51 protein-coding genes and 1 tRNA gene (2 of these 52 only partly in view) are annotated in these 57,487 nt (G+C 61.7%); 21 read left to right on the forward strand and 31 right to left on the reverse strand.

The genetic code is table 11. The annotated features are described in order from the left end of the window. The 5 genes in view from topA to ABRA89_RS08260 are tightly spaced (at most 26 nt apart) and all read left to right on the forward strand, a layout consistent with a single transcriptional unit that may run on beyond the window. Positions 1-2,190 carry the 3' portion of a type I DNA topoisomerase gene (gene topA, locus ABRA89_RS08240; RefSeq protein WP_349940982.1) on the forward strand. It extends 555 nt beyond the left edge of the window, so only the last 2,190 of its 2,745 coding nucleotides appear in the window; the start codon falls outside the window, past its left edge; the stop codon is at positions 2,188-2,190. Between the two features lie 5 nt (positions 2,191-2,195). Continuing rightward, on the forward strand, positions 2,196-4,460 hold the full coding sequence (gene rnr, locus ABRA89_RS08245; RefSeq protein WP_349940983.1) for a ribonuclease R: 2,265 nt from the start codon (positions 2,196-2,198) through the stop codon (positions 4,458-4,460). Then, positions 4,457-4,897: a DUF983 domain-containing protein gene (locus ABRA89_RS08250; protein ID WP_349940984.1), complete on the forward strand. Its 441-nt coding sequence runs from the start codon at positions 4,457-4,459 to the stop codon at positions 4,895-4,897. The genes rnr and ABRA89_RS08250 overlap by 4 nt, the downstream gene beginning before the upstream one ends. Continuing rightward, positions 4,894-5,625: an NUDIX hydrolase gene (locus ABRA89_RS08255; protein WP_349940985.1), complete on the forward strand. Its 732-nt coding sequence runs from the start codon at positions 4,894-4,896 to the stop codon at positions 5,623-5,625. The genes ABRA89_RS08250 and ABRA89_RS08255 overlap by 4 nt, the downstream gene beginning before the upstream one ends. Positions 5,626-5,651: 26 nt before the next feature. Then, a complete protein-coding gene (locus tag ABRA89_RS08260) occupies positions 5,652-6,845 on the forward strand; it encodes an MFS transporter (RefSeq protein WP_349940986.1) in 1,194 nt (397 codons plus the stop codon). A 26-nt stretch (positions 6,846-6,871) separates the two neighbouring features. On the opposite strand, the gene ABRA89_RS08265 is transcribed toward ABRA89_RS08260, so the two are convergent. After that, complete coding sequence (locus ABRA89_RS08265; protein ID WP_349940987.1) at positions 6,872-7,360, reverse strand: cupin domain-containing protein; 489 nt, start codon at positions 7,358-7,360, stop codon at positions 6,872-6,874. Positions 7,361-7,466: 106 nt separating this feature from the next. Further along, complete coding sequence (locus ABRA89_RS08270; protein ID WP_349940988.1) at positions 7,467-7,895, reverse strand: Ros/MucR family transcriptional regulator; 429 nt, start codon at positions 7,893-7,895, stop codon at positions 7,467-7,469. A gap of 812 nt (positions 7,896-8,707) precedes the next feature. On the opposite strand from ABRA89_RS08270, the gene ABRA89_RS08275 reads away from it, so the two are divergent. Both ABRA89_RS08275 and ABRA89_RS08280 read left to right on the forward strand, forming a co-directional pair. Continuing rightward, positions 8,708-9,286 carry a HupE/UreJ family protein gene (locus ABRA89_RS08275; RefSeq protein ID WP_349940989.1) on the forward strand — a complete coding sequence of 193 codons (579 nt, stop codon included), beginning with the start codon at positions 8,708-8,710 and terminating at the stop codon, positions 9,284-9,286. A gap of 35 nt (positions 9,287-9,321) precedes the next feature. Next, complete coding sequence (locus ABRA89_RS08280; RefSeq protein WP_349940990.1) at positions 9,322-9,627, forward strand: urease subunit beta; 306 nt, start codon at positions 9,322-9,324, stop codon at positions 9,625-9,627. A gap of 9 nt (positions 9,628-9,636) precedes the next feature. Here the strand turns inward: ABRA89_RS08280 and ABRA89_RS08285 are convergent, their stop codons facing one another. Next, the gene (locus tag ABRA89_RS08285; protein WP_349940991.1) at positions 9,637-10,002 is read right to left on the reverse strand and encodes a flagellar export protein FliJ; all 366 of its coding nucleotides are present in this window, start codon (positions 10,000-10,002) and stop codon (positions 9,637-9,639) included. Positions 10,003-10,355: 353 nt separating this feature from the next. Between ABRA89_RS08285 and ctrA the strand changes: the two genes are divergently transcribed. From ctrA to ABRA89_RS08300, 3 genes are all read left to right on the forward strand, one after another. Then, positions 10,356-11,048, forward strand: a complete 693-nt coding sequence (gene ctrA, locus ABRA89_RS08290) for a response regulator transcription factor CtrA (protein WP_349940992.1) — start codon at positions 10,356-10,358, stop codon at positions 11,046-11,048. Between the two features lie 185 nt (positions 11,049-11,233). Next, positions 11,234-11,683, forward strand: a complete 450-nt coding sequence (locus ABRA89_RS08295; protein WP_349940993.1) for a MaoC family dehydratase — start codon at positions 11,234-11,236, stop codon at positions 11,681-11,683. Positions 11,684-11,695: 12 nt separating this feature from the next. Continuing rightward, entirely contained in the window at positions 11,696-12,952 is a 1,257-nt protein-coding gene (locus ABRA89_RS08300; protein WP_349940994.1) for an MFS transporter, read from the forward strand. A 3-nt stretch (positions 12,953-12,955) separates the two neighbouring features. On the opposite strand, the gene ABRA89_RS08305 is transcribed toward ABRA89_RS08300, so the two are convergent. The 6 genes from ABRA89_RS08305 to ABRA89_RS08330 all read right to left on the reverse strand — a co-directional run bounded on the left by ABRA89_RS08305 (position 12,956) and on the right by ABRA89_RS08330 (position 20,427). After that, the gene (locus tag ABRA89_RS08305; protein WP_349940995.1) at positions 12,956-13,897 is read right to left on the reverse strand and encodes a prephenate/arogenate dehydrogenase family protein; all 942 of its coding nucleotides are present in this window, start codon (positions 13,895-13,897) and stop codon (positions 12,956-12,958) included. Continuing rightward, positions 13,897-14,988, reverse strand: a complete 1,092-nt coding sequence (hisC, locus tag ABRA89_RS08310; RefSeq protein WP_349940996.1) for a histidinol-phosphate transaminase — start codon at positions 14,986-14,988, stop codon at positions 13,897-13,899. The genes ABRA89_RS08305 and hisC overlap by 1 nt, the downstream gene beginning before the upstream one ends. Positions 14,989-15,034: 46 nt before the next feature. After that, positions 15,035-15,856: a chorismate mutase gene (locus ABRA89_RS08315; RefSeq protein WP_349940997.1), complete on the reverse strand. Its 822-nt coding sequence runs from the start codon at positions 15,854-15,856 to the stop codon at positions 15,035-15,037. A gap of 516 nt (positions 15,857-16,372) precedes the next feature. Further along, positions 16,373-17,716: a dicarboxylate/amino acid:cation symporter gene (locus ABRA89_RS08320; RefSeq protein ID WP_349940998.1), complete on the reverse strand. Its 1,344-nt coding sequence runs from the start codon at positions 17,714-17,716 to the stop codon at positions 16,373-16,375. 272 nt (positions 17,717-17,988) lie between these two features. Continuing rightward, positions 17,989-19,713 (reverse strand): flotillin family protein, encoded by a 1,725-nt coding sequence (locus ABRA89_RS08325; RefSeq protein ID WP_349940999.1) that lies wholly within the window; start codon positions 19,711-19,713, stop codon positions 17,989-17,991. Between the two features lie 48 nt (positions 19,714-19,761). Beyond that, positions 19,762-20,427 carry an OB-fold-containig protein gene (locus ABRA89_RS08330; RefSeq protein ID WP_349941000.1) on the reverse strand — a complete coding sequence of 222 codons (666 nt, stop codon included), beginning with the start codon at positions 20,425-20,427 and terminating at the stop codon, positions 19,762-19,764. Between the two features lie 222 nt (positions 20,428-20,649). Here ABRA89_RS08330 and ABRA89_RS08335 point away from each other — a divergent pair, with 222 nt between their 5' ends. Then, positions 20,650-23,196, forward strand: coding sequence for an ATP-dependent helicase (locus ABRA89_RS08335; RefSeq protein ID WP_349941001.1), 2,547 nt, complete (start codon positions 20,650-20,652; stop codon positions 23,194-23,196). A gap of 546 nt (positions 23,197-23,742) precedes the next feature. Continuing rightward, entirely contained in the window at positions 23,743-24,345 is a 603-nt protein-coding gene (locus ABRA89_RS08340; RefSeq protein WP_349941002.1) for a transglutaminase-like cysteine peptidase, read from the forward strand. Between the two features lie 93 nt (positions 24,346-24,438). On the opposite strand, the gene ABRA89_RS08345 is transcribed toward ABRA89_RS08340, so the two are convergent. Then, on the reverse strand, positions 24,439-24,648 hold the full coding sequence (locus ABRA89_RS08345) for a DUF3126 family protein (RefSeq protein ID WP_349941003.1): 210 nt from the start codon (positions 24,646-24,648) through the stop codon (positions 24,439-24,441). A 308-nt stretch (positions 24,649-24,956) separates the two neighbouring features. On the opposite strand from ABRA89_RS08345, the gene putA reads away from it, so the two are divergent. Then, positions 24,957-28,346 (forward strand): bifunctional proline dehydrogenase/L-glutamate gamma-semialdehyde dehydrogenase PutA, encoded by a 3,390-nt coding sequence (putA, locus tag ABRA89_RS08350; RefSeq protein WP_463671268.1) that lies wholly within the window; start codon positions 24,957-24,959, stop codon positions 28,344-28,346. An 18-nt stretch (positions 28,347-28,364) separates the two neighbouring features. Here putA and ABRA89_RS08355 read toward each other — a convergent pair whose 3' ends face one another. Beyond that, positions 28,365-29,432, reverse strand: a complete 1,068-nt coding sequence (locus ABRA89_RS08355; RefSeq protein ID WP_349941005.1) for an aldose epimerase family protein — start codon at positions 29,430-29,432, stop codon at positions 28,365-28,367. Between the two features lie 127 nt (positions 29,433-29,559). Between ABRA89_RS08355 and ABRA89_RS08360 the strand changes: the two genes are divergently transcribed. From ABRA89_RS08360 to ABRA89_RS08375, 4 genes are all read left to right on the forward strand, one after another. Beyond that, entirely contained in the window at positions 29,560-30,456 is an 897-nt protein-coding gene (locus ABRA89_RS08360; protein ID WP_349941209.1) for a DMT family transporter, read from the forward strand. A 106-nt stretch (positions 30,457-30,562) separates the two neighbouring features. Further along, the gene (locus ABRA89_RS08365; protein ID WP_349941006.1) at positions 30,563-31,804 is read left to right on the forward strand and encodes a metallophosphoesterase family protein; all 1,242 of its coding nucleotides are present in this window, start codon (positions 30,563-30,565) and stop codon (positions 31,802-31,804) included. An 8-nt stretch (positions 31,805-31,812) separates the two neighbouring features. Then, a complete protein-coding gene (locus ABRA89_RS08370; protein ID WP_349941007.1) occupies positions 31,813-35,286 on the forward strand; it encodes an AAA family ATPase in 3,474 nt (1,157 codons plus the stop codon). Positions 35,287-35,592: 306 nt separating this feature from the next. After that, positions 35,593-35,940, forward strand: coding sequence for a hypothetical protein (locus tag ABRA89_RS08375; protein WP_349941008.1), 348 nt, complete (start codon positions 35,593-35,595; stop codon positions 35,938-35,940). A 247-nt stretch (positions 35,941-36,187) separates the two neighbouring features. Here the strand turns inward: ABRA89_RS08375 and ABRA89_RS08380 are convergent, their stop codons facing one another. Both ABRA89_RS08380 and ABRA89_RS08385 read right to left on the reverse strand, forming a co-directional pair. Continuing rightward, a complete protein-coding gene (locus ABRA89_RS08380) occupies positions 36,188-36,601 on the reverse strand; it encodes a gamma-glutamylcyclotransferase family protein (protein WP_349941009.1) in 414 nt (137 codons plus the stop codon). A gap of 140 nt (positions 36,602-36,741) precedes the next feature. Then, positions 36,742-39,405, reverse strand: a complete 2,664-nt coding sequence (locus tag ABRA89_RS08385) for an ICP22 family protein (protein ID WP_349941010.1) — start codon at positions 39,403-39,405, stop codon at positions 36,742-36,744. Positions 39,406-39,541: 136 nt separating this feature from the next. Between ABRA89_RS08385 and ABRA89_RS08390 the strand changes: the two genes are divergently transcribed. Next, positions 39,542-40,294: a pyridoxine 5'-phosphate synthase gene (locus tag ABRA89_RS08390; RefSeq protein WP_349941011.1), complete on the forward strand. Its 753-nt coding sequence runs from the start codon at positions 39,542-39,544 to the stop codon at positions 40,292-40,294. A 30-nt stretch (positions 40,295-40,324) separates the two neighbouring features. On the opposite strand, the gene ABRA89_RS08395 is transcribed toward ABRA89_RS08390, so the two are convergent. The 7 genes from ABRA89_RS08395 to ABRA89_RS08425 all read right to left on the reverse strand — a co-directional run bounded on the left by ABRA89_RS08395 (position 40,325) and on the right by ABRA89_RS08425 (position 44,840). Continuing rightward, positions 40,325-40,408: transfer RNA gene (locus ABRA89_RS08395), tRNA-Leu, on the reverse strand. A gap of 105 nt (positions 40,409-40,513) precedes the next feature. Next, a complete protein-coding gene (locus tag ABRA89_RS08400; protein ID WP_349941012.1) occupies positions 40,514-41,107 on the reverse strand; it encodes a MerR family transcriptional regulator in 594 nt (197 codons plus the stop codon). A 24-nt stretch (positions 41,108-41,131) separates the two neighbouring features. After that, positions 41,132-41,491 carry an integration host factor subunit alpha gene (locus ABRA89_RS08405; RefSeq protein WP_349941013.1) on the reverse strand — a complete coding sequence of 120 codons (360 nt, stop codon included), beginning with the start codon at positions 41,489-41,491 and terminating at the stop codon, positions 41,132-41,134. A 108-nt stretch (positions 41,492-41,599) separates the two neighbouring features. After that, the gene (locus tag ABRA89_RS08410; protein WP_349941014.1) at positions 41,600-42,574 is read right to left on the reverse strand and encodes a beta-ketoacyl-ACP synthase III; all 975 of its coding nucleotides are present in this window, start codon (positions 42,572-42,574) and stop codon (positions 41,600-41,602) included. Next, a complete protein-coding gene (gene plsX, locus ABRA89_RS08415) occupies positions 42,571-43,611 on the reverse strand; it encodes a phosphate acyltransferase PlsX (protein ID WP_463671269.1) in 1,041 nt (346 codons plus the stop codon). The genes ABRA89_RS08410 and plsX overlap by 4 nt, the downstream gene beginning before the upstream one ends. 132 nt (positions 43,612-43,743) lie before the next feature. Beyond that, positions 43,744-44,310, reverse strand: a complete 567-nt coding sequence (locus ABRA89_RS08420) for a YceD family protein (RefSeq protein ID WP_349941016.1) — start codon at positions 44,308-44,310, stop codon at positions 43,744-43,746. Then, on the reverse strand, positions 44,307-44,840 hold the full coding sequence (locus ABRA89_RS08425; protein ID WP_349941017.1) for a ubiquinol-cytochrome C chaperone family protein: 534 nt from the start codon (positions 44,838-44,840) through the stop codon (positions 44,307-44,309). The genes ABRA89_RS08420 and ABRA89_RS08425 overlap by 4 nt, the downstream gene beginning before the upstream one ends. A 228-nt stretch (positions 44,841-45,068) precedes the next feature. On the opposite strand from ABRA89_RS08425, the gene ABRA89_RS08430 reads away from it, so the two are divergent. Beyond that, the gene (locus tag ABRA89_RS08430; RefSeq protein ID WP_349941210.1) at positions 45,069-45,485 is read left to right on the forward strand and encodes an outer membrane protein assembly factor BamE; all 417 of its coding nucleotides are present in this window, start codon (positions 45,069-45,071) and stop codon (positions 45,483-45,485) included. A gap of 51 nt (positions 45,486-45,536) precedes the next feature. Here ABRA89_RS08430 and ABRA89_RS08435 read toward each other — a convergent pair whose 3' ends face one another. The 10 genes from ABRA89_RS08435 to ABRA89_RS08480 form a co-directional block, all read right to left on the reverse strand. Further along, positions 45,537-46,772, reverse strand: a complete 1,236-nt coding sequence (locus ABRA89_RS08435) for an MFS transporter (RefSeq protein ID WP_349941018.1) — start codon at positions 46,770-46,772, stop codon at positions 45,537-45,539. Continuing rightward, positions 46,769-47,263: a transcription antitermination factor NusB gene (gene nusB, locus ABRA89_RS08440; RefSeq protein ID WP_349941019.1), complete on the reverse strand. Its 495-nt coding sequence runs from the start codon at positions 47,261-47,263 to the stop codon at positions 46,769-46,771. Before nusB ends, ABRA89_RS08435 begins: the two co-directional genes overlap by 4 nt. 4 nt (positions 47,264-47,267) lie before the next feature. Continuing rightward, positions 47,268-47,717, reverse strand: coding sequence for a 6,7-dimethyl-8-ribityllumazine synthase (locus ABRA89_RS08445; protein WP_349941020.1), 450 nt, complete (start codon positions 47,715-47,717; stop codon positions 47,268-47,270). 99 nt (positions 47,718-47,816) lie between these two features. After that, positions 47,817-48,425: a riboflavin synthase gene (locus tag ABRA89_RS08450; RefSeq protein ID WP_349941021.1), complete on the reverse strand. Its 609-nt coding sequence runs from the start codon at positions 48,423-48,425 to the stop codon at positions 47,817-47,819. Position 48,426: 1 nt separating this feature from the next. Beyond that, the gene (gene ribD, locus ABRA89_RS08455; protein ID WP_349941022.1) at positions 48,427-49,584 is read right to left on the reverse strand and encodes a bifunctional diaminohydroxyphosphoribosylaminopyrimidine deaminase/5-amino-6-(5-phosphoribosylamino)uracil reductase RibD; all 1,158 of its coding nucleotides are present in this window, start codon (positions 49,582-49,584) and stop codon (positions 48,427-48,429) included. After that, positions 49,565-50,038, reverse strand: a complete 474-nt coding sequence (nrdR, locus tag ABRA89_RS08460) for a transcriptional regulator NrdR (protein WP_349941023.1) — start codon at positions 50,036-50,038, stop codon at positions 49,565-49,567. Before nrdR ends, ribD begins: the two co-directional genes overlap by 20 nt. 120 nt (positions 50,039-50,158) lie before the next feature. Then, the gene (gene glyA, locus ABRA89_RS08465) at positions 50,159-51,469 is read right to left on the reverse strand and encodes a serine hydroxymethyltransferase (RefSeq protein WP_349941024.1); all 1,311 of its coding nucleotides are present in this window, start codon (positions 51,467-51,469) and stop codon (positions 50,159-50,161) included. Between the two features lie 359 nt (positions 51,470-51,828). Further along, positions 51,829-53,163: a L,D-transpeptidase family protein gene (locus ABRA89_RS08470; protein ID WP_349941025.1), complete on the reverse strand. Its 1,335-nt coding sequence runs from the start codon at positions 53,161-53,163 to the stop codon at positions 51,829-51,831. Between the two features lie 305 nt (positions 53,164-53,468). After that, entirely contained in the window at positions 53,469-53,984 is a 516-nt protein-coding gene (gene ldtR, locus ABRA89_RS08475; RefSeq protein ID WP_349941026.1) for a transcriptional regulator LdtR, read from the reverse strand. A gap of 240 nt (positions 53,985-54,224) precedes the next feature. Next, complete coding sequence (locus ABRA89_RS08480) at positions 54,225-54,680, reverse strand: DUF6163 family protein (protein ID WP_349941027.1); 456 nt, start codon at positions 54,678-54,680, stop codon at positions 54,225-54,227. Between the two features lie 221 nt (positions 54,681-54,901). Between ABRA89_RS08480 and hemB the strand changes: the two genes are divergently transcribed. After that, entirely contained in the window at positions 54,902-55,927 is a 1,026-nt protein-coding gene (gene hemB, locus ABRA89_RS08485) for a porphobilinogen synthase (protein ID WP_349941211.1), read from the forward strand. A gap of 17 nt (positions 55,928-55,944) precedes the next feature. Here the strand turns inward: hemB and ABRA89_RS08490 are convergent, their stop codons facing one another. Further along, positions 55,945-57,015, reverse strand: coding sequence for an MBL fold metallo-hydrolase (locus tag ABRA89_RS08490; protein ID WP_349941028.1), 1,071 nt, complete (start codon positions 57,013-57,015; stop codon positions 55,945-55,947). A 239-nt stretch (positions 57,016-57,254) separates the two neighbouring features. Between ABRA89_RS08490 and ABRA89_RS08495 the strand changes: the two genes are divergently transcribed. After that, positions 57,255-57,487, forward strand: partial view of an RDD family protein gene (locus ABRA89_RS08495; RefSeq protein WP_349941029.1) — the beginning only. The gene runs 241 nt beyond the window's last position; 233 of the gene's 474 nt are visible here — the first part of the coding sequence; its start codon is at positions 57,255-57,257; its stop codon lies beyond the right edge, outside the window.

Genomic DNA, 57,487 nt, shown 5'->3' on the forward strand with positions numbered 1-57,487 from the left:
CGGTTCAAGCCGCAGGAATATTGGCAGGTTCTCGCCCATCTCGCGACCGAGCGGGGCGAGGCCTTCGACGCCCGCCTGACCGCCTTCGAGGGCGACCGCATCCAGCGTCTGTCGATCGGCGATGGCACCCGCGCCAACGACATCAAGGCGATGCTCGAATCGGCGTCGTTCACCGTCGAAAGCGTCGAGGCGAAGCCGACACGCCGCAATCCGGGACCGCCTTTCACGACGTCGAGCCTTCAGCAGGCAGCATCCGCCAAGCTCGGCTTCTCGGCCTCGCGCACCATGCAGGTTGCTCAGAGGCTCTACGAAGGCATCGATATCGGCGGCGAAACGGCCGGCCTTATTACTTACATGCGTACGGACGGCGTTCAGATGGCGCCGGAGGCCATATCGAACGCCCGCGAGGCGATCGGAAGCGATTTCGGCAAGCGCTATCTGCCGGAAAAGCCCCGGTACTACGCCACCAAGGCAAAGAACGCGCAGGAAGCGCACGAAGCGATCCGACCGACGAGCTTCTCGCGCTCGCCCAAGGACGTGGAGCGCTATCTCGACAAGGATCAGCTGCGCCTCTACGAGCTGATCTGGAAGCGCGGCATTGCAAGCCAGATGGCGTCCGCCGAGATCGAGCGCACCACGGTCGATATCGACGCATCCGCCAACGGCCGGACGGCAAAACTCCGCGCCAGCGGTCAGGTGATCAAGTTCGACGGCTTTCTCGCCGCTTACATCGACCACCGCGACGATTCCAAGAATGCGTCAGACAGCGAGGAAGACTCCGACGACGATTCGAACCGTCTGCCGGAGATCAATGCAAAGGAACGCGCCGAGCGCCGCTCGATCGACGCGACCCAGCATTTCACCGAGCCGCCGCCTCGCTATTCGGAAGCCTCGCTCATCAAGAAGATGGAAGAGCTCGGCATCGGCCGGCCTTCGACCTATGCCGCGACGCTGCAGACCTTGCAGGACCGTGACTATATCGTCGTCGAGAAGCGCAAGCTCCTGCCGGATGCGAAGGGACGGCTCGTGACGGCCTTCCTGCAGAACTTCTTCGATCGCTATGTCGAATATGATTTCACCGCCGATCTCGAAGAGAAGCTCGACAAGATTTCGGCAGGCGAACTCGACTGGAAGGACGTGCTGCGCGAATTCTGGCGCGACTTCTCGGCCCATGTCGACGAGACGAAGGAACTGCGTGTCTCCGACGTTCTAGACGCGCTGAATGAGGATCTCGCACCGCTCGTCTTCCCCGAGCGCGAGGACGGCACCGAGCCCCGCGCCTGTCCGCGCTGCAGCGATGGCAAGCTTTCCCTCAAACTCGGAAAATACGGCGCATTCGTCGGCTGCTCGAACTATCCGGAATGCAACTTTACCCGCCAGCTCGGCACGAGCCTTGCCGTCGACAGTTCCGAAGCCGGCGCCGACGATGGTCCGCGCGAACTTGGCAACGATCCACAGACCGGTGATCCCATAACCCTGAGGACCGGACGCTTCGGCCCATACGTCCAGCGCGGCGAAGGCAAGGAGGCCTCGCGGACTTCGGTGCCCAAGGGCTGGGAGGTCGGTTCGATCGATCTCGAAAAGGCGTTGAAGCTGCTGACCCTGCCGCGTGAGGTCGGCAAGCATCCCGAGGACGGCGAACCGATGATCGTCAATCTCGGTCGCTACGGGCCTTATGTTCAGCATCTGAAGACTTATGCAAACGTCGAGAGCGTGGAAGACCTCTTCGAGATGGGGCCGAACCGCGCCGTCTCGCTGATCGCCGAAAAGCGCGAGAAAGGCGGTCGCGGACGTGGCGCGCCGGCCTCGCTGAAGACGCTCGGCGAACACCCGCAATTCGGCGGCGAGATCGAGGTCAAGGACGGGCGCTTCGGGCCTTATGTGACCGTCGCGAAGATCAACGCGACCCTGCCGAAGGGCACCGATCCGCAATCGGTGACGCTCGAGCAGGCGATCGAACTGATCAACGCCCGCGCCGAAAAGACAGGCAAGAAGCCCGGCGCGAAGAAAGCAGCACCGAAGAAATCGGCTGCGAAGAAGACCGCGGACGCCTCCGGCGAGAAGAAGACGGCGACCAAATCGACGGCCAAAAAGAAGGCGCCTGCGAAGAAAGCGGAAACTTCAACGCGCTCGAAGGCGAAGGCCAAGGTCGACACCAGCGAAGACAGCGTGCCCTGGGACGCCGACTGAGCGACATGGCGAAAAAGCGATCCCGCTCCGAAGCTCCGGAACTCAGCCGCGACGCCATTCTCCGCTTTATCGCGGACAATCCGGGTCGGTCGAGCAAGCGCGACATCGCCAAAGCCTTTGATATCAAGGGCGATCAGCGAATCGCGTTGAAGGATCTGCTCGCCGATCTTCAGGCGGAGGGTGTGCTTTCGGGTTCGCGTAAGAGCTTCAAGCAGCCAGGGCAGCTTCCGCCGGTCACGGTTCTCGAAATCCGGTCCCGCGATACCGACGGTGGGCTTCTCGCCGAACCCGCCGACTGGAACGAAGGCGAGGACGGCGAGCGCCCTCGCCTTTTGGTGCGCCAGAATCCGAAAACACAGACGGCCGGCCTCGGCGAACGCATACTCGCCAAGATCGAGGATGCGGAGGACGGGACGAAGACCGCCTCCGTCATCCGCGTCCTCCAGAAATCGCGTTCGTTGATGCTCGGCGTTTTCCGGGCCGAAAAACACGGCGGTGGCCGTGTCGAGCCGGTCGAACGCAAGCAGAGCGAGATTCTGATCCGCCCGGGCGATGAGAACGGCGCCAGGGACGGCGACCTTGTCGAGGCCGATACGCCCAAGCAGCGCCGCATGGGACTGCCGGTCGGCAAGGTGATCGAGGTGGTCGGTTCGGCGCAGTCGGAACGGGCGATCTCAGCAATCGCGCTTCACGCCCACGGCATTCCGCATATCTTTCCCGACGGCGTGCTGAAGGAGGCGGAAGCTGCCCAGCCGGCGACGATGGCGAACCGAGAAGACTGGCGTTCCGTTCCGCTCGTCACCATTGATCCGCCGGACGCGAAAGATCACGACGACGCAGTTCACGCCAAAGCGGACAACGACCCGAAGAACCCGGGCGGAATGGTTGTCACCGTCGCGATCGCGGATGTCGCGGCCTATGTGCGCGCCGGCTCGAAACTCGACGACGAAGCCAAGCTGCGCGGCAATTCGGTCTATTTCCCGGACCGGGTCGTGCCGATGCTGCCCGAGCGTATTTCCAACGACCTCTGCTCCCTAAAGGAAGGCGTCGACCGGCCGGCCATGGCCGTTCGCATGGTGATCGGCGGCGACGGCAAGAAGCGCTCCCACACGTTCCACCGTATTATGATGAACAGCCACGCCAAGCTGGCCTACGAGGAGGCACAGGCTGCTATCGACGGCACGCCGAACGAGGTGCCGGACGACGTTACCGAGACCATGCTGCGCCCGCTTTGGGAAGCTTACCGCCTCGTGTCACAGGCGCGCGACGAACGCGCGCCGCTTGCCTTAGATCTGCCCGAACGCAAGCTGAAGCTCGACGAGGCCGGGCGCGTCTCCAAGGTCGTCGTTCCCGAGCGCCTCGACGCCCATCGGCTGATCGAGGAATTCATGATCCTCGCCAATGTCGCGGCGGCTGAAACGCTGGAGAACAAGCGTCAGGCGCTGATCTACCGGATTCATGACGCACCTTCGCTCGCCAAGCTGGAATCGCTTCGCGAGTTCCTGAAGACACTGGAAATATCGCTAGCCAAGAGCGGGTCGCTTCGCCCGTCGCATTTCAACGGCATCCTCGCCCAGGTGAAGGGCACCGAGAACGAGAGCCTTGTGAACGAGGTGGTTCTGCGGTCCCAGTCCCAGGCCGTCTACGAGCCGGACAATATCGGCCACTTTGGCCTCAACCTCGCGCGCTATGCGCATTTCACCTCACCCATCCGCCGCTATGCCGATCTCATCGTCCATCGCGCGCTCATCGCGGCGCTTGGCCTCGGCGAGGATGGGCTGACGAAGGAAGCAGAAGCCGATCTCGTCGCGACCGCCGAAGCGATCAGCCAGGCCGAGCGCCGCGCCATGGCGGCCGAGCGAGACACGGTGGACCGCCTCATCGCCCATTTCCTTGCCGATCAGGTCGGCGAGGATTTTTCGGGCCGGATCGCAGGCGTTACCAAAGCAGGCCTCTTCGTCGCCCTGCCGACCTATGGCGCCGACGGCTTCGTCCCTATATCGACGCTCGGCAATGAATTCTTCCGCTTCGACGAGGCGGCCCGCACGGTCGTCGGCGAGCGCAGCGGCAAGGGTTACCGGCTTGGTGATACGGTCGAAGTCAGGATCGTCGACGTTGCGCCGCTAACCGGCTCCATGCAATTCGAGATGCTGACAGAGCCGCGCAAGCTCCCGCGTGGAACGCAATCGTTCCATAAGAGCCAGAAAAGCACACGCAACCATCGGCGGTCACCGAAGAACACCGCCGCGAAGGTGAGAAAACGCAGATGAGCCAGGCAACTCATTTCTCGGCGCCGTCCAGTGCGATCGCTACCGCCAACGACACGGCGAGCGAGCGAAATCTCGGTGAGGCACTTCTGCGCGGCTTCAAGTGTCGGTGCCCGAACTGCGGCGAAGGCAAGCTGTTCAGCGGTTTCGTCAAGAGTGTCGAAGCCTGCGAAGCCTGCGGGCAGGAAATCCACCATCACCGCGCCGACGATCTGCCACCCTATCTCACTATCTTCATCGTCGGGCATCTGGTCGTTGCGCTTTTCATGGCCGTCGAGCAGATCTCCGATCTTTCGATGTGGGCCCATCTGGCGATTTGGGTGCCGATCACGATCGTCTTATCCCTCCTTCTCATGCAGCCGCTCAAGGGCGCGACCATCGCCCTTCAATGGGCGCTTCGCCTCGGCGGATTCGGCGGGGAGACTGAGGAGATCGGGTGAGAAGCGCTCCCGAAAGGGCTAACGATCGCGCGGGTGGACATGGCGAGATCGGAATTGCGGAGCCACGCCATGCGGCAAGCCTGATCCTCGTCGACGGACGCGCCGGCACACCACGCTTTCTGATGGGCAGGCGCAGCAAGGGGCACGGCTTCATGCCGGGCGTCTATGTTTTTCCCGGCGGAGGAGTCGAAGCCGGCGATCTTGAAATCGCCCATCGATTCGCCCTCACCCCGGATGCCCGTGCCCGCCTCCAACCACGCTCCGGCCTCGAAACTTCGGTGCTGGCAGCCTTGCCGCTCGCTGCGATACGAGAGACCTTTGAGGAGACCGGACTGTTATTTGGGTCCTCTTCCCCGTTCGAGGATCCACCGCAGAACTGGTTCAGCTATGCGGCCGCCGGCGCTTACCCTCTTTGCGAAGCGCTCGTTCCGGTCGGCCGGGCGATCACGCCGCCGCACTATCCCAGGCGCTACGATGCCCGTTTCTTCGCTGCGGATGCGACCCTGCTCGCCAAGCAGTCTGACAAACTCGGCGGCAATTCCGACGAACTGGAAGATCTGGGCTGGTATGACGCTCGTGAACTCGAGGGCTTGGAGCTTGCCCAGATCACGCGACGTATCCTAAGGGACGTGGAGAGCCGCCTTCTGGCGGCGACGCTTTTCGATGCGCGGCAGAAAATGCCATTCTACCATGTCGAAAACGGCATCTCACAGCGCGATCTTCTATGACGCGTCCGGACCGGGAGGCCGGCTCCATGGCAAAGCGGAAATCGGAAGACATCATCGGCGAGGCGGAAGCCCGTCTCGAGAAGATCGACTGGTTGTCCGCCTGTGCCGCCATCGCTTCCATCAGCGCCGTCGGCATCGCGCTGGGCCTCGGTCTGCCGCTTTTGAGCGTCATTCTGGAACGGCGCGGCATCTCGGCGAGCCTCATCGGTGCAAACACGGCTGTCGCCGGACTCGCTTCGCTGATCGCTGCCCCGCTCATCACGCCGATCGCCCGACGGCTCAGCGTACGGCTGACCATGCTGATTGCGATCCTCGCCAGCGCATTGTCGGCGGTCGGCTTTTATGTCTTCGAAGCCTTCTGGACATGGTTTCCGTTGCGCCTCGTCTTCCACTTTTCGATCACAGCGCTCTTCATCCTGTCGGAGTTCTGGATCAACGCCGCCGCGCCGCCTCGCTCGCGCGGCTTCGTTCTCGGCATCTATGCGACGGTTCTTTCGCTGGGCTTCGCACTGGGGCCTTACATCTTCTCTGTGGTAGGATCGGTCGGCTTCATGCCCTTCGGCATCGGGGCGGGCGTAATCCTCTTCGCCGCTTTCCCGCTGCTTCTTGCCTGGAACCGCCAGCCGCCGCTCGAACGGCGCGGCAATGATCGCTCGTTCTGGCGCTATATCTGGGTCATCCCAACAGCCACGGGCGCCGTGCTCGTCTTCGGCGCTGTGGAAGCCGGCGGTTTCGCGCTCTTCCCGGTCTTTGGCAACCGCATCGGCTTTACCGAATCGGCCGCCGCCCAGCTGCTGACCGCGATCGGCCTCGGCAATGTCGTGATGCAGATTCCGATCGGCCTCCTGTCCGACCGGGTGAAGGACCGCCGCACGCTTCTTGCGATCTTCGCGACGGTCGGCCTGATCGGAACACTCTTCCTGCCAGCGCTTTCGACGAGCTGGACGCTCATGGCGGGCGTTCTCTTCCTCTGGGGTGGGGTCGTCGCCGGTCTATACACGGTGGGGCTCGCCCATCTCGGATCGAAGCTATCGGGCTCCGATCTTGCAGCGGCGAACGCCGCCTTCATCTTCTGCTATTCGGCCGGCATGCTGGTCGGCCCGCAGGTGATCGGCTCAGGGATGGATATCTTCGGCCCGAACGGATTTGCCTGGTCCCTCGCCATCTTCTTCGGGGCCTATATGATCCTCGTCGCGAGCCGGCGCTTCTTCGTGCGGTAGAGTCATAGAGCCCACGCGAACCGGTTTCAGCTCTCACCGGGGTGTTTGTGGATCGGATCGACCCAGTAGACTTCTTCCGGTTTTTCCACTGGCTCGATACCATCGATATTCACGACAACAGCCTCGTTGTCCGATCGCATCAGAACGCATTCGAGCGTCTGGTCGGGGGCAGCGTTGATCTCTTGGTGGGGCACGAAAGGCGGCACGAAAATGAAATCGCCCGGTCCCGCCTCGGCGACATATTCGAGCTTCTCGCCCCAACGCATGCGCGCCTTCCCGCTGACAACGTAGATGACGCTTTCGAGTTCGCCATGGTGGTGGACGCCGGTCTTCGCATCCGGCTGGATACTCACCGTTCCCGCCCAGATCTTCTGCGCGCCGACCCGCGCCTGGCTAATCGCGGCCTGCCGATACATGCCCGGTGTCTGGGGCGTATTGTCGTCGAGCTGGTCGCCCTTGATGACGCGGACACCGTCGTGTTTCCAGTCACGATCCTCGTGCTGATGGTCCGCCATGGCGTCCTCCTCGCCGAATGCGTTTCCGCAAAAGAAAAAGCGCGACCAAACGGCCGCGCCTCATCATAATCCAAAGACTGGTTCTCGCCAGTCCGCAGTTCGAGACTTACCGGCCGCGACGACGCTTGTGGCCGAGGCCCATCTGCTTGGCGAGACGCGAGCGGGCGGCCGCATAGTTCGGCGCAACCATCGGGTAGTCGGCCGGCAGGTCCCACTTGTCGCGATATTCTTCCGGCGACAGGTTGTAATGGGTCATGAGGTGACGCTTCAGCGACTTGAACTTCTTACCGTCTTCGAGGCAGATGATGTAGTCGTCGGTCACAGACTTCTTGATCGGCACCGCCGGCTTGGGCTTTTCAGCCTGCGGCTCCTGAGCGGGCGCCGTCGTGCGACCGAGCGCACCGTAAACATCGGAGATCAGAGCTGGCAGTTCCGAAACCGGTAGCGAGTTGTTGCTGACATAGGCGGCGACGACTTCAGCCGTCAGCTCCATGAGCATTTCATTATTGTCGACCAAAGGTTCGATCTGGTCCATCTTGGACGTCCTTCATCTTCGTAAGTTCGTTGGTTGCCGGGGCTTTTGCTACCGTCCCATGCATCGTGACATGCCGACTCGTTGATGCAGCGCCTATTACCCGACACAATCGGCCAGTAGTCCCTGTATTGTTATTGGATTACTTCGTGTCAACCCCGATCACGGTCATCCCATAGTTTTATTCGCATCAACGCAAGGAAACAGCTCCAGGATACAGACATTCTAAAAAGCACGCAGTACGTTGAGTCGCGGCGGAAAAAAGACGAAGGCGCCCGAATACAAACGACTGTTTGCCTGCAAGTCATCGTATTTTCTTGTTTGAGTCCCGGCAAAACGCTCTTTCTGGCAGCGCGCTAGCACCGATCGGGAAGAAATCCTGTATAGCGAGCATCTTTTCCGGCATCGATTTCGCTTGTTTAAATATGATGCAATTTTAGTAATGATCACGTCTGAATATTTAGATCGAACACTCAGTTACCCCACATAATTCGCCGCTTCGCTTAAGGGCGAAACACAACGAAGCGTAGCATATCGGGCGCGCGCTTGGTCTTTCGCGCTGATTTTATTGAGGATCGACGACTCATCACAGGCAACCACTTCCCGCCGGCGCCATCGGCCGACCAAAACGCCGGCAATATCGATTTGATGTCCTCGGCGAACTCCGATGAGAAAGTCGTTCTGGCGACTTTCACCTTCGGCACGACTATGGCAGGTTATTGTGCAGCGCGAACCCGGCGAACGGGAGCGCCTTAGACATCAATCGCGGGATCCATACCGGACCGCCTGTCGACCACACGAATGGGACATCATTCATGAAGAAAGCCATCATCCCGGCCGCAGCAACCCTTGTCGCATCGACCGCTACGGCAATGGCACATACGGGGACGCTCGAAGCACACGGATCGTTCTTCGCCGGTTTCATGCATCCGCTCACAGGGCTCGATCACCTCCTGGCGATCGCGCTGGCCGGCGTCTGGGCTGCCTCGCTTGGGGGGAAATACCGAGTCGCGCTTCCCCTTGTGTTTCTCGCTGCCATGGGAATGGGTTTTGCGATCGCGCTCCAGACTGGCACGATCCCCTTCGTCGAAGGCGCCATTCTGCTCTCACTGGCAACGATCGGGCTGGTGGTTTCCGGCATGATCCGGCCTGGTGCGGCCCTGTCGCTCACGATGGTCGGCGGCTTTGCATTCGCCCATGGAGCCGCTCACGGCGCCGAAATCGGCGGAGCATCGGCCTTCACCTTTGGAGCCGGCTTCCTTGCGGCAACGGCGGCGATCCTCGCGCTTGGATGCATCGCGGGCGAGCGTATTCAGTCGGGTGCAATCCCGTTTGCGTCGAAGATCGCAGGTTTTGCGGCGATCGGCGCGAGCATGGTCCTTGCGCTGAACTGACGCTTCGCACTTTCTGAAACTGGGCGGATGAAACGATGATCCCTGGCGAAATCATCACCAAAGATGGTGACATCGTTCTGAACGCAGCTGAAGGCAGCGTTCGGATGGAGGTTTCCAATGCTGGGGACCGCCCAATTCAGGTGGGCAGCCACTATCATTTCGCAGAAACCAATCCCGCGCTGCAATTCGACAGGATTGCAGCGCGCGGCATGCGGCTCGACATTGCGGCCGGTACCGCCGTTCGTTTCGAACCGGGCCAGACACGCGAAGTGCGGCTGGTTCCGGTTCGTGGTAGCCGCAAGATCTACGGCTTCAACGGCGCAGTCATGGGCGCCCTTTAGACAGCTGCCTCAGCCGGCAGCTTTCTGAAGTTCGCCTTCTTCGCGCATCAGATCACGCTGCTGAAGCTTTTCGGCGTGTTCGAACTCGGCCTCCGCCTCTTCGAGCGCGATCTTTGCCGCATTGATCTGAACTCTCAAGTCGTTCACCGAATTGCCGAGGTTCTCCCGCCGCGTCCGCGCTGCCTTGGCGAACATCGGATAGGCGAAGTGAGTCTGGTCGGTGATACCGCTCTTTTTTTCCTCCGAGGTGATCTGAGCATCGAGATCGCTGCACATGCGGTCGAACTCGGCCATCATAAGCTCGAGCTGCTCCACCTGACGTCGCTTCTCGTTCAGTTTGAATCGCGCGAGCCGCGTCAAATTATCTTTCTTCATGCCTCGTTCCCCTTGAGCGTCCGACATTGAATCGGACCAGTGCGCCAATGCTTCAGACAAGGCTCGGTTGGTAGCCCTTAACCGTCTGTTTACGCGCAGGGTTAATCATAGGGACGAGGTTTTAAGGCCGAGTAAATCGGGATCGACTTGAAAAGTCTCGAAAAGACAAACGTCGCCTCGCGGCGCAAGCGGTGCCACTCGATCTTACCGTCCGCAGATGCCTGCGGCCTGGTCCATGACGGGCCGATAGCATTTGTTAACCATCTCGTGCCACCATCATGGCCGAACTAAGACAGAACAGAGCTTTGCCGAATCGATCGAGATTTGGCGCGGCCGGCTGAGAGGAACTTCTTATGCGCGTTCTTTTGATTGAAGACGACAGTGCGGTAGCGCAGAGCATCGAACTGATGTTGAAATCGGAAAGCTTCAACGTCTACACGACGGATCTAGGTGAAGAAGGCGTCGATCTCGGAAAGCTCTACGATTACGATCTCATTCTCCTTGATCTCAATCTTCCGGACATGTCGGGTTACGAGGTGCTTCGCACGCTCCGACTTTCCAAAGTGAAAACACCGATCCTGATCCTTTCCGGCATGGCCGGTATCGAGGACAAGGTTCGCGGTCTCGGCTTCGGCGCCGACGACTATATGACCAAACCGTTCCACAAAGATGAACTGGTCGCCCGGATCCACGCCATCGTGCGCCGCTCCAAGGGCCACGCCCAGTCGGTCATCAACACTGGCGATCTGACGGTCAATCTCGACGCCAAGACCGTCGAAGTCGGCGGCCAGCGCGTTCACCTCACCGGCAAGGAATACGCCATGCTGGAGCTGCTCTCGCTCCGCAAGGGCACCACGCTGACCAAGGAAATGTTCCTGAACCATCTCTATGGCGGCATGGACGAGCCGGAGCTGAAGATCATTGACGTCTTCATCTGCAAGCTCCGCAAGAAGCTTGCCAATGCCACCGGCGGCAAGAACTACATCGAAACCGTCTGGGGTCGCGGCTATGTGCTGCGCGAGATCGAGGAAGAAGTCGCCGCCTGATTAGGCCGTCTTCAAGACCTGCATCAAAGCCCGCCCGGACCCACCGGACGGGCTTTTTCTTTTGGGTGTTGGCTTTTATCCACCTCACCATCTCCGGTTCTCCCAAGTGCGAAATTGTTTTCGGCAACCGCCTCTCCCCTAAATGCCCGCTCAAAGAAGAAAATATCGATCGGGAGGACACAACATTGGCCGAGAGCAAAAACGACGGCTGGGCCGGCACGATCAACGGCCGACCAGAAACCGGACAGAGCGCCGAGCGCTCGCGCACCACGTCGATGGCGGATATCGAGGCCTTCACGGCGATCTCCGGTGATCGCAATCCGCTGCACTACGACGAAGAACTCGCCAAAGCATCGCCATTCGGCCGACTCGTCGTCCAGGGTGGCATTATTTCCGGGATCCTGAACGCGGTGGTGGCGGAAGATCTTCCCGGCCCGGGCACGGTCTTCATGGAAACTCATCACAAGTTTCTGAAGCCGATTGGTGTCGGCGAGACCATGACCGGACGGGTGGAGATCACCGATGTCCGCGCCGACAAGCCGATCTGCAAGATGGAGGTATCAGTCGTGAATGGAGACGGAGAGACCTGCCTTTCCGGAACCGCGACCACCTATACGATGCCGCTCACGCCCTGAGGAAACGCGGCCTTGGCAAGCGATACCGAATCTCAGATTGCTCAGCATCCGCAGGATCGGCCCGATCCGCGCCGTTGGCGCATGCTGGGTCTCGTCTGCATCGCCATCGTGCTCGCCCTCACGGTCTGGTTCTCCGCGACCGCGGTCATCCCAGAGCTCACCCGGGTCTACGGCCTCTCGCCGGCAGAGAGCGCGTGGCTGACGAACGGCGTGCAGATCGGCTTCGTCCTCGGAGCCGTCGCCGCGAGCTTCGTGAACCTGCCGGACCTCGTTCCCGTCGGCCGCTTGATCGGCCTTGCCGCGACCATCGCGTCCATCGCGAATGCGGTTCTCCTTGTCGCCCCAGACCCAGCGATCGTCATCGCCGCACGGGTCGTGACCGGTATCGCCCTCGCCTCGGTCTATCCGCCGTCGATGAAGTTCATCTCCACCTGGTTCAAGGCGGGCCGGGGTCTTGCCCTCGGCGCGGTCATCGGCGCGCTGACGCTCGGCTCCGCCGCCCCGCATCTCGTGCGGGCCCTCACCGCCGGGCTCGACTGGCAGGCCGTTATCGTCGCATCGTCGCTGATGACGTTTGCCGGCGGCGCGCTTTTCTTTCTCGTCGCGGTCGAGGGGCCCTACCCGTTCTCCAAGGCGGTTTTCGCGCCAAAGCAGATCGGCCAGGTCGTCCGGAACCGGCCGCTGATGCTCGCCAATCTCGGCTATTTTGGACACATGTGGGAGCTCTACGCCTTCTGGGGCTGGTTCCTCGCCTATTCGACGGCAGCCATGTCGGCGCAGGGGTTCGAGTCGCCGTCGCTCGTATCTTTCGTCACATTCGCGGTGATAGGTCTCGGCGCAGTCGGCTGCATCGGTGGCGGCTACATGGCGGACAGGATCGGCCGTTCGACGACGACAATCTGGATGATGGCGCTCTCCGGTGCATGCGCGGCGCTGATCGGCCTCACCTTCGACGGACCGATCGCTCTCTTCCTTCTGATCGCGATCGTCTGGGGCATGGCCGTCGTCGGTGACTCGGCGCAGTTCTCCGCCTGCGTGACCGAGGTTTCCGACCCACGCTATGTCGGAACCGCCCTCACCCTTCAAATGGGAATCGGCTACGCGCTCACCGTCGCGGCGATCTGGGTGACGCCGCAGGTCGCCGAATGGCTGGGCAGCTGGCGGTGGACCTTCCTGATTCTCCTGCCCGGCCCGATCATCGGCATTGTGGCGATGGCCATGCTGAAGCGGCATCCGGCGTCGCGAAAGATCGCAGGGGGGCTTGGATAGGCCTCAGCTCTCCCACTTCTTCGGAGGCTTCGTGCGTCCGAAGTTCGGCTTTGCGGTATCCTGACCGGCCTCGATAATCTCGCGGCGGATCGCGCGGGTCTTCGTAAACGTATCGAACAACTGCTCGCCCTTGCCGTCGCGAATCGCCCGCTGGAGCACCGAGAGATCCTCGGAGAACCGGGCAAGCACTTCGAGCGTCGCATCGCGATTGTTGAGGAAGACGTCGCGCCACATGGTTGGATCGGAGGCAGCGAGACGCGTGAAGTCGCGAAAACCGGAGGCCGAATACTTCACCACCTCCGACTGGGTCACCTCCTCCATGTCGTAGGCCGTGCCGACAATATTATAGGCGATCAGGTGAGGAAGATGGCTGACAATTGCGAGTACCCGGTCGTGGTGCTCGGGAGTCATGATTTCCGCAGCTGATCCACAGGCCGTCCAAAAGGCTTTCAACCTCTCGGCGGCAGCTTCGCTGGAACCCGGGACCGGCGTCAGGATACACCAGCGCTTTTCGAAAAGTTCGAGGAAGCCGGCATCCGGGCCGGACTGCTCTGTACCGGCGATCGGATGGGCTGGGACGAATTCCACATCGTCCGGCAGATGCGGCTGCATCTGCGCAATCACCGAGCCCTTCACCGAGCCGACATCGGAAATAATAGCACCAGATTTCAGGTGAGGCGCAATCTCCTGCGTCACCGCACCAACTGAGCCGACGGGCACGCACAGGATGACGAGATCTGCATCCTTCACGGCGTCCGTCGCTTGCAGATGATAGCTGTCGCCAAGTCCCAATTCCTCGGCACGCTTCAGCGTCTCGGCACGGCGCGTGGAGATGGCTATATGTTTGGCAAGCCCGTGGGTTCTGGCATTGATCGCGAGCGAAGAGCCGATCAGCCCGATACCGATCAGCGCGAGCCGCTCGAAAGGTTGGAAGCTTTCAGCCATCACGCGCCTTTCATGAAATCCGCCAGCGCATCGACGACGCCCCGATTGGCCTCTTCGCTGCCGATCGACATGCGCAGTGCGTTGGGAAAACCGTATCCGGTGACCCGGCGAAGGATAAAACCGCGGGCCGTGAGATAGGCGTCCGCGTCGGCCGCGGTCTTGCCCGGCTCTTCGAAGAAATGGATGAGGATGAAATTGCCGACGCTTGGCGTGACTGTCAGGCCAAGCGCTTCCAGCTGTCCCGTCGTCCAGCCGAGCCATTCGGCGTTGTGGTCGACCGCCTTCTCGACAAAGGCGCGGTCCTTGATTGCGGCAGCGCCGGCCGCGATCGCGGCCGCGTTGAGGTTGAATGGCCCACGCACGCGATCCAGCACCGAAACAATCGCTTCGGGCGCATACATCCAGCCGATCCGGAGCGCAGCGAGCCCGTAGATCTTCGAGAATGTGCGCGTCATGACGACGTTCTCGGCTTCCGAGACGAGCTCCAGCCCGGCCGCGTAGTCGTTCTTGCGCACATATTCGGCGTAGGCCGCATCGAGGACAAGGATCGTCCGCTTGGGCAAGCCGGCATGGAGGCGCCTGATCTCGTCGAAAGGCAGATAGGTGCCGGTTGGATTGTTCGGATTGGCGAGAAAGACGAGCTTCGTCTTGTCGGTGACGAGTTTCAGGATGGCATCGACATCCGCCGTTGCATCCGTCTCGGGCGCGATCACCGGAATAGCGCCGCGCGCCTTGATCTGGATATTGTAGACCAGAAAGCCGTGCTCGGAATGGATCGCCTCGTCGCCGGGCTTCAGATAACACTGGCAGAGAAGGCCGAGCAGCTCGTCCGAACCGTTGCCGCAGAGAATGTTCTCCGACCGCAAGCCGTGCACCTCTGCAATCGCATGCTTCAACTCGCTCGCCTGACCGTCCGGATAGACCTCCAGCCCGCCAAGCGCCGAGCGCGCAGCCTCGATCGCCCTGGGAGAGGCCCCAAGCGGCGTTTCGTTGGACGAAAGCTTGTGCAGCTTCACGCCGGCCGGTGCCTTGCTCTTGCCGGGGACGTAGGGCTCGATATCGAGAATGCCGGGGATCGGTTCGGGTCGCATGGGATCGGCTTTCAGGAAAGCGATAAACGCGGGGTCGGGATGTGACTTAAGCCGAATAAGGCCAATGCAGCGGCGGCGCAAACCCGCCCACATGGCTGAGATCCGCTTCTTTTCCGAGACGCGCGCGAATACCCGCCTCGTCAAGACGGGTGGCGACGAGAGCACTGAAGAGGCCGGTTCCGTAAGGCGCCTGGGCAAGCACTTTCATGCCCTCCTCTCCACGCGCCATGGCGGTGAGTCCGTCGGCACGCCAGCACGCGATTTCCGGTTTGGCGGGATCGGCAAGCGGCGGCGCGATGACTACCGCGGGCTTCTTCACCGGATGATCGGGCGTTTCGATGAACGGCAGCGCACAGACGATCGCGGCGTTTTTCAAGCCCTGCCACCACGGATAAGAGCCCTCCAGAGGTAGGACGCCGAGCCGATCGCCGCCTGCCTCGATCGCGCCCACCACGTCCTGCGCACTGTCGATCATCTTCAGAGGTACGGAGAAGCCGAAATAGAAGCGTGCAGCTTCAATGGCCGCCGCTGCATTGCCACCATAGGAACAGGTGAAAACCTCGTAGGGCGCCTGGAGATGGGTGAAGGTGGAGATGATCTCGCGCCAGAAATGCTCGATGGTTGCGATCGGGAGATGACCTTCATGCCGCGAAACGAGTTCGCGCATCATGGAAGCCTCGCGACCGGGCCGGAAGGCGGCGCCATCGCGCACCGTGCCCTTCACCTCGATCAGTTCGTCGATGACGCTGGCGCGCTGCATGAGAAGCCGGTGCACGCTCTCGTCGATCGCGTCGATCTTTGCACGCAGTTCCAGAAGACGCGCGGGATCGTCCAACTTCGCCTTCGAGGTCGCAATCGCCTTTTGCACGCATATGCTCCTGCTGCTTGCCCTAACGCCGCGCTTCTAGCGCCTGGCGGCGTCCCGTGCAAAGACGATGCACCATCGCTGAAGCGAAGGAGCGGTCCCGACATCGATCTGAAGCCGCGAGCGGTTCTGTGGACCGCAGGTTCGGTTCGCGCAGGCAGGTCCAGAACTGACCGGCAAAATCAAGAAAAAACAACCGAGCTCTTCGAACTTCTAACGTGGACGTAGCGTTACCCCGGCATCAACCGGCTTCACGCCGCAAAAAATGGAAGGAAGCATCGTGCGCTCCATCATTTACATCGTCGGTCTCGTCGTCATCGTCGGGTTCATCCTGAGTGTCGTCGGTCTGATCTGACTTTCGGCAGGATGTCTGCAACGCGAGACGCATAGGTTGCATTCTTCGGACCAACGCTGAAACTGCGGATTCTGTTCGTTTCCACAATGAACACAGGCCGTTGCGACTTTCGCCGCAACGGCCTGTCTTTGTCTGTCACTCGAATGCCGTGCGCGGCTTTCGAGTTACTCCGCCGGGCTCGGATGCATCGAATCTTTAGAGCGGGTGGCCTCCTTCAGATGCCGCTCGGCCGCCGGATCGACCGAGAGGTCGTCGTCGGCGAGGCCCGCATTCGGATCGTCGTAAACCGCTTGGCTAAACTGGCCTTCGGTCTTGGCGACGACCATGGAGACGACCGCGTCACCGGTGATGTTCACCGCCGTACGGATCATGTCCATCAGGCGATCGACGCCGAGGATCAGCGCGATTCCTTCGATCGGCAGGCCGACCTGTGTCAGAACCATGGTCAGCATGACGAGGCCGACTCCCGGAACGCCCGCGGTCCCAATCGAGGCCAGCACCGCCATTGCGATGACCGTCAGATAACCGCCGACCCCGAGTTCGATGCCATAGACATTGGCGAGGAAGACCGTCGCCACGCCCTGCATGATGGCGGTGCCGTCCATGTTGATCGTCGCACCGAACGGCACGGTGAACGAAGCCACCGAATTGTTCGCGCCCATGCGCTCCGTGACCGCCCGCAGCGTGACGGGGATGGTCGCGTTCGACGAAGCCGTCGAGAACGCAAAGAGCTGGGCCGACCGGATCTTTTTCATGAACGTGATCGGGTTAAGGCCCGAGAACAGTTTCAGGATCAGCATCAGCGTGACGAAGAGATGCAGGAACAGAGCGCTCGTCAATGTCGCGACGTAGGCCATAACGGGAATGAAGAGGTCGATCCCCTGTTCGGTGAACGTCTTGGCGATCAGCGCGAAGACGCCGTAAGGCGCGAAGGCCATGACGATACCGACGATCTTCATCATCAGTTCGTTCATGTATTCACAGGCTTCGGCGAAGGGCTTGGAGCGATCGCCCAGCATCAGCGCCGCGACGCCGACTATAATCACATAGAATATGATCTGAAGCATCTCACCATTGGTGAAGGCCGCGATCGGGTTGGACGGCACGATATTGGCGAAGACCTGCCAGACCGTAGGCGCTTCCTTGGCTTCGATGCCGGAGGCGTCGACACCATCCATGGTGAAGCCCTGACCAGGGCCAACGACCAGCGCAATGGTTATCGCGACGGCGATCGCTATGGCGGTGGTCATCATATAGAGCGCGAAGCTTTTACCGCCGACGCGCCCGAGCACGCGGATATCGCCGATACCCATGACGCCGCAGAGCAGCGAGAAGATGACCAACGGCACCACAAGCATCTTGAGGGCATTGACGAACATGGTGCCGATCATGCCGAAGAAGCCGGCAACGATCGTCTCGTTGATGAAGGCGATGTCCAGCATGTTGAAGACGACGCCGAGAACGACGCCGGCCAGCATGCCGATCATAATTTTCATGGTCAGGGACATGAGAGGTGACCCCTTTCGAAAAGGCAGTCGCGCCTAACGCGACGAAAGAGACGCGTCGCCTTCGATCAGGAAAGCTTGCGCCGACTGGTCGCCGGCATCGTTCGAGCCGGCAACCGGCTTCAAGCATTCGGTAAGGTTACGAAAACCTTACCGCCTATGTTTCGCCATGTTCATCGAAGCGTCAAGCTCAGTTGCTGCCTAAGCATTGCACAAAGCCATTTCAATTTGGCGTGTGCGGGCCTCTCACGGCCCGCCTGCCTAAGAAATTGAAATCACTCGCCGGTATGCGTCGCTCCGTCCCCGTTACCGGCACCATTTCTCGTTCCGGCGCCCGACTCGCTCATGCGCATGGCGTCCTGGCCGAGCCCGCCGAGGCCCGATCCAAGATCGAGCTCATTGAGGAGGGCGTCGACCAGCGGAGCCTGTCCGCGATAGCGTAGCGCCGAATTGACGAGGCGGTCCGACATCGAGGCGCCGTCGCCGGCCCCGCTGCCGCCTGCCTCACCAAAGCCGCCGTTTCCGCCGGCCGCACCCATCAGACCGTCCACCTGCAGGATCTTGATCTGGTCGATCCGCTCCATCGGCTTGACGCTCTCGGCGATGATCTTCGGCAATTGCTCGATCAGCTGCAGACGGACCTGCATGGCGATCTGATCGGCCGACAAGGTGTTGGAGGCTTCGTTGATGGCGCGTTTGCCTTCCGCCTCGACCCGATAGCGCACTTCGTCGGCTTCGGACTTCTGACGAACGGAGTCGGCTTCGCCCTCGGCCAGGATACGGACACGGTCGGCCTCGCCATGGGCCGCCTGCCGGGCAGCTTCGGCACGGTCTTCGGCAGCGTTGCGTTCGGCTTCGGCCGCCACGCGCACCGAAATCGCCTCGCGCTCGGCAGCCTGACGCGCATTGACGAGATCGACCTGCTTCGTACGCTCGGCGCGCTCGATCTCACGCACCGTTTCGACCTGTTCCTCGGCTTTCACAGCGAGGGCGCGCGCAGAATCCGCCTCGGCCTGCGATTCGGACTTGGCCCGGCTGCGGTCGGCGATCGCGATCTCGCGGTCCTGTTCCGTCAACTCGACGGTCTTGCGGCGCTCGATCTCGGTGGCCTCCAGCGCCTGTTCGCGGGCGATTTCTCTGCGCTTGACCTCCTGCTCGGCAAGAATCTGCGCCTCGCGAGACTGACGGGTGCGCTCGGCCTGTTCGGATGCGACCTGCGATTCCTGAGCGGCCCTGCGGACGGCGATTTCGCGCTGCTGTTCGAGCCGCGAATATTCCTGGTCGCGGCCGATCTCGAGCTGTTTCTGCTCGGCTTCGAGATTTTTTCTGGCGATCAGAACCTGCGTGTCCTGCTCGATATCGTTGCGCTTCTTGCGCCGCTCCTCGATCTCGGCGGTCAGCCGCGTCAGGCCTTCCGCGTCGAACGCGTTGTCGGGATTGAAGAAGTTGCGCTTGGTCTGGTCGAGCCCGGTGAGTGAAACAGTCTCCAGTTCGAGACCATTCTTGAGAAGGTCCTCCGAGACCGCGTTCTGAACCCGCTGGACGAAGTCGATCCGGCGCTCGTGCAGTTCTTCCATCGCCATCTCGGCAGCGACCGAACGCAGCGCGTCGACGAACTTGCCCTCGATGAGATCCTTCAGGCTCTCAGGCTGCATCGTGCGCCGACCGAGGGTCTGCGCGGCATTGGCGATGGAGTCGGCCGTCGGCTGGGCCCGCACATAGAACTCCGCGACGACATCGACGCGCATCCGGTCGCGGGTGATAAGCGCGGCTTCCTCGGCGCGCCGGACCTCAAGCCGCAGCGTGTTCATGTTGACAGGGATGACCTCGTGCACGATCGGCATCACGAGGGCGCCGCCATTCATGATCACTTTTTGCCCGCCGAGGCCGGTCCTAACGTATGACACCTCCTTGGAGGAGCGCCGATAAAGCCGTGCGAGAACGAGAAGAACCGCGAGGAAGGCGACGACGCATGCGCCGATCAGGATTAGAAGGTCCATCGGAAGGATGCCTTGTATCGTTGGGAAAGGTTCGGTTGGGACGGCCCCTCATGCGCGAGCGGGTCCGTAGGGATCGGGAATTACTCTCGCCTTGGCTCCGTCGACCGATACGACGATGACGGGTGTGCCATTGCCGAATTCCGCGCTGTCGTCTTCGGGTTCGGCGAGAAGGTAGTGGCTGGTGCCGTGTTCATCGCGGATGCGCACCTGCGCCGGGAGGCCGCGCTTTGCCGTTCCGCCGGTCACCACACCGCCACGCCCGATCAGAGCTTCGCGGTCTATTGCGGCGGTCTCGTCCTGTGGAATCAGCCGGGCGACACCGCGCCCGAGCCAACGCATCGCGCAAAACCCTGAGAGGGTCGCGGGGATGACAGCGACCCAGGCTGAAAGCGGAGCACCGAGTGCTGAATCCGCGATTTGCTGGATGACGAGACCGCTACCGCCGAAGCCAAGGAGGAAAAGGATGAGAAGAACCAGCACGGGAACCTGACCGATGGAGAGCCAAGCCATCGCTTGTTGGAGCGGCGAACCGTCGAAGGCGCCGTCCGCCGAGATGTCGAGATCTGTGTCGATATCCGGCAAGAAGCCGTCGAAAAGACCGGAAAGTGCTGAGCCTGCCAAGGCCGTGACAGCTTCGATCACCGCAATGGCGGCGATCAGCCCCAATGCGATCGTAAAAGGCAACATGCTCGGAAGCAGAAAGTCGGTGACCACGGTTCTTTCCAGGTTGTATTTCTACCGCCTACCGAATTCCATCCGGTCGCGCGACCGGAAATCGCAACTATCCCCTGCAATGAGCCATCGGTCGGAAGATCGATGTCGAGAGCCCGAAGAAAGGGCGTTCCAGCTCCGACGCGCCAAACTTTTGTCGAAGCACGTGTAATCTCACGAACCTGTCCACTGGAGTTCGGGTGCTCGTCCAACTACTTTCCGGCCATGACGGAATTTAACGAATCGGACAGGGCTCAAAAGTCCGGCGGCATCGCGGCCCGTGCCATGGCGGCACGGGGCTCGCGGGCACCGGACTATCTGAGCGGCCTCAATCCCGAGCAGCGCGCCGCGGTGGAGACGACTGAAGGCCCCGTTCTGGTGCTTGCCGGCGCGGGCACGGGCAAGACCCGCGTCCTGACGACCCGGATCGCCCATATTCTTGCGACGGGCCGGGCCTGGCCGAGCCAAATTTTGGCCGTGACGTTCACGAACAAGGCCGCGCGCGAGATGAAGGCGCGCATCGGCCTGCTCGTGGGCGGTGAAGTGGAGGGCATGCCCTGGCTCGGCACGTTTCACTCGATCGGCGTGAAAATTTTGCGCAAGCATGCCGAACTGGTTGGGTTGAAGTCGAACTTCACGATTCTCGACCCGGACGACCAGATCAGGCTGATCAAGCAGCTCATCCAGGCCGAAAACCTCGACGACAAGCGCTGGCCGGCCCGCACCTTTGCGAACATGCTGGACGGGTGGAAGAACAAGGGACTGGAGCCGAAGCACATTCCGGAGGGCGACGCACGGGCCTTTGGCAACGGCAAGGGCCGCGAACTCTACACGGCTTATCAAGAGCGGCTGAAAAGCCTGAACGCCTGCGATTTCGGCGATCTGTTGATGCACCCGATCGCGATCTTCCGCGCCCATCCGGATGTCCTCGCCGACTATCACCGCCGCTTCCGCTATATCCTCGTCGACGAGTATCAGGACACCAACATCGCGCAGTATCTCTGGCTTCGGCTTCTGGCACAGCGGCCGGGCAAGAATGACGAGCAGACCCCGATCAACATCTGCTGCGTCGGCGACGACGATCAGTCGATCTACGGATGGCGCGGTGCCGAGGTCGACAACATCCTGCGCTTCGACAAGGATTTTCCGGCCGCAACCGTCATCCGCCTCGAACGCAACTACCGTTCCACCGGCCATATCCTAGGCGCGGCCTCGCATCTGATCGGCCATAACGAGGACCGCCTCGGCAAGACGCTTTTCACCGATCATCCGGACCCTGAAGACCCGAAAGTCGAAGTCAACGCAGGCTGGGACTCTGAAGAAGAGGCCCGCGCCATTGGCGAGGCAATCGAGGATTTGCAGCGCCGCGAGAACCACAATCTCAACGATATGGCGATCCTCGTGCGCGCATCCTTCCAGATGCGCACCTTCGAGGACCGCTTCGTCACGATGGGCCTCAATTACCGGGTCATCGGCGGTCCGCGCTTCTACGAGCGGATGGAGATCAGGGACGCTCTCGCCTATTTCCGCTGCGTCTGCCAGCCGGCCGACGATCTCGCCTTCGAGCGGATCGTCAACACGCCGAAGCGTGGGCTGGGCGATGCCACAATCCGCCTCCTCCATGATTACGCGCGCGCGCGCCAGATCCCGCTCATTCCGGCGGCGCTGGAGATGGTCGAGACCGAGGAGCTGAAGCCCAAGCCGCGCAACGCGCTTCGTCGTGTTGTTCTCGACATGAAGCGCTGGTCGGAGCTTCTGCCCTCGACCAAGCACACCGAACTTGCCGAACAGATCCTCGAAGAATCCGGCTATACGGAGATGTGGCAGAACGACCGCTCGGCCGAGGCACCGGGCCGCTTGGAAAACCTCAAGGAACTGATCCGCTCGATGGAGGAATACGAGTCCCTGCCCTCCTTCCTGGAGCATGTGGCGCTCGTCATGGACACCGAGCAGAACGCCGAGATGGACGCTGTCTCCATCATGACGCTCCATTCTGCCAAAGGGCTGGAATTCAACACGGTGTTCTTGCCCGGCTGGGAAGAAGGCCTGTTTCCACACCAGCGCGCGCTCGACGAGGGCGGGCGCTCCGGCCTCGAGGAAGAGCGGCGCCTCGCCTATGTCGGCATCACCCGCGCCAAGCGCCGGGCAAAGATCTGGTTCGTCTCGAACCGTCGCATCCACGGCCTGTGGCAATCGACCATCCCGTCGCGCTTTCTCGATGAACTGCCTGAAGCCCATGTGGAGGTGATGGAAGCCAACACCTCCTATGGCGGATACGGCGCCGGCGGATTTGGCGGCTATGGCGCCTCGCGATGGGATGGCGCAGCGGCTTTCAATGAAGGCGCCTACCGCACGCCGGGCTGGAAACGGGCGCAGGCGGCCAAAGCCAATCAGAGCGGCGGCGACGGCTGGTCCGGCGGGCGCACGCGCGAGATCACGTATGAAAGCGATCAGGCGTCGGGCTTTTCCGGCCGCACAACAACAAATGGCGGAGGCGGACAAGGCCGCGCCGGACGTGGGCACAACCAGCCGCCGCGCCAGGGCCTCGGCCTCTACTCCTCAGCCAAGCGCGGCGGCCCGCGCGAGATCGAGGGCGAACTCGTCGCTAAATCGGTGGCTGAACACGAGAGCGCCTTCTCGAAGGGCGACCGTGTCTTCCACCTGAAATTCGGCAACGGCACCGTCGCGCTCGTCGACGGCAACAAGCTTACCGTCGAGTTCGACAAAGCGGGTCAGAAGCGGGTGCTCGAAGGCTTCGTCGAGAGCATCTGACCGTCTGCCGATGGACGACATCGCTGTTTTCTGACTGGAAACGCTTGCCCCATCGACGCCTTGCGCGCGCCGCGGCGCCGAACGCAAGAAACTGGAAACCATGCGGGCGAAGTTCGCAAAACCGGGCGAACGGGCCTGTGGGGCCGGCAGGGTGAACGCCGACTGAACCGCCAAGGTTTCGAAGGTCTGAACAATCGTTTTATTTTAAACAATACTTTATCCATTTGGACCGAGGCTTAACACTTGGTTGCGGCGCACCATCGGAGCGAAACCCTTATCGCACAAGGATTTCCCGCTCATTTTCAGACGATTACGTGTTCATCGCACATGCGTTAGGTTAGCGATCCGTTAGATCGCAAGGCTCATTTCGCACCATTTCGGTGAAACCAGAGCAAGTCTTCCTAACCGCAATTCATCAATATAAATCGCTATAAACGCTTATTACTAAAGTATATCTGACAATTTGAACTAAATTGATGCGCGCAATTTGGTTCGAAAGCAAAACAACGGGCGCAGGTTCTCTCCAACACACGGAGAGAACCCGCCATGAACGCCTTCATCAAGACCGCCGCCCTGACCCTTGCAGCCGTTGTTTCGGTTGGCCTGTCCAAGCCGGCGGAAGCGCGCCAGGCCCATATGCCGACGACCAGCATCACCTCGCAGCCGATCGGCCATTACGAATTCTGCCATCGTTATGCCGACCGCTGTGCACCCCAGCGAGCGGCCGCACCGAGCAAGCTCACCGAAAAGCTCTGGAACAAGATCATCGAGGTAAATTCGGCCGTCAATACAGCCATCTACCCGCGTGAGGATATCGAGATTCACGGCAAGCCGGATGTCTGGTCCTATCCCGAGACCGAGGGCGACTGCGAAGACTATGCCCTGTTGAAGCAGTATATGCTCGAACAGGCCGGCATCCCATCTTCAAATCTGCTCATCACGGTCGTTCTTCAGTCGAACGGTGAGGGCCATGCCGTACTGACCATCCGCACGGATCGCGGTGATCTCATCCTCGACAATCTGGCCGAACGCGTCTCCCTCTGGAGCGAGACGGATTATACCTATCTGAAGCGCCAGGCCGAAAACCACGCCGGCAAGTGGGTCGACATCGTCGACGATCGCTCGGTCCTCGTCGGCAGCCTTCGCTGAACGCGGCAACCGGCCAGACCATCACCACACAACAAAAAAGCCGGCCGCGATAACCCTCGCGGCCGGCTTTTTGCGTTTCGTTCGGCTTTCCGCCTATTCGAGATCGATGTCGAGGATCGTCATGGTGAGATGATAGGACAGCTCACCTTCCTCAGTGTCTTTGCTCAGCGTTCCGATGAACTCGTCGCTCTTGTATACCTCTGCGGTGTCCCCCTGCTTGGGAAGGGCACGCACGGAGATGTCCGCGCTGGAAAAAGTGCGCTTCAAGTAGGCGTCGAGCTTTTTGATTTCGTCGGGCTTCACGTATTCATCCCTTCGGTGTCATTCGCTGGCAAAGATGATGCAGCACCCGAAGCAATCAACCGGGGTTGGCAGTTTGAGCACCGTGCATGAAGGGATTTTTCCGCACGCCTCCGGGTGACACTCGGGCGCAGTATTCGACTCCTATTGGGGAACCGAGCTCGGTGAGAGGCTAATAGAGGCGATAAAAAGAAGAACGCTCCCACCAATTGTTCTGGCGGGCTGCACAGCGGCTGAAAATCGAGTTAGGCTCTTTTGAACGCGACACGTTCGGTTCCGTCAAAAGACCTAAGGATTTCGCCTTCATGCCTATGGATATGCCCCTTCCGCCCTCGGTCCTGCCGATTTCTCCCTATCCGGATGCGGACGCGGTTCTGGAGGGCCTGATCGCAGAGGCAGATCTTTCCAAGGAAGACCGGAAGAAGATCGGGTCCATCGCGGTCGATCTGGTCAAGCGCATCCGAAAGACCGGCGATCCCGGCCTGATGGAGGTCTTCCTCGCGGAATACGGCCTCTCGACCGAAGAAGGCATCGCGCTGATGTGCCTCGCGGAAGCGCTGCTTCGCGTGCCCGATGCCCAAACAATGGACGAGCTGATCGAGGACAAGATCGCGCCTGGCCAGTGGAGCACCCATCTCGGCCATTCTTCGTCTTCGCTCGTGAACGCCTCGACTTGGGCACTTATGCTGACCGGCCGCGTGCTGGAAGAGAATGATCGCGGACCTTTGAAGGCGATGCGCGGCGCGGTGAAGCGCCTCGGCGAACCGGTGATCCGCAACGCCACCGGACAGGCGATGCGCGTGATGGGCCGCCAGTTCGTGCTCGGCGAAACCATGGACAAGGCCATGGAACGCGCAAAGGAACAGGAGGACAAGGGCTACACCTATTCCTACGACATGCTCGGTGAGGCCGCTCGAACCTATGCCGACGCCGAACGCTATCGCAAGGCCTATGACGGCGCGATCGAGAAGATGTCGAAGCGCGCCACCAAGGGCGACATCGCGACCAATCCCGGCATCTCGGTCAAGTTCTCCGCGCTTCATCCGCGATACGAAATGGCACAGCACGACCGGGTTCTCGACGAACTCGTGCCGATCGTCGCCGATCTCGCCGCCAAGGCCGCCAAGCTCAAGATCGGCTTCAACGTCGATGCGGAGGAGCAGGATCGGCTGACGCTCTCCCTCGAAGTCATCGACAGGGTCCTTCAGGACGAGCGCCTGAAGGGTTGGGACGGTTTTGGCATCGTCGTCCAGGCCTTCGGGCCACGCGCCGGCAGTGTCATCGACTGGATTCACGATACCGCCGAGCGCCTCGACCGCAAGCTGATGGTGCGTCTGGTCAAGGGCGCATACTGGGATACTGAGATCAAGCTCAGCCAGCAGGAAGGCCTGCCGCGCTTCCCGGTTTTCTCGCGCAAACCGGCGACTGATGTGAGCTTCATCGGCAATGCGCGGAAGCTGCTCAGATACCGCGATCGCATCTATCCTCAGTTCGCGACCCATAACGCCCATACGGCGGCTGCCGTCATCCACATGGCCCAGCAGATGGGCGCGAAACCCGAAGAGTTCGAGTTCCAGCGCCTGCATGGCATGGGCGAAGTGCTGCACACCATGGTCATGAAGGACCATGGCACACGCTGCCGTATCTACGCGCCCGTCGGCGCGCATCGCGATCTTCTGGCCTATCTCGTTCGCCGGCTGCTGGAGAACGGCGCAAATTCGAGCTTCGTCAACCAGATCGTCGACGAGGACGTTCCGCCGGAGCAGGTTGCCGAAGACCCGTTCGAGGCACTCGGCTATGCGCCTTCGGTGACGCCCGGCCCCGACATCTTCCTGCCGGTCCGCGAGAATTCGAAAGGCTGGGACCTGACGGCGGTCGATCATCTGGAAGAGATCGAGGCGGCCCGCGAGCCTTTCCGCACCAAACACTTCGAGGCCGGCCCGCTGATCGAAGGCGATCCTCAACCCGAAGACGAGGCGGAGCGCCTCAACCCGGCCGATCCGAATGATATCGTCGGCACCACGCGCTTTGCCTCGCAAGCCGATGTCGAAACCGCGCTCTCCGCGGCCAAGCCGTGGGAAGCAAGCGCAGAAGAGCGAGCCCGCATTCTGAAGAAAGCGGCTTCGCTCTACGAAGAGAGTTTCGGCGAGATCTTCGCGGTCCTCGCCCGCGAAGCCGGCAAGACGATGCCGGATGCGCTGTCGGAGCTGCGCGAGGCTGTGGACTTTCTCAACTACTACGCTGAGGAAGCCAAGAAGCTCACCAGCGAGCCGCTGGGCCGGGTCGTCTGCATCAGCCCGTGGAACTTTCCCCTGGCGATCTTCACCGGCCAGATCGCGGCCGCGCTTGCCGCAGGGAATGCAGTGCTGGCAAAACCCGCCGAGCAGACGCCGCTGATCGCCCATCTCGGCACGCGGCTAATGCACGAAGCGGGCATTCCGCGCGAAGCGCTGCAGCTTCTACCGGGTGCCGGTCAGGTCGGCGCGGCACTCACCTCCGACGCACGGATAGACGGCGCGGCGTTCACCGGCTCCACCGAAACGGCGCAGAAGATCAAGCAGGCGATGGCGGAAAACTGCCATCCCGGCGCCCCGCTGATCGCCGAGACCGGCGGCCTCAACGCCATGATCGTCGACTCTTCGGCCCTGCCCGAACAGGCGGTGCGGGATATCATCCAGTCGGCCTTCCAGTCCGCCGGCCAGCGCTGCTCGGCCTGCCGCTGCGTCTACGTGCAGGAGGACATCTCGAAGAGTTTCTTCGAGATGCTGAAGGGCGCGATGGACGCATTCCGCCCGTCCGACCCGTGGTATCTGAAGTCCGACAGCGGCCCCTTGATCGACGAGGAAGCCCACGGGCCGATCGCCGACTATGTCGCGAAGGCCAAAGCGGATGGCCGGCTGATGCACCAGATCGAGGCACCGGACCAGGGCCATTTCCTCGCCCCGGCGCTGATCCGCGTGAACAGCATCTCCGACATCGAGCGCGAGATCTTCGGTCCCGTACTGCACATCGCGACCTTCAAGGCGAAGGAAATCGACAAGGTCATCGACGCGATCAACGGCAAGGGCTACGGGCTCACCTTCGGGCTGCACACCCGGATCGACGACCGCGTGCAATACGTCACCGACCGCATCCATGCCGGCAATCTGTATGTAAATCGCAATCAGATCGGGGCGATCGTCGCTTCGCAGCCCTTCGGCGGCGAAGGCCTCTCCGGCACAGGCCCGAAAGCGGGCGGGCCATTCTATGTGGCGCGCTTCCAGAAAGCCGTCTCGCCGAAATACCGGCCGTCGAGCCCAATCGATCTTCCGGGCCCAACGGGCGAGTCCAACCGGCTGCATCTCAGCCCCCGGCCGGCGGTGCTCTGCCTCGGCCCTACGGATGAGGATCGCAAGAAGCAGCGGGCGGCGGTCGAGCGTCTCGGCGGAGTCGCGGAAGACGCCTCGGTGGAGCGCGATCTTTCCACGGGACCGGAGTTCGGAAGCGCCATCTGGTGGGGCGACGAGGAAACGGCCCGCAAACTCGCCAAGCAGCTGGCCAAGCGCAAGGGCCCGCTCCTGCGGCTCGTCACCGGAGCGGTCACAGTGCCGGATGTCATGCACGAGCGACACCTCTGCATCGACACGACCGCGTCGGGCGGCAATGCGCAGCTGCTTGCCGACGTGGCGAAGAACGATCCGCGTGCGAAGAGCAGGCAGTAGGTCCGACGCGCCGCCGGATCAGTCGGTGAAGAAGCGAAAGCGCGAGACCTGCCGAAAGGTCTCGCCCGGATCCAGCCGGGCCGAGGGAAAGCTCGGCTGGTTCGGACTGTCCGGAAAGAGCTGCGGCTCCAGGCAAAGGCCATCGCCCATGCGGTAGAGCCTGTCGCCTTTGCCCGGCACACCGCCGGTGAGGAAGTTACCGGAATAGAATTGAATGCCGGGCGCTGTGGTCGCCATCTCCATCACGCGGCCGGTCGCGAGGTCTTTGAGGCGCGCCGCGAACTTCGGCTCGTCCCGGGTTTCGTCCGCCAGAACCATGCAGTGATCGAAGCCGCGACCGAGCCTGACCTGATCGTCCGCTCCGTCGCGAACACCCTCCGCCACAGATTTCGCCTGACGGAAATCGAACGGCGTTCCATCAACGGATTTCAGTTTGCCGGTCGGGATCGCGGTCTCGTCGACAGGAAGGAAGCGATCGGCTGCGAGCGTCAGTTCGTGATCGTGGATACCGCGCTCCGAAAGCGCACCACCGAGATTGAAGAAGACATGGTTCGTCAGGTTGCAGATAGTCGGCGCGTCCGTCACGGCTTCGTAGGTGAGTGTTAACTCGCCCGGTCCGGTCAGCGCATAGGTCGCGCGCGCTTCAAGCGCGCCCGGATAGCCGCCGTCTCCGTCCGGGCTGGTCAGGGCGAAGGTGACGAAGGGATGAGGCGTGTCGCCGACTTCCGCAACCGTCCAATTTGTAACGCCAAAACCGCTCGATCCGCCATGGAGATGGTTCGGCCCATTGTTCGTTTCGAGCTGGTAGTCCCGACCATCAAGTCTAAAGCGGCCCTTGGCAATGCGGTTGGCGAAGCGCCCGACGGAAACACCGAAATGCTGCGGGTGAGTCTCGTACATTGCGAGATCGTCGTAGCCGAGGGTGACGTCATCGATCCGGCCATCGCGATCGGGCACGCGAACCGCCTGGAGCGAGGCGCCGAAGCTCATCAGCGTGATCGAGATGCCGTCCGTTTCGAGATCGAAGGCCTCGACTTGCTCTCCGTGAGAAAGCCTCCCGAATTCGCGCCGCTGTAATCCTACCATCGCTCCGTCCCCTTTCCGTTTGCCCGCGCTTCTGCGATAGCGCCCCGGCCGGACACGCGAAGCGCCCGGCACCCCGCAGGTAGAGGAGCGAGAGGTGAAGACGACAGCCGCATCCATCGTGACACGGATGGACCGGGCGACGCTCGGCATCCTCATGATGGTGTTCGGCATCTTCCTCTTCATGGCGAACGATGCCCTCGGCAAGTTCCTCGTCGAGACCTATTCGGTGGGACAGGTCCTTCTCCTACGCTCCGTCGCCGCGCTGATCATACTCCTACCTCTGGTCTGGCGCATCGGGTTCCGCTCGCTGGTAAAGGTCGAAAGGCCGGGCCAGCAGGTGCTCCGGACCATCTTCGCGACTGCCGAGGTGACGGCCTTCTACGGTGCGCTCGCCTTCCTGCCGCTCGCAGCAACCCTCTCCTACTGGCTTGCGGCGCCGATCTTCGTCGCCGCGCTCGCACCGCTTATCCTGGGCGAGACGGTCGGACTGCGCCGATGGACGGCGATCCTGATCGGCTTCGGCGGCGTGCTGATCGTCCTGCAACCATCCGCCGCCACCTTTTCCGGCGGCGCGCCGATCGCGATCTTCGGCAGCTTCGCCTTCGCGCTGATGATGCTGACGACCCGCTCGCTGCGCGAAACACCCGATGCGGTGCTCGTGTTCTGGCAGACGGTCGGCGCCCTCGCCGCAGGCATCGTGCTGTCGCTGTTTGCCTGGACACCGCTGACCATGGCCGGCTTTCTGGCGCTGAGCTTTCTCGGCGTCGTCGCGCTCGCGGCCCATCTCTGCGTGACACGGGCCTTCAAGCTCGGTGACGCGGCGACCATCGCGCCGCTGCAATATACGATGCTGCCCTGGGCGACGCTCTTCGGCTTTCTGTTCTTCGACGAAATTCCGCGATGGACGACGCTTCTCGGCGCAATCGTCATTATAGGCTCCGGCCTCTTCATCTTCTTCCGCGAGAGGCAGGTCGCGAAGCGACAAGCCACGATCGCCGCGACGCAGCTCCCGCCAAGCGGTTGAAGGTCGATAAGACGCTGGAAAACCAAGGTGACGCCCTGTCTCTCGTCGCATCGCTTCATGTAGGATAGGTAGCGATTCGCTTGCATCCGCTTCACGAGTTCCACCCTTGTCGAACTTCACCTTCATTCACGCAGCCGATCTCCATCTCGGCAGCCCGTTCCAGAGCCTCGCCGTGAAGGATGCGACGATCGCAGCCCGCTTCGCGCAGGCAACGCGCGGCGCGTTCACGAAGCTGGTGGATCAGGCGATCGAGCGGCAGGTGAATTTTCTGATCATCGCGGGCGACGTCTATGACGGCGAGTGGAAGGACAATTCCGTCGGCCTTTTCTTCAATCGGGAGGTCGCGCGGCTCGCCAAGGCGAATATCCCGGTCGTCTTTCTGCGGGGCAACCACGACGCGGAGAGCGTCGTCACCAAGAGCGTGCCGCTTCCGGAAAGCGTGCAGCAATTTACCACCAACAAGCCGACCACGATCCGTTTCACCGAACTCGGGGTCGCGCTGCACGGTCAAGGATTTGCCGAACGAGCGGCGCAGGATAATCTCGCCCTCGCCTACCCTGCGCCCGTCCCAGGCCTCTTCAATATCGGCGTTCTACACACCTCGCTCACCGGCCGGCCGCCGCACGACGACTATGCGCCCTGCACCGCCGATGATCTGCGCAATCGGGGCTACGACTACTGGGCGCTCGGGCATGTCCACGATTTCGAGATCGTCAGTGAAAACCCGCATGTTGTCTTTCCGGGCAATCTTCAGGGCCGCAGCATCCGCGAGACCGGTGAAAAGGGTGCAGTTCTCGTCTCCGTCGAGGACAGCCGTGTCCGGGACATCGAAAGGCTTGTGCTCGACGAAGCCCGCTGGGCGCATGTTTCGCTCGACATAAGCAATCACGAGGAGCCGGGCACGATTGCGAATGCGGTCGCGGCGTGCTTCGAAGCCGAGGCGGAAGCCGCCGGCGAACGGCTTCTGGCCTTTCGCATCGAACTCACCGGCTCATCCACGTTCCGACGGCGGCTGATCGCGACCCGCGAAATGCTCGCCGACGAAATACAGGCGGCCTGCCATCACCATCACCCCGATGCCTGGCTCGAAAAGCTGGTTGTAAGCGTGACGCCACCAGAAGCCGAAAAGAGCGGGCCCACGATCGACCGGACGATCGATATCGAGGCGATGCTTCGGGAAGTTCTCGAAGCCACTGAAACGCGAGACGAGGCCGGCGAGGTCGTTCGTCAGATCACAGCGAAACTGCCGGGCGGCATCGGCAGCGGCGAGGCGCCTCTCGGCGAAGCCAGCGAATTGCTGGCGGAGGCACGCGATCTTCTGCTGACCCGCGCCGAGATCGAGGCTTAAGGGGCGAGATGCGGTTTCAGCGCCTACACCTCCTGCGCTTCGGCGCCTTAGACGACCGCGAAATCACGTTCCGGCCCGACGCACGCCTGCATATCGTCTTTGGGCCGAACGAAGCCGGAAAGTCGACGACCCTCTCCGCGCTGTCCGCTCTGCTCTTCGGCTTTCCTCATCAGAAAACGCACGATTTCCTCCACCGGGCCGACATGCTGCGCATCGCGGCAACGGTCGCCGCACGTGACGGGTCCGAACTCGCCTTCCGCCGCCGCCGGGGAAACAAGGCGACACTGCTCGCCGACAACGACACGGAAACGGCTCTGCGTGACGATGCTCTGGCTCCATTCATCGGCGGCCTCACCAAGACGGTCTTCGAAAGCGCGTTTGGCCTCAACTCGACCCGCCTCAAGGAAGGCGCCGAGGCGATGCTCGCAAGCGATGGCGAATTGGGCGGAACGCTGCTCGCCGCCGCCTCGGGCCTCACCGGCTTGCGCGAACTGCGCACTGAGTTCGAGAACGAAGCCTCGGACCTTTATGCCCCCCGCGCGAGTACGAAGGAGTTCAATGAGCTTTCGAAGCGCTGGGATGCGGCACGGCAGAAGGTTCGCGAGACCGAGCTTCGTTCTGGAGACTGGAAGGCGCTCAACGCGGAAATCGAACGGCTGGAGCGCCGGCATGAGGAGGAAAAGCAGCAGCTCTCAGCCCTGATCCGCCGCAGGGAAGAGCTCGGCACCCTCAAGAAGCTCGGACCTGTCGTCGCCGAGATCGATGCAAGCCTGCGCAAGCTGGAAACCCACAGCGATCTCAACGAACTGAGACCAGGTTTTGCCGGAACGCTTGAGAAGGCGCTGGAGGATCAGGCCGCATCCGCCGAGGCGTTCGAGGAGGCGTCGAAGCGCCTGCGAGATGCGGAAGAAGCCGTTGCCGAAATCGATGTTGACGAAAATGTGCTGGCCCAAGGCAAAGCAATCAGCGCGCTGCACGAACAGCTCGGCAATTACCGAAAGACGCGGGAAGATCTGCCTGCCGTCGCACGCGAGCAACGCGGCTTTGCCCATGACATCGAGGATCGGCTGAAGCGGCTCGGTCTTTCGGTCGAGACCTATAGCGCAACGCAACCGACCGACGCCACGCTCGCCCTCGCCGCGCAGCTTGCCGAGGATGGTAAAAGCCTCGCCCGCGAGATGGCCGGCCTCAAAAAGCAGATCGCCGACGAGCGCGAAAACGAGGCCGGGCTCGACCGGCATGCACCAGCTGGCAGGTTGACCGATCCAAAGCCCCACAAGGATCGAATGGCGGCGCTGCGGCCGGAGATCGAGGCTATCGAGAAGGCACGTGAGGTCTATCTCGAACATCGGACCGAGACCCGACGCATCCGCGACGCCGCGCTCGCCCTTAATCCACCGGTCGCCGATTTCGAGCGGTTCGTTACCGTCGCGCTGCCCTCCGTCGCGACCGTTTCTACACAGGCCGAGCAGCTGGAAGGCATCGGACGCGAGATCGGCAAGACCGAAAGCGAACTCCACAGGATCGACGAAGAGATCGCACGAAACGCAAAAATCCTGCGAGAGACCGAGCGCGGCGGCGAAATCCCGTCGCGCGAGACAATCGTCGCAGCGCGGAAAGAACGCGACGAAGCCTTCAAACCGATCGCTGCAAGCGCCCTCGGAAGCGCGGAACAGCCCAAGCCCGCCGAAGCGCATGCCCTAGTCGAGTCGTTCACGGCGCGGATTCGGTCTGCCGACGATCTGGCGGACGCCGCCTTTGACGATGTCGAGCGGGTTCAGCGATACAGCGATCTGAGTGCCCGCAACGCGGAACTCGAACAAGAGCAAGCGGCGCTTGAGAAAGCGCTGACCTCTCGGCGAGAAGATCGAGATAGGCTGCACGCGGAATTCGCGTTCCCCTTCGAAGCAATCGACGTCAAGGCCGCCGATCCAAACAGGATGATCGACTGGCTGAAAGCCATGACCGATCTGCGAGACGCCCATCGCGAGAACGAACGCCTCTCCGATCAGCTGTCGTCGATCGCCAGCCGCGAGGAGGTCTTACGCAAAGCGCTTATCGGTCTCGCTCAGCATTTGTGGATCGAAGACGCCGAGGCGCTCGGCACGCTTCCTCTCGTGCGCGCCGTCGGGCAGCGGATCGAGGAGATGAGCCAAGCCTGGCTCGAAAGCCGTGATCATGCCGGGCGCAAGCGGGATGTGGAGCGGCGGATCGAGCGGCTGGAAGGGCAGAAGTCCGAGCTTTCAAAGCGTCTGGAACTCTGGCGCAGAGATGCCGACAGCGCCTTCGGTAAGCTCGGGCTAGCGCCCGGCGCATCGCCGGAGGAGGCCGCCGCAACGATTGCGCTCTGGCGCGAGCTTCCCGGCATCGAACGCCAGCGCGTCAATCGCGAAGAGCGCGTCCGGGGCATGGAGCGCGACGCCAGGCGCTTCGAGGACGAAACCCGTGCCCTGGTATCCGATATCGCGCCATCCTGGAGCGATCTGCCGGCGGAACGCGCCGTCGAAGACCTGCAGGAAGAGAGCGAGATCGCTTATCGCGCCAGCGCCAAGCTTGCCGAGCGCAAGACAGCTTTCGAACGCGCCGCACGCGCTCGCGATCAGCGCAAAGCCCAATCTGACGCGGCCGAGACCAGGCTCTCAGAGTTTCTTGTAGCCTGCCCCGGATGCGCAGACCCGGAACATCTCATCGAAAGGCTCCACGAGCGCGACCGCCTTCGCGAAGCCGCCGTCAAGTCCCGCGACCGACTCGTCGATATCGCCCCGGCATGGTCTGAGGACGCAGTGCGGCAGGCGCTCGACGGTTTCGACCCATCGCGAGCGGACCTGGACCTAAGCGACCTCGAAAGCGAAGAGCGCGATCTGACCGCCCAGTCGAACGAGACCTATGCCGAGCTGCGCGAGAAGCTGAAAGAGAAGGAAGCGCTGAGCCGCGGCCAGGGTGCTGAAGGCGCGGTCTTCGAACAGAAGGCAGTGGAAGCGGAGATGCTCGATCTCGCCCGCCGCTGGGCCGTCCTGAAGATCGCGTCGAACCTCGTCTCAGCTACGCTGGACAAACATCGCCAAAGCCAGGATGCGCCGCTCATGCACCGCGCCGGCGAAAGATTTAAGACCCTTACCGCCGGAGCCTTCCCCTCGCTCTCCCAGCAGTTCGACGAGAACGACGACGCCAAGCTCATGGCGGTACGGGAGAATGGCGAACGGTTGAGGATTGATGATCTCAGCGATGGCACGCGCGATCAGCTTTTCCTCGCGCTCCGCCTCGCTTTCATCGAAGATTATGCGAGCCGAAACGAACCGATCCCCTTCATCGGCGACGACATCTTCCAGACCTTCGACGACGAGCGCACCGCGGCCGGACTCCTGACATTGGCCGATGCCAGCGAGCACATGCAGCCGATACTCTTCGCCCACCATCGCAGCGTGGTGGAGATCGCGAAGGAACGGCTGGGAGAAGACGCCGATATCATCGAGATGGCCTGACACTGCCAGAGATGACGGAATTCACATCGGACAGCACCGACCTTGCGAGGTATGTATCCCTGCCCTGGATGCCCGCAAAGTCCGATCGGCCAAAGCTCTTCACCCGAACGGTACAAGCCATCTCTACCCAATGCGGCGACTTATGCGTCTTGCGAAATCGAGCCATACCGAGAAGGCAGGCTTAGCGTATTGTGCAGCGCAGCATTGCTGGCTAGCTTAGGTGTCGAGCGGGGCGGCCAGTAATTTTCGAACCCAGCCGGGGTATCGACGCTGCACCCGCTCCTCATTCCATGAGGACACCCACCCATGAAAACCGCTCTTTTCGCAGCCGCCGCAACTCTTGCCCTTTCCATGCCCGCGATGGCGGACGACATCTCCGCTCATCAGGGACGCGCCGTTTCCCTCGGCGGCGTCAACGGCTCGATCTACTATACGGAGACCGCAGGCGAATTCGAAGTCGTCGCAACGCTTTCGGCAGAAGACAGCCAGCATCCGATCCGCACGCGCGCCAATCTGCGGGACGGCCAGTCGTTGACCGTCGAAGTGCCGGGCCATGCCAATAGCGAAGCCGAGTTCATTACCATCAAGCGCTCCGGCGACACGCTCTCCATCGCATCGAAACCTGATCTACGCGCCTCGCTGATCGCCGACTAAGTCGTCGTTTCACGAAAAACGCCTCCCAAAGCCCTCGGCGACCTCCCACGCCGGGGGCATTTTCGTTTCTCGACCAGGTTTTCGCCGGATAACGATAGCGCTCATTCTCGACATCGCGTTCGGTCGGGACGAAAATGTTCGCAACGGCCCGAAAGGGATGGCTGAACTTTCTGTCTGGCCGCAGAATGCGCATGGCGGCGCCGTGACCCAAGCCTAAAAAACAAGCGAGTGGCGCCGGCGTTTTCGGTTAGAGACGCCTCAGCCGATAAGCCGCCCAGTCTCCAGCAGGCACGATCGGGTCTTCCTTAGACAGCTGCGATATGTACACCCACGCTTCTACGTCCGGTTGGATGAGCCGGATCTTGCGCCGGATATAAAGCGAGGCGGCCTCGTTGTCCGGATCATAGTCTTCGTAACGATCGAAGACCACGAAGGCCTGAAGGCCCACAAGTTCGTGCAGTTCGGCCTCGACAACCTCACGCTCCGCTGCGGCACGGATCGCGCCTTCGGGAAGAAAGAAGCCCGGATAGGCGCCATGATCGCGAAGCGTTCCGGCGATCCGGCACGGACTGACAAGGCGTGATAAACCGGCGCGAGACGGCGCGGCAGGATCGTTCACGCGCTCCATCAGCGACCCGTAAAACGCGATATAGTCAGGCATGCACTTCGGAATTCAGGTCTTTGGATTTACCACTTAGCCGGGCTGCAAACGCGCCTTCCATTACGCGCGCCCACACATGAAAAGAGCGGGAAACAAATGATCCTCGCTCTTTGAAGACACTTATCTCCAGCCGAACTGGATCAGCATCCGCTGGCGGACAGCATGACAGAGCGGTCCTCGACGCCATCGACGGTCACAGTGCAACCATCGCCGAGATCGAACGAACCGCCGGTCTCGACCTGTTCGCGCGAGCCGTTCAGCACGGCAAGCGTCGCGCCGCTATCGGAGATCGCGGAAACGAAGACACTCTTCTCGCCGAACTTTGCGGTCTGTCCGATGCTCAGTCCTTCGCTGCCGCCCGAAGAGCTTTCGGAAGAAGCCTGATCACCACTTTCGGAGGATTGGCCATCGGAGCCAGATGTCGCCCCGTCGGGCGACTGTTCTGCATTGCCGGACTGGCCTGATCCACCGTTGCCGTTCGCAGCGGCATCCTGCTCGTCCGATCCTTCAGTCGATCCGGACGCCTGATCGCCCGAGCCTTCCTGCGACTGCTGCTGATCCGACTGGTCACTGCCGGACTGCTGCGCCTGACCATCACTGGAACCAGCGGCAGCGTCATCGCCGCTCTGGCCCTCTTCGGCACCGCCATTGCCCGACTGACTGTCCTGGCCTTCCGCGCTTTGGCCACCCGGCTGTGACTGGCCTTCGTCTGAGGATTGGGTCGCTTGACCGTCCTCCTGGTCGCCCGACTCGCTTTCAGACTGCGAGCCGTTGGCTGAAGCGCAAGCTTCTTCGGAAAGATTGACCTCACGGCCTTCGGCACTTTCAAGCTGCACGGAGCAGCCGTCGTCCGAGCCGGAGGACTGGCCTTCACCGGAGGCTTGAGCAGACTGCCCGCCCGACGCCTCTTGGCCACCCTGTTCGCCCGACTGTTCACCGCCGGTCTGACCCTGCGCTTCTTCGCTACCGCCCGAAGCGCAACCTTCCGCCGATAGAGTGACATTGCGCCCTTCAATGCCCTCAACCGTGATCGAGCAGCCTTCACCGACATCGAATGACTGTCCGGTTTCAACCATCTCGCGCCCAGCACCGACCACGGTCAAAGCCGCAGCACCGTCTCGCACAGACGAAACAAAGAGCCGCGCATCGCCGAAGGTTGCAGTCTGGCCCACTGTCCGGCTCAGACTTTCACCGGAAGCGCTGTCGCCAGAGGCTTGGTCGGAACTGCTCGACTGATCTTCCGAACCCGAGGCAGACGCGTCACCGGACTGCTCGCCGCCCGAAGCACCTGCGCTTTCGGCTGAGCCGCTGCCGCATTCTGCACTCGAAAAATAGGCTGCCCCGCCAGCAACTCCTGCCAGCGTCACCGAGCAGCCATCGCCGAGGTCGATGCTGTCGCCGCCGGCAACCTGTTGCTCGTCACCGCCGTCGACGGCAACAGTGGCCGATCCGTTTTCAGCATCGATCGAGACAAGGTTGAGCTGCGTCTGGCCGAATATGGCAGCCTGTTCGGGAAGGAGAATCGCGCCCGTCGCTCCGATCTCACCTGCCAAAGCGGCGGGATTAGCGGAACCGGAGCCGAAGCCCGACGATGCTTCGCCACTTTTCGCCTGTTGGCCGCCGGTGGTCGCTTCGCAACCATCCACCGAGACGAATGCCGCACCCGCAGCAACACCGGCGAGCGTCAGCGAGCAGTTGTCGGAAATATCGATGCTGTCGCCGCTCGACACCTGACTGTCCTCGCCATCGACAGCGAAGGTCGCACCATCTTCACCAACGTTCGACAGGGTTACTTCCGTCCCGCCAAAGATGCCGCCTTGGCCGGACAGAAGCACAGCACCTGAAGAACCGAGCTGTTCGAGCAGTCCGGCGATATCCTGTCCGCCGCCGCTCGACTGCTCGCCTTCCCCGCCCGATTGCGCCGAAGCTTCGGCGGGTTGCTCACAACCCTCGGCGGTGATGAAGGCAGCACCCGCCGCAACGCCGGCAAGGCTTAGAGAACAATTTTCCGCGAGTTGGAGGCTGTCGCCACCGGCAACCTGCTGTTCTTCGCCATCGACCATGAAAGTGGCCGAGCCGTTCTCGCCGTCAACGCTCGAAAGCATGACCTCGCTGGCACCGAAAATCGCGCCCTGCTCGGCAAGCAGCACGGCGCCGCCTGAGCCGATCTCGCCGAGAAGCGCGGAAGCGCCATCCTCTCCGCCACCCGACTGCTGGCCGTCGCTCGACTGCTGGCCTGACCCTTGCGAACTCGCGGCCTGCATATCCTGCATGGCCTGCTGCTGGTCCGCCGCGCGCTGCTCCGCATCCGCCTGGGCCTGCTGCATCTGGTCGGACATGGAGGTCTGCGCCTCGCTGATCGCCGTCACCTCACCGCGAAGGCTTTCGATCTGACTGCTCATCTCGCTGGTGATGGAAGAGCTCTGCTCCTGAAGCGAGGCGTTGAGCTGCTCCATCTGCTGCTGAAGCCGGGAGACCGTTTCCTGTATGCTGCTCTGCAAGCCGGAAACGGCTTCGCTCGCGGCCTGAGCGGACTGGTCGGCCTGTGCCGCCATCTGTTCGCTCATCGAGGAGACCTGCGTCTGAATCGCACCCACCTGCTGTGCGATCGTCTCCTGCTGCTGCGCGACCGCGTCCTGCTGGGCGGCAATTTCACTGGAGAGGGACGAAACCCTGTCTTCGACGGTGGTCTGGACGTCTGACACACGATTCTCGACCGAATCCACGTCCGGCCCCATGAGCCAACCTATGAAGAGGCCCACCAAGGCGGCCACTACGATTGGAATAAACTTCGATCCGCCCATAGGATCCACCTCCTCCACTTCCAAACGCTCTAGGCGACAGAGTTGCGGCCTTGCGCATCCAAGTCAACGGTCGCTCTTTCAAATTCATCGTCTCGTGCCACTTTCCGAGCTGAAGTCGGGAACTTTCGGAGCCACAATGACAACTCAACTCTCGGTCAATCTCAACGCAGTCGCAATGCTTCGCAATCGGCGTGATCTGCCTTGGCCGAGCGTTACCGGTCTCGGCCGCACCGCGCTTCAGGCAGGGGCTCACGGACTGACCGTCCATCCGAGACCGGACCAGCGGCATGTCCGGTTTTCGGACCTTCCGGACATCCGGAAATTGATCGACGAGGAATTCCCCGAGGCCGAATTCAACGTCGAAGGATATCCGTCGGACGATTTTCTCAAATTGGTGGAGGGCGTCCGCCCTGAGCAGGTAACCCTTGTTCCGGATGATCCGAGCCAGCCGACATCGGACCACGGTTTCGATTTCAAGGCGGAGAAGGAGCAGCTCAAACCGATCGTTGAACGGCTGAAAGCGCAGGGTGCCCGCGTCTCGATCTTTTCCGATGCGGATCCCGAGCAGATGGACGCGGCGGCTGAAACGGGCTGCGACCGCATCGAACTCTATACCGGCCCATACGGCGCGACGTTTGACGATGCCTACGCAGCGAACGCGGAGATCGCCAAGCTTGGTTCAACGGCCGACCGGGCAATTTCTCTCGGCCTCGGCATCAATGCCGGACATGATCTGACCGTCGAGAACCTGCCGCCGCTCGTCAGACGCATCCCGGCGCTCGCCGAGGTATCGATCGGACACGGTCTGACCGCCGATGCACTGATATATGGGATGGCGGAGGCCGTCAGGCGCTTCCGCATCTCGTGTGGCCAGGATGTACGTGGCTGACCCGCTTCAAACCGGATGTCGAATGAAAAATGGTACGGGCGGCGGGACTCGAACCCGCACGGCTTTCGCCTCGGGATTTTAAGTCCCGTATGTCTACCATTCCATCACGCCCGCATGACCAGTTCGGCAAGGTGACCCGCCGGCTCGTGCCTTCAAATCAAACGCCGCAAACGTTGGCAAGCGCTACCTGCGGCGCCGGGTTCGTAAGATTACCAGAAATCAGCGAACCTGATCGAGCAGGCGCTTGCACTCCAGAAGGTCGAGGATCACCTCCTGCAGCTTGTCCGCCTGATCCTTGCTGAGGCTCGACGTGCCTGCCGCGCCGCTCATATCGTTGCGCCGGCGCAGGAAAGAGCCGAAACCCGGCCGCCGCTCCTGATCCGCAACCTGACTGCGCGGTTCTTCAATGTGCTGATCGGGCGCCGATGGAGCCGTCAGGCCGAAATCGTCTGGAAGGTTATGTTCACCCACAGAATGCTGAACGGTGGGCACGTCATCGGAGCCCGTTTCCGCGGCAGGCTGGGTTTCGGGCCGCAGATCACCCGACGCCGTTGCGGCGACGAACCGCACGCCCTGCTCTCTCAGCAGGCGCTGGACGCCTTTGATGGTGAAGCCCTTGGCATAAAGCAGGAAGCGAATGCCATGCAGCAGGGCGACATCTTCCGGCCGGTAGTAGCGTCGTCCGCCGCCGCGCTTGAGTGGGCGAACCTGCGGAAAACGTGTTTCCCAAAAACGCAGAACATGCTGAGGGATCGCGAGTTCGCTCGCAACCTCACCGATCGTCTTGAAGGCTTCCGACGACTTGTCGTCCATGATCAGCCCTGACTTTCGAACTTATTATTCCGCGGCCCGGACTTCGGTCGTCACGAAGGCGTCGTCATTGTCGGCGCTCTCCCTCCTCGAATGCGCTTCAAGGATACGCTCCTTGAGCACGTTCGACGGCTTGAACACCGTGACTTTGCGCGGCGAGATCGGAACTTCTTCGCCGGTCTTAGGATTGCGACCGACCCGCTCGTTCTTGTCGCGAACGAGAAAGGAACCGAACGAAGATATCTTCACCGGTTCGCCGTTGGCGATCGTGTCGCACACCTCTTCCAGAACCATCTCGACGAGCGATGCCGACTCCGTTCTCGATAGCCCGATTTTGCGGAACACGGCCTCGGAAAGGTCGGCTCTCGTCAATGTCTTTCCGCTCATAGGCTCCCCTCCGGATCGCAATTCAGGAGCTCCGGCACCCTAGTCTCACTGCCCCGCCGCATGCCAAGACTCAGCCGGCTATTCACCGTTCCGTGATAGTGTAGCCGACTACCATCTAATAAGACAAGCACCCCAAGTAAATCCTCCGCCCATTGCCTCCAAAAGCACAAGCTGCCCTCGCTGGATGCGGCCGTCACGCGCCGCGAGATCGAGTGCGAGGGGGATGGAAGCCGCGGAGGTATTGCCGTGTTTCTCTACTGTGATCACCACTTTCTCGGGCGGAATCCCGAGCTTTTTGGCTGATGCATCGATGATCCGTCGATTGGCCTGATGGGGCACAAACCAGTCGATATCGTCCGCAGACAGTTCCGACTGTGAGAACGATTCTTCTATGACGTCGGTGATCATACCGACCGCATGGCGGAAAACCTCGCGTCCCTCCATACGAAGATGACCTACGGTGCCGGTCGTCGAAGGGCCGCCGTCAACGTAGAGCTTGTCCTTGTGCGCACCGTCCGAGCGAAGCTTGGAAACGAGAACACCGCGCTCATCGCCAGCATTTTCCTGGGCTTCGAGAACGACCGCGCCCGCGCCGTCACCAAAGAGAACGCATGTCGTGCGATCGCTCCAGTCAAGGAGGCGCGAAAAGGTTTCGGCGCCGATGACGAGAGCCCGCTTGGCAAGGCCGCCCCGCAGATAGAGATCGGCCGTCGTCAGCGCATAGACGAAGCCGGTGCAGACCGCGTGAACGTCGAAGGCAAAGCCGTGATGGATACCGAGCTGGTTCTGGATCTGAACAGCGGATGCGGGAAACGTGTTGTTCGGTGTCGCCGTCGCCAGCACGATGAGATCGATATCTCCCGGCTCGAGCCCGGCAGCATCAAGTGCCTGGCGCGCGGCCGCTTCGCCCAGAGATACAGTCGTCTCGTGTTCGGATGCGATGTGCCGTTGGGCGATGCCGGTCCGCTGCCTGATCCATTCGTCGGAGGTTTCGACGACACCATCAAAATCACGGTTCGTCATCACCCGCTCAGGCAGGGCTGATCCCGTGCCGCGAACGATCGATCGAATTGATCCCTTCATTGGCCTGCGCTTTCGCTCTCTTCTTCTTTTATCGGCGCGTCACTCATTCGCGCGTGGAAACTCTGAAGATCGGCGGCGATCTTGTTCATGAGATCGTAGCGCGCCATAGCATGAGCAAGATCGAGAGCGGCTGCGAAGCCCTCCGCATCGGTGCCGCCATGGCTCTTGATGACGATGCCGTTGAGGCCGAGGAACACTCCGCCATTGACCTTGCGCGGGTCCATCTTGTCGCGCAGCCGGTCAAATGCGCCCTTGGCGAGCACATAGCCGAGCTTCGCAAGCCAGGTTCGCGACATCGCCTCGCGCAGATAGCCAGCGATCTGCTTGGCCGTCCCCTCCGCGGTCTTCAGTGCGACATTGCCGGTGAAGCCTTCGGTCACGACGACATCGACCGTACCCTTGCCCAGATCGTCGCCCTCGACGAAGCCGTGATAGTCGATCCGTTCGAGATTGGAATCCTTGAGGAGGCGTCCGGCCTCGCGCACTTCGTCCTGGCCCTTCACCTCCTCGACGCCGATATTGAGGAGACCGACGGTCGGCTTTTCGAGCCCGAACAGCGCCCGCGCCATTGCGCCACCCATCATGGAAAAATCGATCAGCTGCTGGGCATCCGCGCCGATCGTCGCCCCGACATCGAGAACGATGCTTTCACCGCGCAGAGTGGGCCAGATCGCGGCGATCGCCGGTCGCTCGATCTCGGCCATGGTGCGCAGGCAGAATTTCGCCATCGCCATCAGCGCGCCGGTGTTGCCGGCCGAGACGGCGACCATGGCGTCACCCGTCTTCACCGCCTCGATCGCACGCCACATGGAGGATTTATGCCTTCCCTGACGCAAAGCCTGGGATGGTTTGGCATCCATTGCGATCGCCATTTCGCAATGGCGGACCAGCGAGGCCTTCGCCAGAGCCTCGTGCGCTTCGAGCGCCTCGTTGATCTGAGCTTCGTCGCCAAACAGGATGAAACGCGTATCAGGCCGCCGTTCGAGCGCGAGGGCAGCGCCGGCAAGCGTCACCTCGGGACCAAAGTCGCCGCCCATCGCATCGATCGCAATGGTCGTCGTATTGTCGTCGTTCAATTGAAACTCGCCTTTTCAAATCGCTGCCGCATCGGCCGCTGGCATTCGCCCTGGAACTTACCCTTCTCGCTACCCCTCGCAACAATGCGGAGTCTAGTTCTCGCCGTCCTGTTGCTTTCTCAACGCCGCCAAACCGGCGAACGGCGAAACCTTTCCGGCCTCCGGCTCGGGGTCGGTATCAATTGTCTCGAAGGTCTCGTCGGCGCGCCGCGGATAGGGATCGATCGCCAAGACGAGCTCCTCTTCGACATAAGGGCCGAGCTCGATGTGGTCACCCGTGAACGGTTCGGGCGGGTCCTCTCCTTCGGGATCGACGAAAAGTTCATCCTCGAAATCGGCCTTCTTCGGAGCGAGCCGGGAATTCTCCGGAACGAAGATCATGTCGAAATCGATGGCGTAGTCGGATTCGATCGGTTCGAGCGTGACGACGCTCTCCTGGATGACGCTCGCCTTCAGCGTCCCCGTCACCTGAACACCTGCCTTCTGCCAGGGGGTCCCAGTGAGCGAGCCGGTAAATCGCGACATCACCGTGACCCCAAGATCTGCCGCGATCCTTTGGAGGTCAGACGTTCCGGCATCGAAATCAATCGGCAAGCCCGATTGCGAGACGCGCCCGACGGCTATCCTGAGGTGTTTGTGGAGATCAGATCCTGAGGTCATGGCGTCCCCGACAGTGAGATTTGCCCGGACAATAAGTCGGTTGCTGGACTTTTCGAAAGAGCGGCAAGCTCCGCCTCCGCTTCACCCGCAAGTTTCAACGCGATCGTCTCATCCGTTTCGTTGGAGAGAACGCGCCCGCGAAATGCCCGAGCAAGCCCTGCGGTCGGGTCATCGCTTTCAAGGGCTTGGTCGTATGCGTTGACCCGCTCGTAGAACTGTCCCGTCAGCTTGCGCATGCGCTTGGGGACCGACTGATCGCCGATACCGATTTGGCGCAGCGAGTCGTCCATATCGACGACGAACCGGTCAATGATGTCCTGCACGATCGGCGCCAGCTCGGCATCACCGCGACACCGGCGCATGAAAAGAAAGATCTCGAGCGTCACCGCCTCGAAGCGGCCCATCACGGTATCCTCGATACCGCATTCCTCGAAAAGATACGGCCTGCGCGCTCGGGCAATCAGCACGCCATAAAGGTCCTCGACGATTTCCCGGTTGCGCCGCCGCTGTCGACGCCAATTGGAGAACATAGGTTCGAACGCTTCTTTCTTGTGCCCCCTGCTGGCAACGGCGGTGCCATAGCCCTTGAGCGATTGCAACGCGGCGATGTCTGTTTTACGGACATATGCGACGAAGCCAGCCGGTTCCATCCGGCAGGAACAGACGCGCGGTATATCATTCGCGCGATCAACGCAGAATGGGAGGACTTGATCGTGGGCGTCAAAATCGCGACACGTCATGCAGTGTCAGCCTTGCTGATGTCTGGCGTTCTGGCTGCGTCGAGTGGGTGCCAGACGGGCGAAGTCCTCAGCGCCGGCTACGTGATCGACGAGCAAATGCTTCAGCTGGTTCCGGAAGGTTCGAGCCGCGAACAGGTCGAGCTGGCGCTCGGCTCGCCCTCGACCACCGCGACCTTCAACGAGGCGCAGACCTATTATTACATCTCCCAGCGCCGCGAGCGTCCGGTCGCCTTCCTGCAGCCGAGCGTGACCAATCAGCGGGTCCTCGCCGTCTATTTCAACAGCGAGGATCGCGTGGAGCGGATTGCGAATTACGGGCTCCAGGACGGCCAGCTCTTCGACTTCATCTCGCGCACGACGCCGACAGGCGGCAAGGACGCAAGCTTCCTCGGACAAATTCTCGGCGATACGACGAGCGGAGGCGCACGGCTCTAAAAGGCCGGCCTCTTCGAGGGATCGTCTTCCGCTGATCTTTTGGCCGCGCCGTCAGGCAGACCGGCGGCGTTCAATCCACGCGCCGGTCTCGAGCGAGAGCACCAGCAGGCAGCCTGCAACGACCGGCACAACGATCCAGTTCATAGTCTCCCATCCTGAGCCGACATAGGTCTTGCCGGACATGAAGGATGCGACGGCGACGAGCGTGAAGAGGACGAAGTCGTGAAAGCCTTGCGTCTTCGCCCGCTCTTCAGGCGTATGAACGCCGGCCACCATGGCGGTAGCGCCGATGAAGCCAAAATTCCAGCCGAGCCCGAGCAGAGCAAGGCCCAGCCAGAAATTCCAGATCTCCAGACCTGACAGGAAGACACCGGCGCTTACTGCGATCAGCAGGAGGCCGCAGGCAATCACCAGTTCGACGCCGAAACGTCGGATCAGCCGCCCGGTCACGAGGCTCGGCCCGAACATCGCCAGCACATGCCACTGGATGCCGAGGACCGAGATGTCCTGGCTCAGCCCGCAGCCGACGATCGCGAGCGGCGCACCCGTCATGACGAAGCTCATCAGCGAAAACGTGCCGACACCGCAGATCAGCGCCACGATGAAACGCCGCTGGGTAACGATCTTCGTCAGCGGACGGCCGGTGTCAGCCGACACGGCGGCCACACCCTTCGACTTTTTCGCCGGAGTCGGGAGCTTCAGCCGCGTCAGGATGGCGGCGCCGAGCAGACCCAGAATTGCAAGCGCGAGAAACGAGCCTGCGAACTCGATCGGCAAGAAGAGCGAAGACGTATAGCGGACCGTCTGCGGGCCAATCACCGCCGCACCGATACCACCGACGAGCACGATGGAGATCGCGGTCGACTGGTAGGCGGTCGGTGCTCCGTCCGTCGCCGCGAAGCGATATTGCTGGACGAAGGAGCCGCTCGTTCCGAGCAGCAGAAGCGCGAGCGCGAAAATCCAGAAACTCTGCTGTGAAAGCGAGGCCGCGCCGATCAGTGCGCCAAGCACCAGAACAAGAGCTCCGGCCACGAAGCCGTAGCGCCGCCCGACGGCCCGCATCAGCGCTGCTGCCGGCAGCGCGCCGAGTGCAACGCCGACATTAAAAGCAGTGACGGGAAGCGTAGCTAAGGACTTGTCGTCTGCGAGAAGCCAGGTGCCAGCGAGCCCACCCGTAGAAATCGCGATCGGGCCTGTCGCACCGCAGACCGCCTGCGCGCAGGCGAGCACGAGCGCGTTGAGCCGAGCCGGACGGGTTTCGGCCACTTCAGGTGTAAGCGCTGTCACTTGCGCGTCGCAGGGCGCGTATCCGAGCGTTTCTCACGGGCGACGCGATCGAGGAGCGCGTTGACGAGCTTCGGCTCCTCTTCCTCGTAAAACGCCTTGGCGACATCGACATATTCCGAAACGATGACTGCAACCGGAACGTCGTTGCGCGTCTCGATCTCGTAAACGCCGGCGCGCAGGATGGCACGCAGGGTGGAATCGAGGCGCGAGAGCGGCCAGCCTGGAGGAAGATTGGCGTGGATGACCGGGTCGATCGCCTTCTGCTTGCGTACCACGCCCGATACGATGTCGCGGAACCAGGCTGCATCGGCGACGCGATAGGTCTCGCCGTCGATATCGTGGCCCATGCGATGGGTCTCGTATTCGGCGACCGCCTCGACCAGCGGCGTGCCGCCGATATCCATCTGGTAGAGCGCCTGCACGGCCGCTAGGCGCGCCACGCCGCGCTTGTTGGCGGGCCGGAAGCTTCGTTGCTGCTGGTTCTCTTCCATCAAATCAGGCCCCGAGCCGGTCCCTGAGTGTGATCATTTCCAGAACCGTGCGGGCAGCCCCGCCGCCCTTGTCCTTGCGGGCGGGATCGGCCCGTTCCATTGCCTGAGCTTCGTTCTCGACCGTGAGAATGCCGTTGCCGATCGCGATGGTCTCCTCAATGGAGAGCTTCATCAGACCGCGCGCGGACTCGTTTGCGACAACCTCGAAATGATAGGTCTCGCCGCGGATGACGCAGCCAAGCACGACGAAGCCGTCGTAATCCGTGCCGTCCTCGTCGGCGCCCGACAGTGCGTAGGAAATCGCGGCCGGCGCTTCGAGCGCACCCGGCACCGTCACCACATCATAGGTGACCTCGTTGGAATCGAGTTCGGCTTTCGCGCCCGCCAGAAGCTTGTCCGCGATATCGTCGTAAAAGCGCGCCTCGACGATGAGGACATGAAGATTGGCGCTCATGCAAATTGCCTCCAGATGATCATGGCGCGGGGATACGCCTGCGACAGGCCGCAAGCAACAGCCGAATTGGCTATGCCGCTACGCGTGAGGGGCAATAGTCTATCGCGGCGAACCGAACAGCCGCGCGGCATAGCGCGCGATCTGGTCGACTTCGAGATTGACCCGGTCGCCGACGCGCCGCTCATTCCATGTGGTCACCTCCAGCGAGTGGCGGATGAGAAGGACATCGAAGACGGCATCCTCGACCGAATTGACCGTGAGCGACGTGCCGTCGAGGCAGACCGATCCCTTCTGGGCGATGAACCGCTTCTCGCCCTCGCCTGCCTTCAGGCGAAACCGGACCGCCTCGCCCTCCTCCTCGATCGCGACAATTTCCGCCAGTCCGTCGACATGACCGGAAACGAGATGACCGCCGAGTTCGTCGCCGATCTTCAGCGAGCGTTCCAGATTGATGCGGGTGCCCTCGCCCCAGCTTCCCGCCGTCGTCAGTCGGAGAGCCTCCTCCCAGGCCTCGACCTCGAACCATTTCGTCGTGTCACCTGCTTCGGACAGCGCGGTCACGGTCAGACAGGGACCGGAGCAGGCGATCGAAGCGCCGAGATCGATCCCAGCCGGGTCGTAGGCGGTCTCCACGCGAAAGCGCCTGCCCTTGGCCAGAGGCTCGACCGCAAGGATGCGGCCAACATCGGTGACAATTCCGGTGAACATCTCAAGCCCGCCTTTCGAATTCGAACCATTGATCGCCGCCGAAGCGAAGGCGCTCGGTCAGTCTGAAGCGCCGCTTTCCGGTCGCAACATCGATGGGCGCTTCAACCCCGCCCTCGCCGACAACCGTTTCGCCCTCGACAAGAATGAGACGATCGACGAGATCGGCGTCGAGAAAGCTCTCCCCGACGGTCGCGCCCCCCTCGACGAGGATGTTCTGAATGCCCGTCGCACCGAGATCTTCCATGAGCTCAGGGAGTGCGACGCGCCCGATGCCGGGTATGATGTCGCAGGCAACGAAATCCGCACCCACCGCCATGAGAGCCTGTCGTTTGGCCGGTTCCGCATCGCCGCGCGCGACAATCGTCAGCGGTGTTTTCCGTGCGCTTTGAACGAGGCTCGTTTCCGGCTCGATTGTGAGATCCGGATCGAGAACGATGCGCCGGGGCGAGCGGTCTTCGAGGCCCGGCAGCCGGCAGTCGAGGCCCGGGTCGTCCTCGCGGACAGTGCCCATGCCGACGAGGATCGCATCGTGACGGGCGCGCACGAGATGGGTCTGGCGATTGGCGACCGGGCCGGTGATGAAAACCTGCCCATGCCCCTTTCGACCGATCATGCCATCGGGAGAAACCGCCATCTTCAGAGTGACTTGCGGCCGATTTCTCGCATGGCGCGTGAGGTAAGCGGAGAGGTCCGAGGCCGCGTCCGTGGCCATCACGCGAGGGGTCACGGAGAGCCCGCCTTTGATCAGGATCGCATGACCCTTGCCGTCGACGCGCGGATCAGGATCCGCCGCTGCCGAGACCACGCGGGAGACACCGGAAGCGACGAGGGCCTCGGCGCAGGGCGGTGTCCGTCCGTGATGGGCGCAGGGTTCGAGCGTGACATATGCGGTGGCGCCGCGCGCGAGGTCTCCGGCTTCACCGAGCGCCTGTGCTTCGGCATGGGGACGGCCGCCGCGTGCTGTGATTCCCCGTCCGACGATGCGGGGACCATTGCCGTCGTCGCGGACGATCAGGGTCGCGACAGAAGGATTGGTCCCGGTCAGACCTGCATGGCGGAAGCCGAAGCGGATCGCGGCCGCCATGAACCACTCATCGACCGCTTTCGAGGTCGGCCGCTCCATAAAAACGCCCGCCGGATCAGCCTGCGCCACCCGCATCCTCCTTGGCTTTCAACTCCTCGACGAGATCGCCGAAATCCTTGGCTTCGTGGAAATCACGATAGACCGAAGCGAAGCGAACGAAGGCGACGTCGTCGAGTTCCTTCAGCGCGTCCATGACCATCTCGCCGATAGCATCGGACGAAACATCCTGATCGCCGGACTGTTCGAGACGCCTCACGATGCCGGAGACGAGCCTCTCCACCCTGTCATGCTCAACGGGGCGCTTGCGAAGGGCAACCTCGACCGATCGGGCTAGCTTATCGCGATCGAACGGGACCCGCCGGCCGGATTTCTTCAGTACGTAGAGCTCGCGGAGCTGCACCCGCTCGAAGGTGGTGAAACGTCCGCCGCAATCGGGGCAGACCCGGCGTCGGCGCACCGCCGCACCATCCTCGGCCGGGCGCGAGTCCCGAACCTGACTGTCTTGCGACCCGCAATAGGGACAACGCATGGCTTCGACCGCCCAACTCTACGACAAACAAAAACTCGCCGACAGGGAGTCCGGTCGGCGAGTCCGTCATGCGTCAGATGATGCCTCGCCCGCAAGCGGGCAAGGCTTACGATCGGTCGATCAGAGGCCCTGATAGATCGGGAAGCGGTCGGTGAGCGCGACGACCTTTTCCTTCACGGCCTGCTCGACGACTTCATTCTCTTCCGAGTTCGACTTACGCAGACCTTCGAGAACCTCGACGATCAGGTTGCCGACTTCGCGGAACTCGGCGGTGCCGAAACCGCGGGTCGTCGCGGCCGGGGTGCCAAGGCGAATACCAGAGGTGATCGCCGGCTTCTGCGGGTCGTTCGGAACGCCGTTCTTGTTGCAGGTGATGTTCGCCCGGCCGAGCGACTTCTCCGAAGCCTTGCCGGTCAGTTCCATCGGGCGCAGGTCGACGAGCATCAGATGCGTGTCAGTGCCGCCCGATACGATGTCGCAACCGCCGGCGCGCAGCGTTTCCGCAAGAACCTTGGCGTTCTCGCAGACCGAGCGCTGATAGGACTTGAACTCGTCCGTGAGCGCTTCGCCGAAGGCGACGGCTTTACCGGCGATGACGTGCATCAGCGGTCCGCCCTGAAGGCCCGGGAACACGGCCGAATTGATCTTCTTGGCAATGTCCTCGTCGTTCGTGACGACGATACCGCCGCGCGGACCACGGAGGGTCTTATGGGTCGTCGAGGTCGCGACATGCGCATGCGGGAACGGCGAAGGATGGACGCCAGCCGCGACGAGGCCCGCGAAGTGGGCCATGTCGACCATGAAATAGGCGCCGACCTTGTCTGCGATCTCACGCATACGCTTGAAATCGACCTGACGCGAATAGGCCGAGCCACCGCCGATGATCAGCTTCGGCTGGTGCTCGTCGGCGAGCTTTTCCATCGCATCGTAGTCGATGAGGCCGGTCTCGGTATCGAGGCCGTACTGGACCGCGTTGAACCATTTGCCCGACAGGTTGGGCTTCGCACCGTGCGTCAGGTGACCACCGGCATCGAGGCTCATGCCGAGAATAGTGTCGCCCGGCTTGATAAGCGCGAGGAAGACCGACTGGTTTGCCTGACTGCCCGAGTTCGGCTGGACGTTGGCATATTCGACGCCGAACAGCTTCTTCACACGCTCGATCGCCAGTTCCTCGACGATGTCGACATACTGGCAGCCGCCGTAATAGCGACGGCCCGGGTAGCCCTCGGCGTACTTGTTGGTCAGCACCGATCCCTGGGCGTCGATGACGGCGCGCGAGGTGATGTTCTCCGATGCGATCAGTTCGATCTCGTGGCTCTGCCGGCCGAGTTCCTTATTGATCGCGTCCATAACCTCGGAGTCGCGCTCGCGGAGAGGCGTGTTGAAGAAGGTCTCGTGGACATTGGACTGGCTCTGGGCCGCCTGACTCATGACTGTCTCTCCCATTTCACGGTAAGTCTGACGCGACCATACCACGGGCGCGCGAATTCGGTGGCTAACTAGCACGATGCCCCCTGCGGTCCAACGGAGCAATGCTACCCGGTTGGATAAGAAGAATTCGCCGGTCGCGCGATCCGGCCTCTTCTTTCTTCTGCAGCGGTGGGCGTAAGAATTATAGCGTCCAGCTGCGAGCCAATACGCCGCAAAAAGTGACAAACTCTATTGAATTGCCGACATGAGCTACAACGTCGCACGGCGCCGGGCGAGATCGCGACCGGCGCCGTATCGAATGAATTGAAAAGCGCAGGAACGCTTCGCTTCAAGCGATCCTGCTCAGTTTCGTGTTTGGATCAGAAACCATCACCTTGGGCATATGGGTTCTGCTGCCCGTCAGCATACGCCGTCGTGGTAAGTTCGCTCATTGCGAGCTGCTCGGCGCCGTCGCGGTGATAGATGTCGTCGCGGAACTGGACGACGTTCGGATCGCTCGCCCAAGCCGTGACATAGGTGAAGTAGACCGGCACCGGATTGGAGAGATCGATGTCCTGACGGGTCCGCGCAGAAATGACCCTCTCGATCGCCTGACGATCCCAGCCCTGCTCGTCGCGGGCAAGCCAGACGATGAGGTCGCGCACGTTCTGAACGCGCACGCAGCCCGAGGACTCAAAGCGCATCAGCTCCGAGAACAGGCCCTTCTGCGGCGTATCGTGCATGTAGACGGCATGGGGATTTGGGAAGTTGATCTTCACCGAAGCCATCGCGCTGTTCGGGCCCGGGTCCTGACGGAAGAGGTATTTCACTGCCTCGTCCGAGCTCCAGTCGATCATCTGCGGCGGCACTTCCTCGCCACTGCCATTGAAGATGTGGATGCCATTGCGCTCAAGATAGGTCGGATCCTCCCGCACCAGCGGAATGATGTCCTTGCGTACGATCGAAGCCGGCGCGTGCCAATAAGGGTTGAGGTTGAGGTTGGTAATCCTCGAAGAGAGAATCGGCGTCTGTCGGTCCACCTTGCCAACGACAGCCGTATGGCGTTGAACGATCTGGCCATTCTCGACAGCCTCGATCGCCGCTGCCGGAATGTTGACCATCACATAGCGATTTGGAAGCTCTTCCTGCAGCTGGTTCTGGAGACGCGTCGCGTTCGTCTGTAGCTGGAAGAGGCGAAGGTCGGCCGGCACGTTAAGCGCCTTGTAGGCATGTTCGCCGACAACACCATCCGCCGGCAGGCCGTGCCGTGCCTGGAAGCGCTTCACGGCCGCCTCGACATAGGTGTCGAAGGCCGGAGAGCTTGAAGCCTGCGAAGAGAGATCGCCAGAAATCGCAAGACGCTGGCGCAGAACCTCGACGTCCGGCGTCACCTCACCGAGCTTCAGAACGTAGCGGGCGGGAACCGTAGGCCAACCGCCCTGGGCGACGATCTGGCTGTACGTCTGCATCGCCGCCTGCATGGAATTCAGCGTCTGCTGCGAAAAGATCGGGCTCAGCGACGAGACCTGCTTGGCGCTCGATCCGCGCGTATCGAACTGGTCGTCCCAGTTGCCGCGACCGCGCGCATTGAGAAGCCCGTCGAGCGTCGATTGCGCCGACGCCATGCCCGTCAGGCCGAGGCCAAGAGCCGCCGTCGTTCCGGAAAGAAAGGCGCGGCGCGTCGTGCGGCCCGGCGCTGAAACTCGCTTCGTCATGAACTCAATTCCCCTCGTCATATGCCCTCGGCCCGACAAAACGGCCTCTGCGCTTTCCCCAAAAAGCTAGCGCACGAGGCTTTCGCCACCCCGTTTCGCATCAAGACCGTGTCGGATGTGGATTCGATCATCCATCCCAATGCGGCGAAACGAAGGATGAGGCACCGCAAAACAGGGCTGGAAAGCCTTCACAACTGTTTTCCGCGAGCAGATGCCCAACGAAAAACGGCCCTGCTCCTTTTGGAGCAAGGCCGTTGCCGGGGGACGCCGGAGTGGAGGTCTGGGGTCCTTAAAGGGTATTTCGCTCAGAGACGGTAAACGATCTGGTCGTTCCAGAACCGGTCGAGGCGCTGCAGCGACTTGTTCATCTTGGAGAACTCCTGCTCGTCGAGACCGCCGACCTTATCGATCGAGCCGATGTGACGCTCGTAGAGCTCGGCAACGACATTCGCGATCTCCTGACCGGTCTCGGTAAGCGAGATGCGGACCGCCCGGCGATCGACGCGGGACTTCTGGTGGTTGATGAAGCCGAGGTCGACGAGCTTCTTCAGATTATAGGAGACGTTCGAGCCGAGATAGAAGCCGCGGCTGCGAAGTTCGCCCGCCGTCAGGGTCGAATCGCCGATATTGAAAAGGAGAAGCGCCTGAACGGCATTGATGTCGGTGCGGCCCTGACGCTCGAACTCGTCCTTCACCACATCGAGCAGACGACGATGCAGGCGCTCGACGAGCTGGAGGGTTTCGAGATAGAGCGATTTGAGGTCGGCAGTCGCACCGGAATGGGCGTCGGCGACACGGGGCTGAACAAGCTGCTGGTTCATGACTGGACTCCGCTGTTGGGGTGATGAATTCTTTTTCGCCTCATCTTGAAACCCGTTGTAGCGAGCGCCCTCTAAAATTCGACTTAAACTACAAGCTTAACAAGCTTTTACGTCGAAAACGCGCTTTTCGTCCTTAATCAAACCTCGCCGAAATCTTGATAAAGTCTAATACTGCCAAGTCTTTCAGATTTTGTTCATGACGCCGCCGAGGCGTTGTTCGCACCAGTCCGGCACGGCTCCTCATAGGGCCCTTTGCTTGGCGGCCCGGGCCCTCAGCCTGTCGCGATGGGCGAGGAAACGCATTCCGCCGAACATGCCGAAACCCCAGAGGTGAAGTCCGATGAGGAGCAACCGCGATCCGAAAAGGACCGGAAATCCGAACGACATCACGATCTCGACAAGGATCACCAGTGCCCAGACGACCGGCGCCCATCGCGCCGTCATCCACAGGCTGATCCCGGCGATCGGATAAAGAACCGAGAGGATCGGCACCGCGATCTTCCACCAGACCGGCATCAGATCGAAGCGCGGCGGGATATCCACAAAGACGGGAAGGATCGGATCGAAGCCGACCAGCGCGGCCCAGTAGGCGACGGCCAGCACGAGGACATAGACCGAGAATACCCGAAGAAGCACGACGGTGAGGAGCCGATTCAGCCCGACCTCCGGTGCCTCGGTCGGAATTTCGATGGTCATGCCACGCTGCCCACGTTCTGCATTGTCGGGGCCTGCCCCGTTTCGAAAGAGCTGAAGTCCGTATCCGCGAAAAGGCTTCAAAAGTGCGTCTGCCGGCATTTCTCTTCGATAACCATTTGCCCCTCTCATTCGATACTATAGGCAGATGAAGCGGTGCGATACCCGCGCAAAGGAACAATGGCCTGCGAATGGAAGCGGGCAAACGAGAAGACGGCAAGCCGATGACTGCGAGAGACGTAACCGGGATTTCAAAGCAGATCGAAGAGGCGACGAACGGCCTGCGCATGCGCAGGCTCAGGCAGGCCGACTGGTCCCGCCGCCTCGTCCGCGAAAATCATCTCAGAGCGGAAGATCTCATCTGGCCGATCTTCGTCAAGGATGGCGACGAGGCCGAGCCGGTCTCCTCCATGCCGGGCGTTTCGCGCCAGTCGATCGCGGGCTGCGTTGATGCCGCCAAGCGCGCCGCCGATCTCGGCATCCCCGTCATCGCCCTCTTCCCCTACACCGATCCCGCCCTGCGCGACGAGACGGGCAGTCAGGCGCTGAACCCGGACAATCTCGTCTGCCGCACGGCCCGAGCCATCAAGAAGGCCGTCCCGGAGATCGGCATCATGTGCGATGCCGCGCTCGATCCCTACACGAGCCACGGCCATGATGGCGTGATGGATGGCGACCGCATCCTCAACGACGAGTCGGTCGAAATCCTCATGCAGCAGTCGGTGATCCAGGCCGAGGCCGGCGCCGACATCATCGGCCCGTCGGACATGATGGACGGACGCGTTGCCTGCATCCGTTCAGCGCTCGACGATGCCGGCCTGCGCGATACGATGATCATGGCCTATTCGGCGAAATACGCCTCTGCCTTCTATGGTCCGTTCCGCGACGCGGTCGGCTCGAACGCAATGCTGAAGGGCGACAAGCGCACCTATCAGATGGATTTCAGCAACGTGGACGAGGCGATCCGCGAGGCGGAACAGGACGTCGCCGAGGGCGCCGACATGATCATGGTGAAACCGGGCCTCGCCTATCTCGACGTCCTCTCGCGCATCACCCAGACGCTCAACGTTCCAACCTTCGCCTACCAGACGTCCGGCGAATACGCGATGATCATGGCAGCAAGCCAGAACGGCTGGCTCGACGGCGACAAGGCGATCATCGAGGTGCTGACGGCCTACAAGCGCGCAGGCGCGTCGGGGATTTTGAGCTACTTTTCGCCGAAGGTTGCGGAGGGGTTGAAGGTGGTCTGACTGAATAGTCGGCCTGATCAGCCCGGTACGTCGAAGCTCTCGCCCGCGAGAAGCGGGCGGAACCGGTCGCGGGCGATGCCCTCGACATAGAGCGCCGCATGCAGGCGATCGCGTGGATCGGTGATGGCCTCGTCGGTCAGCTGGAATGTACCCCAGTGGTAGCCGACGCCGTAGGCGGCATCCAGAAGCTTGAAGCCCGCGACCGCCTCGTCCGGGTTCTGGTGCTGCGGGCGCATGAACCAGCGGGGCTCGTATGCGCCGATGGGAAGAACGGCGAGGCGCACGGAACCATGCCGCGCGCGCGCGTCACGATAGTTCCGGCCATCGTGAAAGCCCGTATCGCCGGCAACATAGATGAGCCCGGCCGGCCCCTCGATCATGAAGGAGGACCAGAGCGCCATCCGCCGGTCCGTCACGCCGCGCGCGGACCAGTGGTGTGACGGCTCGCTGTGAATGCGCAACGGTCCGATCTCGGCAACATCGCCCCAGTCCTGCACCACGATCCGCATGCCCGGCACCCGCTCTCGGATGATGGTGTCGTTGCCGAGCGGTGTGCAGACCACCGGAATATCGCGCTGGGCAAGCCTTGCGAGCGTGTCGACATCCATGTGGTCGTAATGATTGTGACTGACGAGGACCACGTGGATCGGTGGGAGATCGTCGAAGGCGATGCCGGGCGGGTTGACCCGTTCCGGGCCAGCGAAGCTGAAGGGCGAGGCGCGATACGAGTAGACCGGATCGGTCAGGATGTTCAGCCCGGATACCTGGATGAGGCATGTCGCATGGCCGATCATCGTCACGCGAAGGGTTTCTCCCGTCACCCGCTCCGGCGTATCGGGGGCCGTCAACGGCGGTTGCGGCCAGCGGCTCGGCCATTCGGCTTTTCCGCCGCCGAGCTGCCAGCGCAAGAGATCCGTGAAGCCCTTGGGTTCTTCGCCCTTCGGGTTGAAGAAGAGACTCCCATCGAAATGGTCGCTGGGCGGCCCCTGATAATACCGATTGCCGCCGAAGGCCCGAGCCGCGGTCAAACCGCCACCGAGGACGATACCGGCCACACCCAGGAATTTCAGTACACTTCGCCGGTTCATCGCCCAATCCGCTTTGTCTTTAATCCGTTCGGCAATGTGCAACGATGACTGCAAGTCGGTGCGAATTCGCCGAATGCCGACATTCCGCATTATTACAATCGACCACAACAGGTGGAGATGTCGCGGCGCTGTCGTCTTGATTGTTTTCTGCCCGGTCGGGGCAAGGCATCGTTTGCGTTGTAAAATCTTCTGTCGATCACCATTTTCACAGTCAGATGAAAGCAACCTGAAGGACGACGATGGACCGCACTGCACCGATCTACGAAACGCCTGACACCTCGACCGCTCTCGACGAGCCGCGGCTTTATCGCAGCGCGCTTCGGCGTCGGAGTGCGGCGTTTCTGGTCGACTATGCGGTCGTGCTGCTTCTTTCTATTCCCGCAGCGATCGTCGTCTTCTTTCTCGGCATCGTGACGCTTGGCCTCGCCTTCGGTCTCTATGCGATCCTGCTGCCCGCGATCGCCATTGCGTA

It is taken from the genome of Fulvimarina thalattae (genome assembly GCF_040239565.1).
GTDB lineage: Bacteria > Pseudomonadota > Alphaproteobacteria > Rhizobiales > Rhizobiaceae > Fulvimarina.

Bases quoted from the DNA above. Each gene is read 5' to 3' on its own strand.
- ABRA89_RS08265 (WP_349940987.1), bottom strand. From the start codon at position 7,360: ATGGCGGACCATCAGCACGAGGATCGTGACTGGAAACACGACGGTGTC.
- ABRA89_RS08470 (WP_349941025.1), bottom strand. From the start codon at position 53,163: ATGACGAAGCGAGTTTCAGCGCCGGGCCGCACGACGCGCCGCGCCTTT.
- ABRA89_RS08425 (WP_349941017.1), bottom strand. From the start codon at position 44,840: ATGTTCTCCAATTGGCGTCGACAGCGGCGGCGCAACCGGGAAATCGTC.
- ABRA89_RS08270 (WP_349940988.1), bottom strand. From the start codon at position 7,895: ATGGACCAGATCGAACCTTTGGTCGACAATAATGAAATGCTCATGGAG.
- ABRA89_RS08340 (WP_349941002.1), top strand. From the start codon at position 23,743: ATGAACGCCTTCATCAAGACCGCCGCCCTGACCCTTGCAGCCGTTGTT.
- ldtR (WP_349941026.1), bottom strand. From the start codon at position 53,984: ATGAACCAGCAGCTTGTTCAGCCCCGTGTCGCCGACGCCCATTCCGGT.
- hemB (WP_349941211.1), top strand. From the start codon at position 54,902: ATGACTGCGAGAGACGTAACCGGGATTTCAAAGCAGATCGAAGAGGCG.
- ABRA89_RS08450 (WP_349941021.1), bottom strand. From the start codon at position 48,425: ATGTTCACCGGAATTGTCACCGATGTTGGCCGCATCCTTGCGGTCGAG.
- putA (WP_463671268.1), top strand. From the start codon at position 24,957: ATGGATATGCCCCTTCCGCCCTCGGTCCTGCCGATTTCTCCCTATCCG.
- nusB (WP_349941019.1), bottom strand. From the start codon at position 47,263: ATGGAAGAGAACCAGCAGCAACGAAGCTTCCGGCCCGCCAACAAGCGC.
- ABRA89_RS08305 (WP_349940995.1), bottom strand. From the start codon at position 13,897: ATGGCTGAAAGCTTCCAACCTTTCGAGCGGCTCGCGCTGATCGGTATC.
- ABRA89_RS08275 (WP_349940989.1), top strand. From the start codon at position 8,708: ATGAAGAAAGCCATCATCCCGGCCGCAGCAACCCTTGTCGCATCGACC.
- ABRA89_RS08320 (WP_349940998.1), bottom strand. From the start codon at position 17,716: ATGTCCCTGACCATGAAAATTATGATCGGCATGCTGGCCGGCGTCGTT.
- ribD (WP_349941022.1), bottom strand. From the start codon at position 49,584: ATGCGGGTGGCGCAGGCTGATCCGGCGGGCGTTTTTATGGAGCGGCCG.
- ABRA89_RS08280 (WP_349940990.1), top strand. From the start codon at position 9,322: ATGATCCCTGGCGAAATCATCACCAAAGATGGTGACATCGTTCTGAAC.
- nrdR (WP_349941023.1), bottom strand. From the start codon at position 50,038: ATGCGTTGTCCCTATTGCGGGTCGCAAGACAGTCAGGTTCGGGACTCG.
- ABRA89_RS08375 (WP_349941008.1), top strand. From the start codon at position 35,593: ATGAAAACCGCTCTTTTCGCAGCCGCCGCAACTCTTGCCCTTTCCATG.
- ABRA89_RS08335 (WP_349941001.1), top strand. From the start codon at position 20,650: ATGACGGAATTTAACGAATCGGACAGGGCTCAAAAGTCCGGCGGCATC.
- glyA (WP_349941024.1), bottom strand. From the start codon at position 51,469: ATGAGTCAGGCGGCCCAGAGCCAGTCCAATGTCCACGAGACCTTCTTC.
- ABRA89_RS08355 (WP_349941005.1), bottom strand. From the start codon at position 29,432: ATGGTAGGATTACAGCGGCGCGAATTCGGGAGGCTTTCTCACGGAGAG.
- ABRA89_RS08410 (WP_349941014.1), bottom strand. From the start codon at position 42,574: ATGAAGGGATCAATTCGATCGATCGTTCGCGGCACGGGATCAGCCCTG.
- ABRA89_RS08285 (WP_349940991.1), bottom strand. From the start codon at position 10,002: ATGAAGAAAGATAATTTGACGCGGCTCGCGCGATTCAAACTGAACGAG.
- hisC (WP_349940996.1), bottom strand. From the start codon at position 14,988: ATGCGACCCGAACCGATCCCCGGCATTCTCGATATCGAGCCCTACGTC.
- ABRA89_RS08370 (WP_349941007.1), top strand. From the start codon at position 31,813: ATGCGGTTTCAGCGCCTACACCTCCTGCGCTTCGGCGCCTTAGACGAC.
- ABRA89_RS08420 (WP_349941016.1), bottom strand. From the start codon at position 44,310: ATGACCTCAGGATCTGATCTCCACAAACACCTCAGGATAGCCGTCGGG.
- ABRA89_RS08400 (WP_349941012.1), bottom strand. From the start codon at position 41,107: ATGGACGACAAGTCGTCGGAAGCCTTCAAGACGATCGGTGAGGTTGCG.
- ABRA89_RS08385 (WP_349941010.1), bottom strand. From the start codon at position 39,405: ATGGGCGGATCGAAGTTTATTCCAATCGTAGTGGCCGCCTTGGTGGGC.
- rnr (WP_349940983.1), top strand. From the start codon at position 2,196: ATGGCGAAAAAGCGATCCCGCTCCGAAGCTCCGGAACTCAGCCGCGAC.
- ctrA (WP_349940992.1), top strand. From the start codon at position 10,356: ATGCGCGTTCTTTTGATTGAAGACGACAGTGCGGTAGCGCAGAGCATC.
- ABRA89_RS08360 (WP_349941209.1), top strand. From the start codon at position 29,560: ATGGACCGGGCGACGCTCGGCATCCTCATGATGGTGTTCGGCATCTTC.
- ABRA89_RS08250 (WP_349940984.1), top strand. From the start codon at position 4,457: ATGAGCCAGGCAACTCATTTCTCGGCGCCGTCCAGTGCGATCGCTACC.
- ABRA89_RS08430 (WP_349941210.1), top strand. From the start codon at position 45,069: ATGTCTGGCGTTCTGGCTGCGTCGAGTGGGTGCCAGACGGGCGAAGTC.
- plsX (WP_463671269.1), bottom strand. From the start codon at position 43,611: ATGGGCGGCGACTTTGGTCCCGAGGTGACGCTTGCCGGCGCTGCCCTC.
- ABRA89_RS08445 (WP_349941020.1), bottom strand. From the start codon at position 47,717: ATGAGCGCCAATCTTCATGTCCTCATCGTCGAGGCGCGCTTTTACGAC.
- ABRA89_RS08380 (WP_349941009.1), bottom strand. From the start codon at position 36,601: ATGCCTGACTATATCGCGTTTTACGGGTCGCTGATGGAGCGCGTGAAC.
- ABRA89_RS08390 (WP_349941011.1), top strand. From the start codon at position 39,542: ATGACAACTCAACTCTCGGTCAATCTCAACGCAGTCGCAATGCTTCGC.
- ABRA89_RS08405 (WP_349941013.1), bottom strand. From the start codon at position 41,491: ATGAGCGGAAAGACATTGACGAGAGCCGACCTTTCCGAGGCCGTGTTC.
- ABRA89_RS08325 (WP_349940999.1), bottom strand. From the start codon at position 19,713: ATGGACCTTCTAATCCTGATCGGCGCATGCGTCGTCGCCTTCCTCGCG.
- ABRA89_RS08260 (WP_349940986.1), top strand. From the start codon at position 5,652: ATGGCAAAGCGGAAATCGGAAGACATCATCGGCGAGGCGGAAGCCCGT.
- ABRA89_RS08480 (WP_349941027.1), bottom strand. From the start codon at position 54,680: ATGACCATCGAAATTCCGACCGAGGCACCGGAGGTCGGGCTGAATCGG.
- ABRA89_RS08490 (WP_349941028.1), bottom strand. From the start codon at position 57,015: ATGAACCGGCGAAGTGTACTGAAATTCCTGGGTGTGGCCGGTATCGTC.